At 40.5% G+C, this 43,252-nt stretch carries 40 protein-coding genes (1 of these 40 only partly in view); 16 read left to right on the top strand and 24 right to left on the bottom strand.

Annotation, left to right across the window (positions count from 1 at the left end; genetic code table 11):
- Positions 1-160: 160 nt before the first annotated feature.
- Positions 161-1,672, top strand: coding sequence for a phospholipase D family protein (locus tag PTI45_RS11810; protein WP_069327791.1), 1,512 nt, complete (start codon positions 161-163; stop codon positions 1,670-1,672).
- Between the two features lie 221 nt (positions 1,673-1,893).
- Positions 1,894-2,502 carry an esterase/lipase family protein gene (locus PTI45_RS11805; protein ID WP_069327777.1) on the top strand — a complete coding sequence of 203 codons (609 nt, stop codon included), beginning with the start codon at positions 1,894-1,896 and terminating at the stop codon, positions 2,500-2,502.
- A 166-nt stretch (positions 2,503-2,668) separates the two neighbouring features.
- Here the strand turns inward: PTI45_RS11805 and cls are convergent, their stop codons facing one another.
- Positions 2,669-4,177, bottom strand: coding sequence for a cardiolipin synthase (cls, locus tag PTI45_RS11800; RefSeq protein ID WP_069327776.1), 1,509 nt, complete (start codon positions 4,175-4,177; stop codon positions 2,669-2,671).
- Positions 4,178-4,354: 177 nt separating this feature from the next.
- Here cls and PTI45_RS11795 point away from each other — a divergent pair, with 177 nt between their 5' ends.
- The 4 genes from PTI45_RS11795 to PTI45_RS11780 are packed head-to-tail and all read left to right on the top strand — an operon-like array spanning position 4,355 to position 6,627.
- Positions 4,355-4,951: a TetR/AcrR family transcriptional regulator gene (locus tag PTI45_RS11795; RefSeq protein WP_069327775.1), complete on the top strand. Its 597-nt coding sequence runs from the start codon at positions 4,355-4,357 to the stop codon at positions 4,949-4,951.
- A gap of 40 nt (positions 4,952-4,991) precedes the next feature.
- Positions 4,992-5,360: a DMT family transporter gene (locus PTI45_RS11790; protein ID WP_069327774.1), complete on the top strand. Its 369-nt coding sequence runs from the start codon at positions 4,992-4,994 to the stop codon at positions 5,358-5,360.
- Positions 5,360-5,674 (top strand): DMT family transporter, encoded by a 315-nt coding sequence (locus PTI45_RS11785; protein ID WP_069327773.1) that lies wholly within the window; start codon positions 5,360-5,362, stop codon positions 5,672-5,674. The genes PTI45_RS11790 and PTI45_RS11785 overlap by 1 nt, the downstream gene beginning before the upstream one ends.
- A 14-nt stretch (positions 5,675-5,688) precedes the next feature.
- Positions 5,689-6,627 (top strand): 1-phosphofructokinase family hexose kinase, encoded by a 939-nt coding sequence (locus tag PTI45_RS11780; RefSeq protein ID WP_069327772.1) that lies wholly within the window; start codon positions 5,689-5,691, stop codon positions 6,625-6,627.
- An 8-nt stretch (positions 6,628-6,635) separates the two neighbouring features.
- Here PTI45_RS11780 and PTI45_RS11775 read toward each other — a convergent pair whose 3' ends face one another.
- From PTI45_RS11775 to mobA, 3 genes are all read right to left on the bottom strand, one after another.
- The gene (locus tag PTI45_RS11775; RefSeq protein ID WP_069327771.1) at positions 6,636-6,836 is read right to left on the bottom strand and encodes a hypothetical protein; all 201 of its coding nucleotides are present in this window, start codon (positions 6,834-6,836) and stop codon (positions 6,636-6,638) included.
- Between the two features lie 142 nt (positions 6,837-6,978).
- Positions 6,979-7,650, bottom strand: coding sequence for a TorD/DmsD family molecular chaperone (locus PTI45_RS11770; protein WP_069327770.1), 672 nt, complete (start codon positions 7,648-7,650; stop codon positions 6,979-6,981).
- A gap of 238 nt (positions 7,651-7,888) precedes the next feature.
- Positions 7,889-8,536: a molybdenum cofactor guanylyltransferase gene (gene mobA / locus PTI45_RS11765; RefSeq protein WP_069327769.1), complete on the bottom strand. Its 648-nt coding sequence runs from the start codon at positions 8,534-8,536 to the stop codon at positions 7,889-7,891.
- Positions 8,537-8,639: 103 nt separating this feature from the next.
- On the opposite strand from mobA, the gene PTI45_RS11760 reads away from it, so the two are divergent.
- Complete coding sequence (locus PTI45_RS11760) at positions 8,640-9,845, top strand: MFS transporter (protein ID WP_069327768.1); 1,206 nt, start codon at positions 8,640-8,642, stop codon at positions 9,843-9,845.
- Positions 9,846-9,979: 134 nt separating this feature from the next.
- Here the strand turns inward: PTI45_RS11760 and PTI45_RS11755 are convergent, their stop codons facing one another.
- Entirely contained in the window at positions 9,980-11,671 is a 1,692-nt protein-coding gene (locus PTI45_RS11755) for a glutamine--tRNA ligase/YqeY domain fusion protein (protein WP_069327767.1), read from the bottom strand.
- Positions 11,672-11,882: 211 nt separating this feature from the next.
- Between PTI45_RS11755 and PTI45_RS11750 the strand changes: the two genes are divergently transcribed.
- Positions 11,883-12,143 (top strand): DUF2164 domain-containing protein, encoded by a 261-nt coding sequence (locus PTI45_RS11750; RefSeq protein WP_069327766.1) that lies wholly within the window; start codon positions 11,883-11,885, stop codon positions 12,141-12,143.
- 78 nt (positions 12,144-12,221) lie between these two features.
- Positions 12,222-12,770 (top strand): GNAT family N-acetyltransferase, encoded by a 549-nt coding sequence (locus PTI45_RS11745; protein ID WP_069327765.1) that lies wholly within the window; start codon positions 12,222-12,224, stop codon positions 12,768-12,770.
- An 80-nt stretch (positions 12,771-12,850) separates the two neighbouring features.
- Here PTI45_RS11745 and PTI45_RS11740 read toward each other — a convergent pair whose 3' ends face one another.
- The 3 genes from PTI45_RS11740 to PTI45_RS11730 are packed head-to-tail and all read right to left on the bottom strand — an operon-like array spanning position 12,851 to position 17,080.
- Positions 12,851-14,350 carry a glycosyltransferase family 2 protein gene (locus tag PTI45_RS11740; RefSeq protein WP_069327764.1) on the bottom strand — a complete coding sequence of 500 codons (1,500 nt, stop codon included), beginning with the start codon at positions 14,348-14,350 and terminating at the stop codon, positions 12,851-12,853.
- Entirely contained in the window at positions 14,331-15,419 is a 1,089-nt protein-coding gene (locus PTI45_RS11735) for a HEAT repeat domain-containing protein (RefSeq protein WP_069327763.1), read from the bottom strand. Before PTI45_RS11735 ends, PTI45_RS11740 begins: the two co-directional genes overlap by 20 nt.
- Positions 15,416-17,080 (bottom strand): response regulator, encoded by a 1,665-nt coding sequence (locus tag PTI45_RS11730; protein ID WP_245703475.1) that lies wholly within the window; start codon positions 17,078-17,080, stop codon positions 15,416-15,418. The genes PTI45_RS11735 and PTI45_RS11730 overlap by 4 nt, the downstream gene beginning before the upstream one ends.
- Positions 17,081-17,361: 281 nt before the next feature.
- Between PTI45_RS11730 and PTI45_RS11725 the strand changes: the two genes are divergently transcribed.
- Positions 17,362-17,781, top strand: coding sequence for a hypothetical protein (locus PTI45_RS11725; RefSeq protein WP_069327761.1), 420 nt, complete (start codon positions 17,362-17,364; stop codon positions 17,779-17,781).
- Here PTI45_RS11725 and PTI45_RS11720 read toward each other — a convergent pair.
- Both PTI45_RS11720 and PTI45_RS11715 read right to left on the bottom strand, forming a co-directional pair.
- Complete coding sequence (locus PTI45_RS11720) at positions 17,769-18,266, bottom strand: GNAT family N-acetyltransferase (RefSeq protein ID WP_069327760.1); 498 nt, start codon at positions 18,264-18,266, stop codon at positions 17,769-17,771. The two genes, PTI45_RS11725 and PTI45_RS11720, sit on opposite strands and share 13 nt — an antisense overlap.
- 80 nt (positions 18,267-18,346) lie before the next feature.
- Positions 18,347-19,579: an MFS transporter gene (locus PTI45_RS11715; RefSeq protein ID WP_069327759.1), complete on the bottom strand. Its 1,233-nt coding sequence runs from the start codon at positions 19,577-19,579 to the stop codon at positions 18,347-18,349.
- A gap of 156 nt (positions 19,580-19,735) precedes the next feature.
- Between PTI45_RS11715 and PTI45_RS11710 the strand changes: the two genes are divergently transcribed.
- The 3 genes from PTI45_RS11710 to PTI45_RS11700 all read left to right on the top strand — a co-directional run bounded on the left by PTI45_RS11710 (position 19,736) and on the right by PTI45_RS11700 (position 23,394).
- Complete coding sequence (locus tag PTI45_RS11710; RefSeq protein WP_069327758.1) at positions 19,736-20,650, top strand: sigma-70 family RNA polymerase sigma factor; 915 nt, start codon at positions 19,736-19,738, stop codon at positions 20,648-20,650.
- Positions 20,651-20,739: 89 nt separating this feature from the next.
- Positions 20,740-21,186: a carboxymuconolactone decarboxylase family protein gene (locus PTI45_RS11705; RefSeq protein WP_083243484.1), complete on the top strand. Its 447-nt coding sequence runs from the start codon at positions 20,740-20,742 to the stop codon at positions 21,184-21,186.
- Positions 21,187-21,768: 582 nt separating this feature from the next.
- Complete coding sequence (locus PTI45_RS11700) at positions 21,769-23,394, top strand: copper amine oxidase N-terminal domain-containing protein (RefSeq protein WP_069327757.1); 1,626 nt, start codon at positions 21,769-21,771, stop codon at positions 23,392-23,394.
- Between the two features lie 136 nt (positions 23,395-23,530).
- Here the strand turns inward: PTI45_RS11700 and PTI45_RS11695 are convergent, their stop codons facing one another.
- The 4 genes from PTI45_RS11695 to PTI45_RS11680 all read right to left on the bottom strand — a co-directional run bounded on the left by PTI45_RS11695 (position 23,531) and on the right by PTI45_RS11680 (position 28,045).
- The gene (locus tag PTI45_RS11695) at positions 23,531-24,748 is read right to left on the bottom strand and encodes a sensor histidine kinase (protein WP_069327756.1); all 1,218 of its coding nucleotides are present in this window, start codon (positions 24,746-24,748) and stop codon (positions 23,531-23,533) included.
- A 208-nt stretch (positions 24,749-24,956) separates the two neighbouring features.
- The gene (locus PTI45_RS11690; RefSeq protein WP_083243483.1) at positions 24,957-25,391 is read right to left on the bottom strand and encodes a GNAT family N-acetyltransferase; all 435 of its coding nucleotides are present in this window, start codon (positions 25,389-25,391) and stop codon (positions 24,957-24,959) included.
- Between the two features lie 164 nt (positions 25,392-25,555).
- The gene (locus tag PTI45_RS11685; protein ID WP_069327755.1) at positions 25,556-26,443 is read right to left on the bottom strand and encodes a formate/nitrite transporter family protein; all 888 of its coding nucleotides are present in this window, start codon (positions 26,441-26,443) and stop codon (positions 25,556-25,558) included.
- A gap of 240 nt (positions 26,444-26,683) precedes the next feature.
- Positions 26,684-28,045, bottom strand: coding sequence for an FAD-dependent oxidoreductase (locus PTI45_RS11680; RefSeq protein WP_069327754.1), 1,362 nt, complete (start codon positions 28,043-28,045; stop codon positions 26,684-26,686).
- A gap of 408 nt (positions 28,046-28,453) precedes the next feature.
- Between PTI45_RS11680 and PTI45_RS11675 the strand changes: the two genes are divergently transcribed.
- Positions 28,454-29,110 (top strand): pyridoxine/pyridoxamine 5'-phosphate oxidase, encoded by a 657-nt coding sequence (locus PTI45_RS11675; RefSeq protein WP_069327753.1) that lies wholly within the window; start codon positions 28,454-28,456, stop codon positions 29,108-29,110.
- 164 nt (positions 29,111-29,274) lie between these two features.
- Here the strand turns inward: PTI45_RS11675 and PTI45_RS11670 are convergent, their stop codons facing one another.
- The 4 genes from PTI45_RS11670 to glsA form a co-directional block, all read right to left on the bottom strand.
- On the bottom strand, positions 29,275-30,138 hold the full coding sequence (locus PTI45_RS11670; RefSeq protein ID WP_069327752.1) for an ABC transporter ATP-binding protein: 864 nt from the start codon (positions 30,136-30,138) through the stop codon (positions 29,275-29,277).
- 149 nt (positions 30,139-30,287) lie between these two features.
- Complete coding sequence (locus tag PTI45_RS11665) at positions 30,288-31,301, bottom strand: FecCD family ABC transporter permease (RefSeq protein ID WP_069327788.1); 1,014 nt, start codon at positions 31,299-31,301, stop codon at positions 30,288-30,290.
- A gap of 8 nt (positions 31,302-31,309) precedes the next feature.
- On the bottom strand, positions 31,310-32,365 hold the full coding sequence (locus PTI45_RS11660) for a FecCD family ABC transporter permease (RefSeq protein WP_069327751.1): 1,056 nt from the start codon (positions 32,363-32,365) through the stop codon (positions 31,310-31,312).
- Between the two features lie 191 nt (positions 32,366-32,556).
- Positions 32,557-33,498 carry a glutaminase A gene (gene glsA, locus PTI45_RS11655; protein WP_069327750.1) on the bottom strand — a complete coding sequence of 314 codons (942 nt, stop codon included), beginning with the start codon at positions 33,496-33,498 and terminating at the stop codon, positions 32,557-32,559.
- A gap of 217 nt (positions 33,499-33,715) precedes the next feature.
- On the opposite strand from glsA, the gene PTI45_RS11650 reads away from it, so the two are divergent.
- Together PTI45_RS11650 and PTI45_RS11645 are read left to right on the top strand one after the other, a co-directional pair.
- Positions 33,716-35,452, top strand: coding sequence for an ABC transporter ATP-binding protein (locus PTI45_RS11650; protein ID WP_069327749.1), 1,737 nt, complete (start codon positions 33,716-33,718; stop codon positions 35,450-35,452).
- Positions 35,445-37,253: an ABC transporter ATP-binding protein gene (locus tag PTI45_RS11645; RefSeq protein ID WP_083243482.1), complete on the top strand. Its 1,809-nt coding sequence runs from the start codon at positions 35,445-35,447 to the stop codon at positions 37,251-37,253. The genes PTI45_RS11650 and PTI45_RS11645 overlap by 8 nt, the downstream gene beginning before the upstream one ends.
- A gap of 96 nt (positions 37,254-37,349) precedes the next feature.
- On the opposite strand, the gene PTI45_RS11640 is transcribed toward PTI45_RS11645, so the two are convergent.
- From PTI45_RS11640 to PTI45_RS11615, 6 genes are all read right to left on the bottom strand, one after another.
- Positions 37,350-37,820 (bottom strand): DMT family transporter, encoded by a 471-nt coding sequence (locus tag PTI45_RS11640; protein WP_069327786.1) that lies wholly within the window; start codon positions 37,818-37,820, stop codon positions 37,350-37,352.
- A 27-nt stretch (positions 37,821-37,847) separates the two neighbouring features.
- Complete coding sequence (locus PTI45_RS11635; RefSeq protein ID WP_069327785.1) at positions 37,848-38,549, bottom strand: Crp/Fnr family transcriptional regulator; 702 nt, start codon at positions 38,547-38,549, stop codon at positions 37,848-37,850.
- Positions 38,550-38,571: 22 nt separating this feature from the next.
- Entirely contained in the window at positions 38,572-38,997 is a 426-nt protein-coding gene (locus PTI45_RS11630) for a DMT family transporter (RefSeq protein WP_069327748.1), read from the bottom strand.
- A 140-nt stretch (positions 38,998-39,137) separates the two neighbouring features.
- Positions 39,138-40,934 (bottom strand): DEAD/DEAH box helicase, encoded by a 1,797-nt coding sequence (locus PTI45_RS11625; protein WP_069327747.1) that lies wholly within the window; start codon positions 40,932-40,934, stop codon positions 39,138-39,140.
- A 173-nt stretch (positions 40,935-41,107) separates the two neighbouring features.
- Positions 41,108-42,649 carry a SulP family inorganic anion transporter gene (locus PTI45_RS11620; RefSeq protein WP_069327746.1) on the bottom strand — a complete coding sequence of 514 codons (1,542 nt, stop codon included), beginning with the start codon at positions 42,647-42,649 and terminating at the stop codon, positions 41,108-41,110.
- Between the two features lie 339 nt (positions 42,650-42,988).
- Positions 42,989-43,252, bottom strand: the final stretch of a protein-coding gene (locus PTI45_RS11615) for an ABC1 kinase family protein (RefSeq protein ID WP_069327745.1). The gene runs 1,407 nt beyond the window's last position; the window shows 264 of its 1,671 coding nt (coding positions 1,408-1,671); its start codon lies off the right edge, out of view; it ends in the stop codon at positions 42,989-42,991.

Genomic DNA, 43,252 nt, shown 5'->3' with positions numbered 1-43,252 from the left:
ATTTCATAAATACATTAAGTTGTATAAATTCTTTTACTATAATTAATATATAAACTTCCGAACCCCTGTTTGCAACTCAGTCTGCGTCAAAATTAATGTTTTGTTGTTAATGAATAGGTGGAAGTGTATGAATTACGCTTTCGGAAGGGGACAAAAAGAGATGAATTCTTTTTCAAATAATCAATCACCGATTCATGCTTCGCAGCGTAAATCACCCCGTAGATTTCAACGTTCCCATTGGGTTCGTTATGTCCTCGGCCTACTGATCGTCTGGCTTATCGCCGTTATGATCTATCAGACGAACAAACCTTTACCGCCTGGCGTATCTTATGAAAGCCCACTTTACACAGTGGATCATGTTAATTTTTACTATGATCTCACGTATCCCGCACCAGGTACAGGGGACCGATTTACACAAAAACGACAAATTTATGACAGAATACTTAAAATGATCGATTCGGCTCAACAATATGTGATTATTGATATATTTCTATTTAACGATTATGTACATAAAGGGCAAAAATATCCTAAATTGAGTGAAGGATTAGCAGATAAGTTAATCGAACGCAAAAAACAGGTGCCTAACCTCAAAGTGGTATTTATCACAGATGAGGTGAATACGAATTACAATTCAGGTCCTAATGGCTTACTGGAAAAGCTTAAAAAGAATGGTATTGATGTGGTACTGACAGATGTCGACTCACTTCGTGATTCTACACCGGTGTACTCTGCGATCTGGCGTACCTTTTTCCAATGGTTCGGGCAAGAAGGCAAAGGATGGGTACCGAATATGATGGCGACTGATGGACCTGATGTCACATTCCGTTCGTATCTGAAACTGATTAATGTGAAAGCCAATCATCGCAAAGTCGTAGCGACCGAAAATAGTGCACTGGTTTCTACAGGTAATGTGCATGATGCGAGTGCTTATCATTCCAATATCGCTTTTGAAGTGCAAGGACCTATTATCGGTGATATTCTAAAATCAGAACAAGCCGTGATCGATCTCTCGGGCAGTTCAGTGCAATTGCCTACCTATAAAGCACCTGCGGGAACAGCAACCAAACCGAAAGGCGAAGTTCAACTGCGTTATATTACCGAAGGTAAAGTATTTGATCGGTTGCTTGAAGCGATTGCAGACACCAAGCAAGGAGATACTTTATGGATGGGTATGTTCTACTTAGCTGATAAAGATGTTACGAGCGGGCTAATGGAAGCGTCCAAACGTGGAGTTAAAATTCAATTGATTCTTGATCCGAATCAGAATGCTTTTGGACAAGATAAGATCGGTATTCCGAATCGTCCTGTAGCTGCTGAGCTCAAAAATGCTTCTAGTGGCAAAATTGATGTTCGCTGGTACAACACTACCGATGAGCAGTATCACACCAAAATGATGTATATCGACAAAGCATCTGGTAATGATCTGATTATTGGAGGTTCTTCTAACTTTACGCCACGTAACCTGAAAGATTACAATCTGGAAAATGATCTTTGGATCTCTGCTCCAGGGGATAACGATCTGATGACCGGTGTAAATAAATACTTTACGATGTTGTGGAACAATAAAGGCGAAGAATATACGTTACCTTTAAGTGCTTATCAAGAAGATACGACATGGCTAAAAGATATCGCGTATCGTCTACAGCTAATTCTTGGATTTACAACATTCTAATAAATACTTTGTTCATTCTTACATTGCTAAATATATCGGTATAACCTCAAAGAACGATTTTTTCTTTTGCGAACAATGCAGAAGGAATAGATCGTTCTTTTTTTGCGATACCTAAAGTTAATAATTCCAAAAAGGGTTTACAAGCGAGTGTATTCGTTATATAATAATTCATATTTTGGTAAATTTATGTATTATAGAACACAACAAAAGGGAGATTGATTATGAAGAAAGTAAGTGTATCTTTGCGTTTGGTGCTATCTGTATTGCTATTATCTGTTTTTAGTTTGGGTGTTTTCACGCCAAATCAAGCCACTGCGGCTACAACACGTACACCAGTTATTTTTGTCCATGGACTTGGAGGAACAGCAAGCAACTTTACCTACATAGAAAGCTACCTAAGTCGTCAAGGTTGGGCTTCCAACGAACGATACGCCATTGAACTTCCTAGCAAAAGCGGTAACCAATTGCTAAATGCCGCTACAATCAGCCGTAAAGTTGATGAAGTATTAGCACAAACAGGCAGTCAAAAAGTAAATATTGTTGCTCACAGTATGGGCGGAGCCAACAGTCTGTATTATATTTTGAACAACGGTGGTCTTTCTAAAGTCGATAAATTAGTAACGATTGGCGGCGCTAACCGCTTAACGACTAGCAGAGCACCAGAAGGTATCAAAGTGACTTCGATCTACACGATTAATGACCAAATTGTCTCTAACCAATTGTCGATGTTAGATGGAGCCAACAATATCCGTGTCTTCGGTATGGCACATATCGGACTACTATACAGCCCTTCTGTAAGTGCTCTAATCACAACAGCACTTGAAGAATAATCCTATGTACCAAAAAGCTGACCTTGATAGCTAAGGTCAGCTTTTTTTGTGCGTTAACATTTTATGATCTATAGATAAATAGTGTATCTTTATTCATTTATAAATAGCATTGTGATAGTTGGACATCTTGCTGATACAATAGAAAATCTCTCTATAGGCTACCTTTTTACAACATCGGTGAAATAAGACGGGCAGCTGATTCGACAAGACGTTGCATCACTTTACGGCGAGCAAATCGATCTTGAATAATCAAACTGGCTGAATTCAGATCACGTTCAAAATCCCGTACCATCTGATGCACACTTTCTGTCTCTACCAACAAAGCATTCACTTCGAAATTTAAATGAAAACTACGCATATCCATATTCGCTGTACCGATTGTCGCAATCTCCCCATCTACAATCAACAACTTGGAATGTAAAAATCCTTTTTCATATTCATAGATACGTACTCCTGCTTCAAGCAATGTCACAAAATAAGAATGAGAAGCATAAAAAGGAAGTCGCTTATCCGGCTTACCTGGAAAAAGAATACGTACATCCAACCCCGATAATGCCGCCATCCGGAGTGCGGTCAGAATACTTTCATCCGGTATAAAATACGGAGTCGCTAACCAGACTGATCGCTTGGCTGACGTAATCATCGAAAAGAACACATGCTTAAGCACACGTAGATCATTATCCGGCCCACTTGCTATAATCTGCACGGCTCCACTTTGAGAAGCGATTAATTGTGGGGAAAAATAGACTTGATCCAGACAGGTCTCTCCTGTCACATGAAGCCAATCTTGCAGAAAGATAATCTGTAATGTACGTACCCCTTCGCCTTTGATCTGCATATGGGTATCACGCCAGAATCCATAGGTCTGACTGCGACTCAAGTATTCATCACCTACATTTAGCCCACCTATAAATCCGATATTGCCATCGATCACCACAATCTTACGGTGATTCCGATAGTTCACCTGACTGGATAATAACAAGATGCGTGCTTCACCAAATACACCCACTTGCACACCCGCTTCTCTCATTTCTTGCAGAAACAAACGAGGTAATTGCATACTTCCTACTGCATCGACCATAAAGCGAACTTCAATACCTTGTTGCGCTTTTTCAATTAAAATCTGCTGAATCCGTGTACCAATATCATCTGCACGGTAAATATAATATTCCATATGAATATGATGTTCGGCTGTTTCTAACGCTTCTAACAAAGCGGTAAATGTCTGTCCACCATTGGTTAAGATCGTTGTCTCTGTCGCTTGTGACACAGGAGTTACTGCTAAGTTCTGCGACAGACGAAGTAACAATTGATGATCTTCGCGAAAAGAAGATAAATCCAGTGCAGTCAGCATCCCTGCATTTTCGATCATCTGGTACACTTGCCGATCTCGCTTCGCTTTCTTTTCATACTTATGACGCTTGAATACATTTTGTCCGAACCAGAAGTAAAAAAATACACCGACAACTGGCAATAAAGCTAATAAGAGAATCCATGCCATCGTTACCGCAGGCTGGCGATTATCTATAAAAATAATAAATCCAATCGAAATCACACTCAGTGTTGAAAAAATACTGATAATCGTTCCAGTTGTGGGACCAAGTAGATCGAATCCTACATAATAGAGACCAAATAGTAAAACAATAATAAATACCCCTAGAACACCTTTACGCAATATCATCAACTCCTGTCTTCCTCTTCAGAGTATGTACGTAACTGAACGAGAAGATGTCGCATAACTTTGTTATACATATATCCTTCTTTACAAGGAATGACACTTTATTCACCTTTCTTGACAAACAAGATCAAAAAGACAATAATATTACCTAACGACCGTTAGGAAGGTGCTTATATGACTACAAAGCCTCAGCTATTAACGATAGCTCTTTCTCATTTTGCGCAAAATGGATATGAAGGCACTTCATTAGCAGATATCGCGAATGAAGCAGGTATCAAAAAACCTTCGATCTATGCTCATTTTAAAAGCAAAGAAGATTTGTTTCTGCATGTACTTCGTCAAACTTTAGCTGAATTCAAGCGACGAATTATTCGCTATATGATTCGTCATGTTCATATACCATTAGAACAACGTCTTTATCAGTTAATTGCTTTTTTACAACAGCAATATTCTGATGACCCTATCATCAAATTCGTGATGCGGATGTGTTTTTTTCCACATTCGGCTTCTGAAAAAGAAATTGTACCTCTGGTGTATGGTTTGATTGATGATTTGGAAGCCAGACTTTTACGATTATTCGATGTGCATGTCGATCAGCATGATCTGCTATTAGTAGTCACTACTACAGAAGCGGCCAAAGGATATATGACTGTAGTCGATGGCGTGATGATCGATATGTTATACAGCGAACCTTCTCGCTCTGTACAACGGTTAAATGTGATCTTCCCGATTTACTGGCGAGGCATCACCCCTTCAGGAACTACAATTTGATAGAAACGTTTAACGAACGATAAAGGAGATTAGATGTGTTATGAATCGCAATTGGTTGTACGTATTAATCGGAGGATGTATTGAAGTGGTCTGGGTATCTGGACTCAAACACGCTGCAACTCCAATCGAATGGTTATTCACAGCTATAGGTATTGCTATTAGCTTTTATCTTATTATCAAAGCATCTACTCGCTTACCAGTGGGTACAGTATATGCAGTATTTACAGGCATCGGTACAGCTGGAACCGTCGCTGCGGAGATGATTATTTTTGGCGAACCGTTCCACTGGCTCAAAGTGATCTTGATATTAGTATTGATGATCGGTGTAGCAGGATTAAAATTAGTAACAGACAGTGGCGTCAAAGCAGAAGCTCAATCTGCGGCTAAAGTGAAAGCAGGTGAAGCATAATGTCTTGGTTAGCTCTTGTTGTTGCTGGTGGATTTGAAGTAGTCGGTGTGATTATGATGAATCGTATCGTCCGTCACAAATCGTTACTCAATTATCTTTTGATGATTATTACATTTGCAGGTAGTTTCTCTTGTCTTACTGTGGCGATGAACGGTATTCCAATGGGAACGGCTTATGCGATCTGGACAGGGATCGGTACCGTCGGTGGTACATTGGTCGGTATGTTTATGTACGGTGAAGCCAAAAGTGGACTACGTATTTTGTTTATTGCTATGATTATCGCCTCGGCAATCGGACTTAAATTAATCGCTTAAGAGGTGAACAACTATTGATTACAACGGTTACGTTAAATACAGCGCTCGATATTATTTATTCTGTTCCTACGCTTCATATTGATCAGGTACACCGCTTACCGGGAATCACTGTTCCGGGGGGCAAAGGGATTAATGCTGCACGTGTTGTTCATATGCTAGGTGAATCGGTAACAGCTACCGGCTTGATCGCAGGATATAATGGACAGAAAATGCAGTCCCTTTTACAACAAGAAGGAGTAGCTTGTGAATTTACCGAAGTGCAAGGAGAAACAAGACTGGCAATTACTGTACTGGATCAACAGCAACGCACCCAGACTGAATTTATCGAACAAGGATCTTCATATGTAACACCTGAATCGTTGATCCTTTTGGAAAAGCAGGTAGAACAGTTAGCAAGTGTATCTGCATGGGTATTATTTTCCGGTAGTATTCCTGAAGGATGCCCTGCTGATCTGTATGCGACCTTAATCCAGATTGCTAAAGCTAAAGGTGCTCAGACCGCTCTAGATGCTAGCGGAGAAGCGTTACGTTATGGATTACAAGCTTCACCTGATCTAGTGAAACCTAATGAAGATGAAGCTTGTGCATGGGCAGGCATAGCTCCAAGTGATCACTATTCAGAGGAGACATTAGATGGTGTGCTGACAGCAATGTTAGATCATGGTGTAAAAACAGCTACGATCTCTTTGGGTAAACGTGGAGCCATAGCGGCTCAAGGCTCCCTGCGGTACAGAGTACATGTGCCAGAGCTTGATATTATCAGTGCGCTTGGAAGCGGAGATGCGATGGCGGCAGGTATGGTGACCGCAGCTTATCGTGGTGGTGATCTTGCAGAGATGGTTCGTTATGGAGCGGCTTGCGGTAGTGCTTGTGCTCTGCAACCGATCGCTGGCAAAGTAGACCTTCAAGATGTACAACAACTATATCAGCATATAAAAGTAACCCCTGAGTAAAGAAGTACTCAGGGGTTTTTGGTATGCGAACCGAATCGAACATCCATATAGATTTGACCTGTATCTCCATCGCTCACTACAAAATTGATTTCTTGTGGCACTAATTCTTTTAAAGCATATTGGCGTGCCCAATCTAACGATGGAAATTCCGCTCTTCTGTCTACAGCCTTTACGACAATACATTGTTTGAGGCAATAATATTTATTCAAGGCGGTAAACCTCCCTTATCACTCATTAGACTGTATTTTCTAATTTGACACAGCGAATTGGAAATAAATTACTTATATTTTCAAAATCAAAGCAAAAATTCCCTATTTCAGATCATGTGATCTATAAAATAGGGAATTTGAGTTAGGTTAAGCGATTCACGATCTGTTGTAATTCTTGTACATCATGTTGAAGATACGTCGGTAACATCTGTGCCCATTCACGGTACAACGGACTGCAAGTGGTTTTGCCAAGTTCAGCGCAGAATGAAGGTACCCATGGAATCAAATAATGTTCTAAAAATTCGATCTGCATTTGAGCGATCATTTTGCGGCTAGAGGAATGCATATCAGTCTCTGCCGAACGTTCAGCCAATAACGCCATAAATTCCAATTCAATTCCGATATGATCATCTGTTTCATGATCCATTTTTTTGAAAGCAATTCCTGCCCGTGCATAGACAGCATTCACAACAGCTTCATACGCCGTACGTCCTTGCTCATTCGTTAAATAATAAGAAGCTTGTGGTGGATAGCTAACATGTTGACCTTGCTCGAACAATTGACTGTATTCTGCACATTCCTGACGAGCATATTGCATAATATCATTCAACATCGTATTTTCTAACGTATGAAGCAGTGCATAGTCATTGGTAAATAGACGATTGATTTTGGACGCTTCTTTTTTCCATTCGATCAACTTGGATAATGTAGGTTTGCGTTCTAACATTTCGCTGAGTAAACGGTAAGTCATTACACGACTGTATAACCATTCTTGGCGAGCTTGATGGGTTTCCGGTTCTGTATACATAGTCATCTTAAATCACTCCTTGTGATAATATTCACATATTTAAATGATTGAATTCCGACATTGAAGGTTTGAAGCAATATATAGGTTAAATCGTTAGTCAACAGCGGTAGTAAGTACTGAAGAAGAGACTTGTTTTTATACTTTTATTGTACTCTATTTTGTAGCGATTAGGGGCGAATTAAGCATACGTTCATAAAATAGTCATGTTTGTCACGCTTTCAAAAGGACTTATGCCACAGACTGGCTATACCAAAGAAGGATATTGCTCCAAAAGATGCAAAACATGCTCATAGGACTGGGGATCATTCATATTATATAAGCTATACTCCGATATACTTTGAAAAGAAGATACTTCCTTTACATTTGGATCATACAATGACTCGATTTCTACATACTTTACCTGTTGCTGATCTAACCAATCTCTTACACGCAATTGGTTGTGTGCTAAGGCGGTCTGAAGCGATGGCAGTACACTATAATGATAGACCGCATACAGTGGATGAATACGTCCATGTTGCATAGGAATCACAGCTTGTATCCCTTCTATCCTAGTCTGCTCTATTAGATATTGCATCAGTACTGTACTGGCAAAAGGTAGATCACAGGCACTGACTGCATACCATTCACTAGAAATCTGTGATAAAGCTGTATGTAGACCTGATAAAGGCCCTTGTCCGGGAAAAATATCGGGCACTTCGGAGAGCTTTAGAAATGAATAATCAGCATTGTGATTGCCTGCAATCCATAGCGAAGATACAGTTGGTTTTAATGCTTTGGCTACACGTTCGATAATGGTATGATCATCTATAGGCAATAATGCTTTATTTTGACCCATACGGCTTGATTGACCGCCTGCTAAAATAATACCTGTATATTTTAAAGAGGATGGCATAATAGATTATCCTTTCTACTCCAGAAATAAACAAAATTGGTTTGTATCCCTTTTCAACACATGCTACAGTGAATGAAATGTCTGATGAAAGGATTGGCTGGCTTTGCATCCGAATATAAACAACACTACTTTTAGACCACTACGATGGTTTACGTTTTTCATATATGGCACACTGGTTATTTTTACGAGCTTTTTTCAATTATACCTGCAAGATATCGGAATGAGCCAGAGTGAGATCGGTGCTTTGATGGCCATTGGTCCGTTGATTTCATTAATTGCTAATCCATTTTGGGGATTTTATAGTGATCGTCTACAAAATGTACGATTTGTTCTGCTGATTATGATGCTAGGCACGTTGCTCATGGTTCAGCTTGTTTTTCATGTGCAGAATTATACGATTATTTATATTGTTATGGCGGTCTTTTTCTTTTTCCAGACCCCTATGTTATCGCAAAGTAATACGTTGATTTTGAGTTATATTGATGGCACACCCAAAAAGTTCGGCGGGTTTCGTTTGTATGGTTCACTGGGTTGGGCGTTAACAGCTGTTGTAGCAGGTCCTGTCATCGATCGATTAGGGGTTTCTCAAATCGGTACGGTGTTTACGGTGTTGCTTCTTATTGCAATCGGTATCATTTTGTTATTGCCTCCACAGACCAAGTTACCGGGTGGATCACCGACAATGAATCGGTATGCGATGAAGAAGTTGCTGGGCAATCTGTATTTTGTAGGTTTTATTGTATTTGGTATTTTGGTAGCGATTCCGAATGCAATGAACAGTACCTTTGTCTCGCTCTATATCGTTGAACTTGGGGGAACCAAGTCGATGGTCGGTTGGGCTGTATTTGCTTCTTCTATTTTTGAAGCGGCTTTATTTTTGCTATTTGATCGTTATCTTAAGCGTAATATTTCATTTATGATCGGTTGGTTAGCGATTGTCAGTCTGTTATTTACATTACGCTGGTTTTTGATGGCAGAAGCGACTAGCCCATGGGAAATTATTGCGATTCAATTGCTACATGCAGTAACATTCGGTGGCTATTTCTATGTCGGTACACAGCTCACCATGATGTTTGTTCCCAAAGCATTCCGCAGTTCCGGTCAAGCGATCTATACGATGACATGGAGCGGTGTATCCGGTGTGATTGCTGGCTTTCTCGGTGGATGGTTATTCCAGAACTTCGGTTCGGAGCAGATGTATCTAGCCGGTGTTGCTCTTTCGTTTGTTGGAGCGATCGGTTTTGCATCGATGTGGCTGAATGTGAAGCGAACGCAGTACCGAATGGAAGAAGAGGACGAACAGTATTAATGTATCTCATCCTATCTACTCATCTGTAATTTCATCATAGATAACATCAAAAACCGCCCATTTCACTTGTTGAGAAAGGGCGGTTTTTGTGATGTGATTTGTTCCTATTTTAACTGTGAAAGAATTCTATGATCTTATGCTTTTGGCAATTTGAACGAACTCTTCATCGAGACAACAAGGTTAAAGACCGGATCGCCTGGCATCGTGTATTTCGGATCAGCACTGAAATAACCATGACGGAAAAATTGGTAACGATCATATCCTTTGGAATCTTTCAAACCAGGTTCTACAAACCCGTGAACCACTTCAAGTGATTTTGGATTTAAGTAATCCAAAAACGTTTTTTCAGCAGTCTCTTCATTTTCATCAGTTAATTCTTCGTCTGCTTCTTCCGCTGTAATCAACGGCTCATATAGACGGAATTCAGCAGGAACGGCTTGGCTCGCTTCGACCCAATGAATAGTACCTTTGACTTTACGTCCGGTAAATCCACTACCGCTTTTCGTTTCCACATCATACGTACAATGAATCTCTGTCACATTGCCTTCTTCATCTTTGATCACATCGTTACATTTGATAAAGTAAGCATGCTTCAAGCGAACTTCATTGCCCGGGAATAAGCGGAAATATTTATTCGGCGGATTCTCCATAAAGTCATCTTGCTCGATATAAATTTCACGTGAAAATGGAATTTGGCGAATACCCATTTCTTCATTTTCAGTGTTATTTTCAGCATCTAGCATTTCAATCTGTCCTTCAGGGTAGTTGGTAATGACCACTTTAAGTGGACGCAAAATACCCATCGTACGAGGAACACGCAATTTCAAGTCTTCACGTACAAAGTGATCTAGTGTTTGTAGATCGACAACGCCCTGACTTTTGGAAATACCGGTCTCATAGACAAATGCACGAATACCTTCTGGCGTATATCCACGACGACGTAATCCTGAGATCGTTGGCATACGTGGATCATCCCAACCATCAACAATCTTCTCGTCCACCAGTTGCTTCAGCTTACGTTTACTGGTTAGCGTCTGCGCTAGATTCAAGCGACCAAATTCATATTGATGAGGTTCCGCTTCAACTTCACACTCACGAATCACCCAATCATAAAATGGACGTTGATCTTCAAATTCAATCGAACAAAGAGAATGAGTCACATGTTCAATCGCATCTTCTAATGGATGGGCAAAAGTATACATTGGATAAATGCACCATTTGTCACCTGTATTGTGATGCTCTAGATGAGCAATACGGTAGATGACCGGATCACGCAAGTTGATATTTGGTGAAGACATATCAATCTTCGCACGTAGTACACGTTCACCATTACCGAATTCGCCTGCACGCATACGGCGGAATAAATCTAGGTTTTCTTCAATCGTACGTTCACGATAAGGGCTGTTCTTACCCGGCTCGGTTAGTGTTCCGCGCATTTCACGAATTTGATCAGCCGATTGATCATCGACATAAGCAAGTCCTTTTTGTATTAACAATTCTGCTTTTTCATACATCGTATCAAAATAATCCGAAGCAAAATATTTACCTGTCCATTCATAGCCTAGCCATTTCACATCTTCTTCAATCGATTTTACGTATTCTACATCTTCTTTTGCAGGATTCGTATCATCAAAGCGCAAGTTCGTACTACCACCGAATTCTTTCGCAAGTTCAAAGTTAATCCAGATTGCTTTGGCATGACCAATATGGAGATAACCGTTCGGCTCCGGTGGAAAACGGGTAACGACCTTTTTGACTTTACCGGACTGTAGGTCTTCCGCAATTACAGTTTTTATAAAATTAGGCGGGGTATTTGTATGCTCCACGTCAATCAACCTTTCATCGTTCAGTTTGTTTTACAGGAATAATCCAATACTTCCATTATAACTGTTCTGGCAAGTTAGACAAGGATATGCACATGAAGACAGAGACCATTGTCCTGTTCTAGTGACTGCATTTTTGATGCTAAATGGCTTTGACGCTAGAGGATGAATACGGTAGCATGTAGTATAAACGTGTACAAAGGAGCAATGACGCATGAAAGCATTGAGTCTACCGAAAGAACAGCGTGAGCAGATGATCGCTCAAATCCAGCATTTTTTTGAAGTAGAACGTGGTGAAAGTATAGGCGATTTGGCTGCTGATTCTGTGCTCGATTTCTTCTTACAATCGGCAGGGCCTCTGATCTATAATCAAGCCTTAGCGGATTGTCGCACAACCTTAAATGAACGCATGGCTGGGCTTGAAGAAGATATCTATGCTTTGGAACAGCACCCACCTCTTCGTCCACGTCGTTAAATCATCCATCCTGCTAATCTGCATATTTCATCCGATCCATTTTATTTTATATTCGATTAAGAAAGAGGGTACCTATTGATGTTTACATATAAATTGGATGAAGAAATCGAATTAAGACCGCTTGAACCCAGTCATGCTCGCCCAATTTATCAACTGATCGATCAATCCCGATCTTCTTTACGCCAATGGCTAGCTTGGGTCGATGCAACCAATTCTGTGGCTGCTAGTGAAGAATATGTACGGTCTTCGATGACCCAAGCGATGGAAAATGGTGCATTCAATGCTGGCATCTGGTATAAAGGTCAATTGGCTGGCATTATCGGTTTTCATGAGATCAATTGGAATCACCGTTCTGTAGGTATCGGCTACTGGCTTGGTTCGAATTATGAGGGCAAAGGATTAGTTACTTCTGCACTTCGTGTATTAATCGACTATGCATTGATTGAGCTGAATCTGCACCGAATCGAGATTCGCTGTGCGACAGGTAATCATCGCAGTCGTGCTGTTCCTCAGCGTCTAGGATTTATTTTGGAAGGTATTATTCGTGAAGCTGAATTGTTGCCGATCGGTTATGTAGATCATGCAGTATATGGCATGTTACAACAAGAATGGAAACTGAAGCGATAAGCTTCTTGATTATAAAAAAAGCTACTCAACCATCATTGTTTGCTGGTGAAGTAGCTTTTTTATGTGTTTAGCTTGATGGTTTATTTTTTCGGTTGTATCAATGGACTTTCCGGTCGTATCTTTATCGTATCTGAGCTACCACCGATCACATTCACCCGTGTCATCTCACCCCACTGGGCTTTTTTACCACGAATTGCTTGTGCTAGTCCAATCACTCTCCAGACGGTTAACATCGGACGATACCAGAATGATTCTGATAACGCATGCAGAACCAGACGGAATACGTCAGACATTCGATTGTAATGATGGAATCGCCACTCTTCGAATAACACAGCTCCAGTTGATAATAATGAACCGTATAGAATCATCATGAGTGTAAGCGAAGCACTGATCTCCCAGCCTGCGCCTGCTTTGAGCACAAGACCCAGTACAATCATAATTAAGCCGATTAATTCCACAACCGGCCCTAATAACTCTACAAACATAAATAGAGGCATAGCGGCGAACCCTATCCGTCCATAACGGGGATTGAACAGCATATCTTTGTTACGCCAAAGACTTTCAAATAATCCACGTTGCCAGCGAATCCGTTGACGACGTAAAATTTTGCGACTTTCCGGTGCTTCTGTCCAACATACGGGTTCAGGAATATAGATGATTCGACCTTTGCTTTTTTTCTTCCGTAGCAGACGGTGTAGACGCACAATGAGCTCCATATCTTCACCGATCGTTTCTGTCTCATATCCGCCTACTTCAATCACCCAGCTTTTTTTGAATACGCCAAATGCACCGGATACAAGAATCAACATATTGAAGCTACTTAGACCAATCCGTCCCATTAAGAAACCACGTAAGTACTCAATCACTTGCATGATCACATATGGATTACGAGATAACATTACATTATCGCTACTGAGATAACCTGTATCGACAATACTACCGTTGGCAATACCTACACTACCACCTGTCGCTACAATTTCTTCATCAGGCTTGGCTTCCATAATTGGCTTCATCACTTTGATAAAAGCATCTGTATCCAGTACGGTATCGCCATCTAGGGACGCAAAATAAGGATAACGTGATACATTAATCCCTGCATTTAGCGCATCAGCTTTCCCGCCGTTTTCTTTATCGACTAGTACTAGATTGGGATGCTGTAGCGAACGATAAATATGACGGATCGGTGCTGTAGACTTGCCTAATGCTGAAAAAGGAACCCGATTGGAGATCGGCGACATATCGAATTCATCAATCATCCGTTGCGCGGTATCGTCTTTGGAACCATCGTTAATGACGATGACTTCAAATTGCTTATAATTAATACTCAGCAGTGAACGGGCACTGGATACGATATTGCCACCTTCATTGTAAGCAGGAACAAGAATGGATAAAGGAGCTAATTCATTTTCGAGTGCTTTACTATATTGAAGTCCACTCACATCTTTATCTTTGCGCAAATCTTTAGCCGCAGCAAAATACATTAATAAATAAGCTCCGGTTGAAAAAGCGACGTAAAGTATCGTAATCACAGCCACAATATGGTACACAACCATTCCTAACTCAGCCCACATTCCGCTCATAATTTCTCCTTTCCAATATCTCTTGTGCCATTTCTCTGGCAAATCGATCAGGATGATCTGTTGCCATTTGTTCTAGGATGGCTGCGCCTTGACGATACCGTAGCAATGCTTGTGCCGATTGTAGACGCACTTCATAAGCATCATCGCTCACCATTTGTTCCAAATAAGGTAAAAAGCGTTCATCACGCGTACTGTTGATCACTTTGACTCTCATCAATCGTTCTTGCCATGATACCAATTGCTGTTCCGCTAATTCTTGCTCCATCCGATCGGCAGCTTCAGGGCTCATATATCCAAAATTCGCTAATGCTTTCATCGCACGAATCCGCATTTCTTTATCATTGACATAGATCAGTTGCTCTAACAATTGCAGTACGTCTTGCGTACGGATATTATTGATCCGCAGACTATCTATAATGGTATAACGCAACTTAGGGCTGTATTTATCAAATTGTAAAAGCAATCGATCCAGCAATTCTCCTCGAATTAACAACACTAGCTGCAATAATTGAATTTCGGAATATTGTATAGCTGCTGGTTCCAATTCATCCATAATCTCAGACGCTTGAAAAGTAGCTAGAATACGTAAAATCAAAAACCGTTCGTCTCCTGTACAATTTTTGCGCTTCAAAGCTACTAATAGATCTGATTTGAGACGGGTCATTTGAAATTGTTCGATATACAGTAAGGCATTGATGCGATGACTCCAGCGTGAACTACATAACTCAGCAGCATACATATCAGCAAAATAATATTCGCTTAATTCCATAATGCGTTCTTGCTCACTTTTGGCACGACTCAGAGATAAGCGATGAATCAACATTTCTTCGATCGCTTTTTGTTCTATTTTGCTTTTAGCCAGCATTTTGCGAGAGCGCTCTCCGGTTGAAATGTATTGGTTCAACGGTGAGTCTGCTTTGGCAAGTTGTTCGGTTACTTTAGCGATCGCTTGTAGACGACGATTCCGTTGATATTTGCGAAACATCAGATACAATAACAACACCACAATTAATGTAATCACTCCGACCGTTGCCCACCAGATAATGATTAATATCTCTTCTATACTCATAAAGCTGTCCCTACTTTGCTAAGTAAACGTCGTACTCGTGCTTCCAATTCCATCATACTAAATGGCTTGGTCATATAATCATCGGCTCCTGCACGAATCGCTTCTGTGATGCCTTGTTCATCATCGACTCCGGTTAACATCAACACGGTATAATTAGAGTTCGCTTCATTACGCAAGCGTGATAGTACTTCCATTCCGTTAATACGTGGCATCATCCGATCTAAAATCAACAGGTATTGAGCAGATTCATCATGCCACGGATCACTTAGAAATTCTTTGCCATCGGTATAGACACGAATATCCAGTAAGTACTCTTGCTCCAGATCCAACATTTGCCGTTCCAAAATATTACGGATTAACGGATCATCATCAATAATCGCTAACCGCAACGGTTCATCAGCAGATGGAGTAGGCGAAGACTGTTTTCTTACAGCTTTCTCATCTTCTGAGATTCCAGATACAATCGGATTAGCTTCCACTTCAGCCGACTCCATGTTCAACAATTGCTGATTCACTTGATCGAACACTTGAGAGCGATCGGTATTGAAAGACACTGGAACCACTCCAAAGCGAATTCGCATCATATCCGATGGAATCAAAGCATTCAGTTCTTTTGACTGTAAAATACCTTCTATCAAAGAAGTACTTTGTTCGGCTGTGATTCCCGGTTGAAGCAGATAAAATCGCCCAGCACGCTCATGTGCCCAAATATCTTCTAATCGCAATGCAGCTTTGAACACATCAGATACTTGATGCAACAACTGATCGCCTTTCGCAAAGTTGTACATTTCGTTATAGTGACGCAATCCTTGTAGATCAATACCGACGAAAGAGATATCGATTGCTTTCATTCTCGATTGTGCTTGATATCGCTCTAATTCACGTTCTAGAAAAGGCATACTATATGCACCTGTGACACTATCTAATAACAACAACTCGGTCAGCTTGCGGCGTTTGCTTGTTAATTTGCGAATATGCAGTAAAAACTCATCAAGATCGAATGGTTTGGCCATAAAATCTTCGGCTCCCATCGAATAGCTCTGCATACGTGTTTCTTTGTTACTGGAAGCGCTGACGATCATCACAGGAATAAAATGACGCTCACATAAATCTTGAATCTGCGCTAATAATTCAAATCCGTTCATGCCCGGTAAAATCAAATCCAATACCACACAATCAGGACGCATATCATAAAACCAGCTCAATCCTTTTTCCGGTTGTGTTGTCGCTAAGACCATGAAATTTTGACGAGTTAATTCATCTTTTAATAATGTTAACAGCCCGATATCATCATCAATAACTAATACTTTGCCTACTCTAGGCGCATTCATACTGGGAGGAATTGAATGTGTTGCTGGATGGGTCTGCTGTGACTCTGTAACTACTGGATGAAGATCAGATTGTTCGATTAATTCCTGTAATGTTCCCAAAATAGGCACTAACTGATCATGATCAAATATACGTTGACCGTTTTCTTTAAATGTCATTAATAAACGCAAAGACTCCGAATACCATTCAGGCAAATCGATTGTTCCTGCTGTTCCTTTGATCGAATGAGCCATCCGATATAATTCTTGTTCTGAAATCTGTGCATCTGGCGCTAGCATGTTCTGTAGTTTCTCCTGTAATTGAAGTTTAAAAAGGATCTGGTACTTTAACATGCGATTCACAAATAACCCCCCCTTTTCTATATACCCTCTTACTTGAAACTATCGGATACATTCACTGTAAATTGAACAAGAGAGTATTATAGATAGAAAATATTGTTATTTATTATGTAAAGAATGAATCATGATATTGAAACGTTAAAAATAGGTTTTAGCTTACCTTTACATTCTTTTAAGTTTCTTTTAAGGCAACCTGTTTATGATTGTTACAGAGCCATACATGGTAAAGGCTCAAGTTCTAATGGTAAACAATAGTATGAAATGAGGTATCCATGATGAAAAGCACGAAAAAAAACCACCGTTCACGTAAAGCGATGATCAGTACGTTGCTTCTAGGACTTGCGATCAGCAGTATGTTGCTAGGGGAAGAAGCAAATGCTCAAACGCCATCGAGTGCGTCTGGTTCTTCGTTGACGAGTGAGCAACAGGACCCGTTCCTAAGTACACTTGGCGCTTCGTCGGATGAGGATGTCTATGAAGATTTATATGAAGGTAGATCACTTGCCCAAACGGCACGTCGACATAACAAAAACCCGCAAGCCGTGATCGACTTACAGGTAGCGCAGATGACAGAGATGTTAAATGAACGATTCCAGCAAGGATTATTGTCACCGGATACATACCGGGCACAAAAAGAAGAATTGACCGATCTCATTACAAAGAGTGTATATGGTCAGACCTCCTACAGCCAGTAAGTCATCAAGATATCGTCCACATATTGCCCGTTAATATAGAATTCTTCAGGAAGCCTTCCGTTTTCTACAAAGCCTAACTTATTGTAGAACTGAAAGGCTTCTTTATTTGTAGATAGAACACGTAACGTTAATTTACGAATTTGTTGAGAACGTGCAAAGTCCCCCATCGATTCGATTAGCTTACGTCCTACACCTTTACCTTGATAATTAGGGTGAATTGCAATATGAATATCGTATACATGTTGATTAGTCGGTACATAGGTAGGATATTGAAAACCAACATATCCGCAGATGGTCTCACCGAGCATAGCTACCAGTTGAGTGCCTGGAGGATGATCTTGCAAGTATTGCTGACGTGATCCGTATTTCAATACACATGGAGTGTTATTATCATTCCATACCAAATGATCAATTTCTATTAAATATTGAGCATCATTCATAATCGATAATCGAGTGACTAGCTGATCAACAGGCTGAACCGCCATGTATACGCACCTTCTCTTATATAATTGGTCTTTGTATTCTGAGTATAGTATATCATCCATTTTATACTCAAGTATTAGACTTAAAGACCTGTTAGTGATACTGCTTTTCTTTGTGCATAATGATGAATCATAAAGAACGCTAAAGAAAGTATTCCTGCAATCACAGCTACCCATGCTACAGGATGAAGTCCACCAGCATCATAAAAGACACCCATAATATAAGGCCCGATAACACGCCCTACTGCACCGATTCCACCAGCAACACCTAGATAAAATGGAGCGTACAATCCTGTTTTTTCCGAAACATAAGAAGGAATTGCAGGAGATAGTAACATTTCGCCAAATGTAATCAGAATCATCGCTACAATCATCGCAGGATAATTATGAAATCCAAGAATAACGATATACCCGAACAAATAGAACAGAGCACTTGCTGTCATTTGAGCTTCTGCGGTACGTGCAGCAACACGGCGGATAAAATTAACGAATGGCTGTCCTGCAAAGATCAATACACCGTTTAACGTCCACAGTAGACTATAATAACTGATCAACATGCCTGAACTTACGATAAATGGAGATACACCTGTATTCCAGATCGAATTACCTAACCATAGAAATAAAGAACCGATCCCCATATATAAGTAGACTCTCACTTGTGCCAACAACCATACTGGACGTTTTTCTGTATTTACTTGCGGTCGTCCCGGGTTATGTACATCTTCTTGCTCAGTAGGAGGACGTTCGCCTTCACCGATTTTGGTCAAATATACAAAAAAGAAACCGGCAAATAAAGCACAGCTCACACCGTTAAGCACAAAGGTTAAATGGTATGAAATATCTGCCAACACCCCGCACAGTGCTGTTCCCAAAGCGACTCCGATGTTATTAGCGACATAGACAATATTAAATAATTGTCCACGGCGATCAGCAAAGCGGAAGCCGATAAATGCCTGAATAGCAGGTAAAGACATCGCATTAAATAATCCTACAAATACCATAGTGAGCATATACAGATGCCAATTTTGACTTACAAAAGGCAAAGCGAATAAACAAAGTGCATTTAATGCCAGTGAACCTACAATTAACTTTTTGACACCTAGACGATGATATAATGTACCTCCAAGCAATTGACCACCGATACCACCTAGTGATTGCAAAAGAACGACAAAACCTGCATCAGTCATCGTGCGACCGAGTTCTTGATATACATATAGTGTGGTCAGTGGCCACATTAATGAACCACCCGCTGCACTGATTAGACTAGCGAGTAAAAAAACTTGTATTTCGCGTGGATACGATCGAAGCCAATTCATAAGATGTAAGTTCCTTTCTTGGTGATCACGAGCAGAATAAGCACAATATTTCTAGTATGATATAGAGAGTCGAAATCGGGCAAGTGTACCATGTAACGCTGTGCATCGATAATTCCTATCGTATTACTGATATTTAATAAGGAGATAAATTCTTATATGACTTCTTTATTCCAAACCCATATTGAACCTTTATATGTAGAATATCGATCATTACTCATAGCTGTTGCTTATCGAATCACCGGTATGCGTACTGAAGCAGAAGATATTGTACAAGATCTTTTTATCCATCTTAGCACGACAGACTGGAATCAGCAGCAGGTGATCAATATTCGTGCTTATCTAATTCAATCTACCGTCAATCGTAGTCTAAATGTACTGGAATCCGCACGGATTAAGCGTATCGATTATCCTGGAGTCTGGTTGCCTGAACCTAATATTGAGCATACCTATTCATCGACCAACATGAACTATGAAGCATTATTAACAGAAAGTGCCGATACCTCAATGATGTTAAAAGATGATATTAGTTATGCTGTAATGGTCATGCTTGATCAATTAACACCGATAGAAAGAGCTATTTTTGTGTTACGACAATCTTTTGATTTTCCTTATCGAGATATTGCGGTCTGGCTGGATCGATCCGAAAGTGCTTGTCGCAAAATACTCAGTCGTGCGCTACCCAAGTTACAAGAAGCACAGTCTTCTCACTCTATCTCTTCCGAGCATAAATTAGCTTTTACACATGCTTTTTTGCAAGCTACGCAAACAGGTAATTTCTCGAATCTATTAGAATTATTAAAATCCGATATCCGTCTATACACAGATGGCGGGGGTAAAGTTAAATCGGCATTGCGTCCTATTTGGGATCGGAGGCGTGTGGTCTCATTTTTCAATGGCATTGCTAATAAAGGCTCCCTTACCGGCGAATGGTCGATTGTATGGATCAACGGAGAAATGGGTCTACAACTCCAACGCGAACATGTCACTGTAGCTATTTATTCTTTCAGATATGATATACACGGACAAGTCGATCAGATCTTTATGATCTCCAATCCCGATAAAATTCGTTAAGCTTGTCACAAATCGTATTCCTCATTGGTCTAGTCTATATAAGCTTCATATGGAGCTTACGATTATTCAATATCTTAGGAGGAATACACATGCAAACACGTATGGATTATTACAAAGTACACCCGAAAGTCTATTCACTAATGGGGCACATGGAGAAATTTATCAAAGAACAGGATCTTGACCCTATCCTTTATGAATTGATCAAAATTCGTGCTTCTCAGATCAATGGCTGTGCGTTCTGTCTCGATATGCATACACGCGATTTACGCAAAATGGGGGAATCGGAAGAACGAATCGCTCTAATCAGCGTATGGCGAGAATGTACGTATTATACAGATGCTGAAAAAGCAGTTCTTCATCTGACCGAAGTGGTCACTGAAATCACAACTCAAGGAGTCCCTCAAACGGTATACAATGAAGTGTTAAAACACTTTAGTGAGAAACAATATATGGATATTATTGTAGCGATTAACACGATCAATAATTGGAATCGGATAGCCATTTCGACAGGAATGTTCCCGGGCTGTAAAGATTAAAAAAATTTTGTAAATCACCTGTTTCAATACATGTGTCCGTGTTTAACAATAAGTAACGGCAATTGGCGAGAATGATGTCCCCTTCGTTCTCACTTCTGCTATATCATGGACCACTCCCGGAATCCGCCATATTACGGTTTCGTTCCCCCGAACCGCACTATGGCGGATTTCATTTGTTTATTCGGCTTTATATATTCTATTACATTATCAAAGTGCCCTATTATTGGGGCACTTTTTTTATTTGGTTCCACGCAAATCAGTTGTTCCTTAAAATTATATAAGCCACTTAGTTTAGTTTCTGAGAAATGTGTTTATACATTATTCGAGAGTATGCAAGTGAAAAAAGGTAAGTCATTTATTTCTATACAGTGGGGCTGGTGATCGGGCAAGGACAGATCAGTGACATCAATTACGAAAACAGTAACAATACCGCATTATTCATCCTTCTATTACTTCATTGCAGCCTCATTTTTAAAATTAAAAAATAAATAAAGTGATCCAAAAACAAATATCTTTCGTTCATCTGTGTATGGACAGCAACAATGCTTCACCAAAAAATGTAAACACAAAGGGAGCTTACTTATGAAAATTCAAAAACTAATCGTACCTGCATTAAGCCTTTCTTTACTTCTTCCAGCAGCAGGAGCATTCGCGGCAACACCAGCAACAGCGACTCCTACAGTAAGCACCAAAGCGGCTGACCTTCGTTCAGGATTAGATTACTTACTTTCCGAGCATTTCGCATTAGCTGTTGTAGCTATGACTAAAGCATACGAAGGTGCACCTGATGCTAAACAAGCTTATGATGCACTCGATCAAAATGCACTAGATATGCAACCTGCTATCGAAGCGATCTACGGTAAAGCAGGCGCGGCTGAATTTGAAAGAATCTTCCGTGCTCACAACAAATACACAGACAACTTGGTTAAAGCAACTAAGATGGATAATAAAGCAGCAATCAAAAAAGCAGAAGCTCAAGTACAAAGCTTCGTAGATGAATTCTCTAAATTCCTTGCAACAGCTACAGAAGGTAAATTGCCACAAAAAGCAGCAGCTCAAGCTCTTCGTCTACATGAAGATCAAGTACAAGACGTATTTGAAAAATATGTAGCTGGCGATTACACAGGTGCTTATGCTGAATATCGTGAAGGTTTCGCTACTATGTTCACTGTAAGTAAAGCGCTATCAGGAGCAATCGTTGCTCAAAACCCTGCTAAATTCAACAATGGTTCTGTAGATACTCCAGCAGCTGATCTACGCTCTGCACTAAACCAATTAGCAGCAGAACACTTTGCATTATCTGTATTGCAAATGCAAAAACAATATGATGGCGATAGCAAAGATTCTGCAGCATTGATCAAAGCAGAAGCTGGAAACACAGCAGCATTCAAAAAAGCAATCACTTCCATCTATGGTGCTGAAGGTGGTAACCAGTTCGAAAAAATCTGGGTTACCAACCATATCAAAGCACAAAGCGATTATGTAACAGCATTGAAAAAAGGAGACAAAACGTCTCTACAAGCTGTAAAAGATCGTATTACTGATTTCACAACTGAATTCTCTACATTCTTAGGTGCTGCAACAGCAAACAACTTGCCAGCTGCTGCTGCTAAAAAAGCATTAGTTGCTCATGAAGATCAAGTACAAATGGTTATCGACAACTATGCTGCTAAAAAATACGAAGCTGCATACAAAGCAGATCGTGAAGGATTCAAAACAATGTTCGGTATCGGCGAAGCTTTGGGTGGCGCAATTGTAAAACAATACCCTGCTAAGTTCAAAATGGCTGCTGCGGCTCCAATGCCAGCAAAACCTGCTGATGCTTCTATGATGAAAGTATGGATGAAATTAAACAGCAAACAACTTAAAGTTGGCGACAAAATGACAATGATGGACACTATGCCTATGGTGAAAAATGGAACAACTTATATTCCATTGCGTTACCTTGCAGAAGGTATTGGCGCTAAAGTAGCTTGGAACAAAGCTGCGGGTCAAGTAACTGTTATGGCTGGTAAAGATACAATGAAATTCTGGGTTGGTAAAAACACTGTTGATGTGAACGGTAAAACTCAAAAAATCGAAGCTGTATCTATGGTAGATAGCAACGGTAGAACAATGGTTCCTTTACGCTCTATCACTGAATTATTGGGTTGGGATGTTAAATGGAATAAATCTACTGGTGAAATCACACTAACTAAATCAATGTAATCTAGTTTTTCTACACGCTAGATCTTATCTTTAATCAATGTTATAACGTAAAAGGCACTTTGGGGGTTATCCTCCAAAGTGCCTTTTATGTATAATGATCGCTTATGTTTACTCATTCGATGTAGATATGTCATCATTAATGTTTTTTGATTTTTTGTAATGCCAGAATACTGTTAAGCAAATGAAGTTTGCGAATTGGTTTGGTGATCACCGTCTCGAATCTGCCTTTGAAATCTTCATCAATCTTATTTCCCAAAGGAACCATTAATAACATACGCTGCTTTTTCAAATAATCCAATTCCAAATCCCACTTTTTAAAATCAATCGTCTGATGATCGATTAAGCAGATATCATACGAATGTCTTGAAATATTATCAATAAATGAATCATCCATATTCAAAGACGTAGCGACCCGTGCTCCCCATCCTTGAAGTGTATTCGTCATTAACTCTAAGCTCGTCAGATTGCTGTCTAGCACCATAATATTGATATTAGCTAAGATATTTTTTTCAAAAGGAATGGACGGTAAGTCTGTATATTTATCAAATCGAATCTCGACGCTAAATTCAGTCCCTACACCCAGTTCACTCTTTACATAGACTTGTCCGCCCATTAGTTCTACAAGACTTTTGGTGATTGCGAGTCCGAGTCCTGTTCCTCCATAATGATGCTTCTGATTGCTATGACCTTGAGCATAACTGTCAAAAATAACCCCGAGTTGCTTTTCCGACATCCCGATGCCTGTATCTCTAAGGACGATTTTGACATGGATATCTTCTTCTTTGACGGTAGACAATAAGAACAAAGAAATTAAAATTTCACCAGAGTGTGTGAATTTAATCGCATTCTGCAAAATATTCATAAAAATCTGTCGAACCTTTAACGCATCGCCGATCACAAATAAAGGAATATCAGTCTCTACATCGAGTATCACCTGTACTTTTTTCTCAAAAGCTGTAGGTGATAACACATACGCCAAATCTTCAATCGTATTGATCAGATCAAACGGATATTGTTCTAAAGACATTTTACCGGCTTCCATTTTACTGATATCTAACAAATTATCGACAAGTGTCATTAAAGCTTCACTACTGGATTGAATAATCTCGTTATATCGTGTCTGCTCTTCATCAAGTGAAGTCTGCTGTAATAAATCCGCCATTGTGATAATACCATTCATAGGTGTTCGAATCTCATGACTAAGCATAGCAATAAAGGAAGACTTATTCTCGTCTGCTTTTTCTGCTTTCACTTTAGCTTCCAGACGCTCGTCTGCCAGAAGCTGTAATCGTTCGATCTCTGCTTGTAAATTCTTTTCGTTTTCAGTCCATTCGTTTAAATCTTTATCAGACATAGTCCAACACCTCTATTTTCCGTACCTTTATAATGGGTAGTTCATGATGCATATGGTCTCTACTTTATCATAAAGCATACCGCCAAAAATAGCTTACTATATTTGCAAATCATCAGGTGATATCCAGCATCAAACCTAGCGTATATCCGTTTTTCTATACGTTTATAGATGACCTCTTAAGCTTCATCTATATCCAATAAAGACAAGCTTAACTTTGTGTCGAAGAGAGTAGATTTTTTTTCATATAATACTTGGTCTGTCCTTCGATCGGAATATCATGAATTTCGCCAAAAATAGTATACCCGTACTTCATATAAAAGTGAGGCGCTTGCCAGCTCATTGTCGTTAATTCACTCACTTTGGCTCCCTGCTGCCTAGCTTGATCTTCGATCGCTTGTAACAAGTCTGCTCCAATCCCTTTGCCTCTGTATACATGATCGACAGCAAGTAATTGAATATATAACAATCCCCAGACCATCGAGCCAACGACTCCACCAATATATTGCTCACCTTCATAAGCGGCTAGCGAAAAATGCACACGATCATACGGCGGAAGAGCCAACTCTTGATTACTATTAAATTGATCCATAAATGGTTTGATCTGTGGTATATGATCGTCTACAGATAGTTCTTGAATATGCACAGAAATCACCTACTCTTTCAGAGATAATTAAGATATCGTCATGATTATTTAATAAGTATACTATTTTGACTGTATGATGTTACAAGAAGATCATTAGCTTCCTCTATAACGCAAAAAAAGACCTTCATCAACATGAAGATCTTTTTTTCTACACCTGCTTGCGATTAATGAGCTTGATCGCTATGTTGCAACGGTAATGTTGCTGTAGCCGATACCGCTGGCATCGTTGAGACTGTAGGTTCATGATGCTGAGCATGTCCAGAATTGGCTGGTGTCAGTTGATGATCTTTTTTGATATAGGCTGTGAAATAAATCCCTGCTACAAATACAGCTCCACCTGTGAGATTACCGAGCCATACCGGAATAAAGTTCATCAGATACATATCCCAAGAATAATATCCTGCAAAGATCGCTGCTGGAATCAAAAACATATTAGCGACAACGTGCTGAAATCCGATAGCAACAAATGCCATGGTCGGGAACCAGATTCCGAGTATTTTACCACTAATACTGTCAGCACTATACGATAACCAGACCGCTAGAGCTACCAACCAGTTACACCCAATCCCGGATAAAAACATCTGGGCAAAGCTTCCTTCTAACTTATGCCCTGCCATTTCTACTGTTTTGGTCAAATAAGGACCGGTTTCTGTTAATCCCACCACATGACCGAAGAAGTAAGCGACGAATAAAGCACCTAATAGATTCGCTACCGTAATCGCAAGTAGATTGCGTGCTACTTCAAGGGTACTGATCCGCTTCGCCATCCGTGCTAACGGGACAGCCATCATATTACCGGTTAACAGTTCTCCACCTGCAACCAGTACAAGAATCAGTCCCACAGGGAACAATGCCGCTCCGATAAAGTTAGCAAAGCTTCCCCAAGATTCTGGTGTATTGGCAATCACTCGAATATCTAATAAAAATCCTAGCGCAATAAATGCTCCACCTAAAAACCCGAGTACAAGCATCTGTATCCATGTTGACTTGGCTTTGATAATTCCCGTCTCAATCGTATTCATTGCAATCTGTTGTGGTTTGTAATAAGCCATTGTGTTGCATCCCCCTTATAAGCATCTATTTCCGTATAATTAAATTACCTTTTCATATTTCAATTTTAATACAATTACTTTGTGAAAAAAGTAACAAATATCACTTTGGAAAAGAATTTGTGAAATTAAGCACAAAAGCCTGTACAGTGGGGGAACTGTACAGGCTTTGTTAGGGGTAGAACTTTGATCAATATCTAATGGGAGCTTACGATGATATAAAATGACTTATTTCAAACCCGATTAAGCGTGAACTTCTTGTTGGGTCTGGATAGGTGCTAATGCTTGCAAACCTACTGTATTCAAGTAGTTCCAAGGTTTGTTGTAATGTGGTTGGAAGAAGAAGTCGATAAAGGCTAATTGATCCACTGTCATTTGATTTTGGATACAGACCGAGATGGTATTGATCGATTGAGTTAAGTCGACTTTAGACATCAATTGGGCGCCTAAGATGCGACGTGTTTCTTTTTCGTACACGACTTTCAAGGTTACCGTCTCATGTGTCGGCATAAATTCTGGACGGTAATGATCATGCATCGTGCTTGTTTCTACATTTAATCCTGCTTCACGAGCAGCTGTTTCGGTCATACCTGTTCCTGCAATATTATCTTCATAGATTTTGATACCGGATGTTCCTTGTGTTCCCATATATTCATTCGTAGGTTGCACAAGGTTACGAGCGACCAGTGTACCCATACGAACTGCATTGGTAGCTAAAGGAATATAAGCATGTTTACCTGTTGGGTTGTAGAAAATAGCACAGCTATCTCCAGCAGCGAACACATCTTTTTTACTGGTTTGCATATATTTATCTACAAGGATAGCACCGTTAACTAACATATCGACTTGTCCTTTAAGCAATTCAGTATTGGGACGGAAACCTATACACAAGATGACCATATCTGCTTGGTGGGTCGCTTTGTCAGTGACTACTGTTGTGACTTTACCATTTTCACCTGTGAATTTTACCACTTTCTCTGATAACGCTAATTCGATGCCATGTTCTTGCAGTGATTCTTCGGTACGAGATGTAAATTCAGGATCTAGATATTTGTTCAAAATGCGATCTTCAGCATCGATCAATGTCACTTGTTTACCATTCATTTGGAATGCTTCTACCAGTTCAACACCGATATAACCTGCGCCTACAACAACGATATTATTAGCATGTTGCGCTTTTTCAATAATCGTATTGGAGTGATTGTAGTTTTTGCAAAGTAAAATGTTATCCAGTTCAATACCTTCAAATTTAGGAACGATCGGCCAAGAACCCGTTGTCATAATCAATTTGTCATACGTATCTGTAAGTTCAATACCTGTAGTCAGATCACGAGCTTGTAATGTTTTGTTATCCGTATCGATCGCTGTGACTTCATGCAACATTTTAGTCGTTACACCTAGATCAGCTAATTGATCTGGAGAAGAGTAAAACAATCCGTCTGGATCATTCACTACTCCACCTACATATAACGCAATCCCGCAAGATAAGAATGAAATATTATCGTTACGTTCATATACAGTGATCTCAGCATCCGGATACAATTTAGCGGTATTAACAACAGCGGCAGTTCCTGCGTGAGTACATCCTATAACAGCTACTTTCATGGTTTCTTCCTCCTGATAATTCTTTATTTTTTATCATGTAAATGGTTCTTATCCAAAGTTGTATGGTCTATGCTGAATGTCCGACAAGTAAAATTCAGGTGAATTAAGATGTAGGTGCAAGAGAAGTGTGTGGTTTCTCTATGGTGTCCATCTTCTTGTTGGCTCTTCTATTTTTTAATATAGTCTTTTTTGATTTATTTTATTTGTGAATTAATTCACCTTGTATCGCTATTATATTGTGATTTTTATCACATTGCAAGGGGTTTGAGAGAAGTTCGCAATTTGTTCATATTTTCACAAAGTTATATAAACATATGTTTCTTGTATAACATCTTTGATCAACGCGTTTATTGACTATACATTGGTTATGTTATAGTGAGAACAAATTATATAAAGGTGGTTGGTAAAATGAATACACAATCAAGCAATATCTTGCGTGGTTTGAAAGCTTTATCTGGCCCTTTCCCTACCTGGGATACTCAATCATTACCGGAGAATCCGACTGAACTCTTCTTAGATTGGATGAAATTAGCGATCGAAATGAAAGTTAAAGAACCTCATGCAATGACTATTTCCACTGTAGATTCTGATGGTTTTCCAGATGCACGAGTACTGATTATCAAAGAAGCCAAAGACGATTCTTTTTATTTTGCAACCGGATTGGAAAGTCAAAAAGGTCAACATATACAACATAACCCAAAGGTAGCTCTTACATTCTATTGGCCTGAGTTAGGTAGACAGATTCGGATTAGAGGGATCGCTGAAGATCAAGGTCTAGAAGCAGGAGCCATTGATTTGAGAAGACGATCGACCATTGCTCGCGCTGTGGCTATGACCGAACGCCAAAGCCAACCACTGGAGAATCAAGAACAATTAGAACAATCTATTGCGATGCAAGAAGAAAAGATTCATCATGATCCTGATATTGTAACTCCTAATTGGCGACTATTCGCTGTACATGCTCAAGAAATCGAGTTCTGGCAAGCCGATCCTGATCGCAAACACACAAGGTATCAATATATTCTTCATGAGGGTCAATGGACACATCAGCAGTTGTGGCCTTAAACAGATTATCAATTTTGTCTGTAAAGTCCTTTTGTATAACCTTCTATTCCAAAAGCAAAATCAGATATATCTGATTTTGCTTTTTTAGTTTGCATCAAAAAATCAGTAGTTCTCTCCTGTCAAAGAAGAAAACTACCGATTGGGTATACCTACTATTATTGATATTAGTTATGTGCCATACGCATAGCATGTTGATGGCGCACTTCACTCACTTGTTGTTCTTGCTGTACCGCTTCAGCCACATGACCTTCCAGTGCATAAGGAAGACACAAAGGCACCCCGCTACGAGGATCAGTCACAATATCAGCTTCGATTCCGAATACGTTACGCAGTACATCACAAGAAACGACTTCAACGGGTGTTCCTTCAGCTACCGCTTTACCGTTCTTAATCGCAATCATATGATGCGCATAACGGGAAGCATGATTAAGATCATGCACGACCATCACAATGGTACGTTGAGAATCCGCATTTAATTTTTCCAACAATTGAAGAACTTCCAATTGATGCGCCATATCTAGAAATGTAGTCGGTTCATCCAAAAATAAGATCTCGGTATCCTGCGCTAGTGCCATCGCAATCCAAGCACGTTGACGCTGACCACCGGATAACTGATCAATCGGACGATCGTAGAAATCAACCATCCCTGTTGCTTCAATCGCCCATTCGACCATCGCTTTATCTTCTGCTTTCATCGAACCGAATCCTTTTTGATAAGGGAAACGTCCATAGGATACCAATTCTGTTACCGTTAATCCTTCAGGCGCTGTCGGGTTCTGAGGCAAAATCGCTAACTGCTTCGCTATTTCACGGGTAGATTGTTTGTGGATCGATTTGCCGTCCAATAATACAGCTCCCGATTTGGGTTGCATAATGCGTGCCATCGTTTTGAGTATCGTTGATTTACCTGAACCATTGGCTCCGACTAATGCTGTAATCTGTCCTTGAGGAATCTGTACACTCAAGTCTTCGACAATCAACCGATCTTCATATGCAATATCAAGCTTAGACGTCATCAAACGAACCATGGTTTATCCACCCTTTTCAGTGAACCCGATGTGCTAGACACCTGACTCCACTCTATATTTTCAATCTTTTATTGAATTGATTAGGATCAGCAAGTAACAACACAACTTTATATTTCATAGCATTATTTAGAGTTATAACGTGTAGATCATTATGCTTTGGAACGAGCTAATAGATATAAGAAGTAAGGTGCTCCAATAATCGCCACCATAACCCCTGCTGGAATTTCAGCATTTTGCAAAATCGATCGGCCAATCATATCTGCGGTAAGTAATAAGACTGCACCGATAAGAGCCGATACAGGAATAACATGCTCATAACGAGGGCCGACCAGACGACGAGCAATATGTGGCCCAAGTAGACCGATAAATCCTATCCCGCCACTTACAGCAACACAAGCTGCACTAATCGCCACAGCAACCACTAATAGGACGAGCCGCTGCATATTAAGCTGAGAACCTAAGCCTGTGGCTGTCTCATCGCCTAATGAGAAGACATCCAGTTGTCTGGCTTTCCACAAAGCAATAGGAATCAGTACGATTAACCACGGTAACAAAGCGATCACGAATTTCCAGCTACTGCCCCATATACTTCCTGCTTGCCATGTAGCTATAAAGTTAAATTCATTCGGATCAAGTCGAATCGTCATAACAATCATTAAGGCATTGACCCCTGCGGCAAGTGCTATACCGGATAGCACAAGACGTGAAGATGATATGCCTTTATGACGTTTGTATGCCATAAGATAAATAATAATAGCGGCTCCAAAAGCACCAATCAAAGCTAGAAAAGGCAACAACATCGGTGAAGTCGATTCTCGTTGTGGATTCGTAATGACAAATAACACCACTGCTAAGCCTGCTCCCGAGTTAATGCCCAGAATACCGGGATCCGCTAATCCATTACGAGATACCCCTTGCAGAATCGCTCCTGCTATCGCTAGCCCAATGCCGACTAACAAAGCAATCACAATACGGGGTAACCGAAATTCAAATAAAATCAAATGTTGCTTCGGCGTTCCGCCTCCAAACAAAGTACGTAACACTTCCATTGGTGACATTTTGCTAAACCCTGTATTCATACTTAGCAACAATACGCCAAAAGCGATTAGTGCTAAAACAATTAATGTAATCGTTGTACGTATCGTACGTTTACGGTGAAACATCACTTGATTCACAGATTATCCCTCACTTTCTTCCGAATAATATAGAAGAAATAAGGAACACCAATCAAAGCGATCAGCGCACTAACTGGTGTTTCGTGAGGGGGATTACTCAGTCGTCCTACGGTATCGGCAACAACCATTAACAATGCACCTAGAATCGCAGAAGTCGGAATCACCCATTTATAATCGACGCCTACCATCGCACGCGCCGCATGAGGAATCATAAGACCGAGAAAACCTACAGCTCCTACCGTGGATACCGAAGCTCCAGCCAACACCATCACAGCTAGTACAGCGCCTAGGCGTACTAATGCAGTACGTTGACCTAAACCAGAAGCGACATCATCACCCAGACTGAGAATCGTTATCGAACGAGAAAGAAGTAAAGAACCAATCAGTGCAAGCACGATCCACGGCCACAATATATCAATTTGCGCCCATGTTACGCCTGCTACACCGCCTGCATACCAGAAAGCTAGATCTTGTGAGATTCGAAAATACAATGCAATTCCTTCTGACAAAGCGACTAATAGTGCAGCGACGGCTGAACCTGCTAAAGCAAGTCGTACCGGACTTAGCCCGCCTTTGGCAAGCGAACCAATACCATAGACCAGACCTACACCAACAGCTGCTCCAACAAAAGAAAATAAAATTAACTGATTAAATGATAACCCTGGAAAAAAAGCAAAACATAATGCCAGTACAAATCCGGCTCCTGCATTAACCCCGAGCAATCCCGGGTCTGCGATCGGATTACGTGTCATCCCTTGCATCAATGCGCCAGATACAGCAAAAGCCGCTCCGACCAGAGCACCTGCAATCGTGCGTGGTAAGCGAAGTTCCCATATAATCTGATGATCACTATTCAAAGGATTGAACGCTACTAAGGCTTGCCAGACTTCTTCAAGCGGAATATCTTTACTACCTTTAGCGATTGAAAATGCACAACCTAATATCAACAGGACAAGCCCACCAACGATGATCGAAATTGCTGTGTAAGGACGCGACCATATCTGCTCTTTAGGTGAGGTCTGTCTGCCTTTCACAACATTGCTGCGAGTCATAAGCAAGCCTCTTTCTACATCGAAATCTATTGTTTCATTTATAGTAGTTATGATAAATACAATTATTGCATATGTTTAAAGATACTGATAATCATTATCATTTGTCAACACTTATCACAAAAAAACGTCTAAATTCCTCTGTTTTTAGGGAATGTAGACGTTTTAAGTTAAACGATTATTTTAGTAGCAACTTAAAATAAGCTCCAATCGAACTCTTTGGATAACCGTTCTAATAGATGCACACCTGCAATACTATTTCCTCTTTTATTTAGCGAAGGCCCTACTAATCCGATGCCATACTGTCCGGGAACCATCGTCAGGATTCCACCCGACACTCCACTTTTAGCAGGCAGACCCACATCAATAGCAAATTCACCAGAAGCATTGTACATACCGCAAGTAATCATAAATGTTTTGGCAATCTGTACATAACGACGTGGAATCAATTCTTCTCCAGAACAAGGATCTACACCGTCAAAAGCAAGTACCAATGCCATACGGGCAAGATCGGCACAATTGACTTCAATCGAACAATGACGGAAATACACTTCAAGTACGTCATCAACCGGATCTTTAATAATACCATTTTGCTTGAGGAAATAAGCCAGTGAACGATTCAAGTGACCGGATTCTGTTTCTGATTCGTAGACTGCCAGATTGTAATCGATTTTGTCATTCGCTGCGAGCTTACGGAAAAATTGCAGTACCCGTTCTGACTTCTCCTGTGGATTCTCACCAGATATCAGTGACGATACTGTGATCGCTCCTGCATTAATAAGCGGATTGAATGGAATACCAGGCTCTACCAATTCTAACTTGATCATCGAATCGAAATCATCGCCTGTCGGCTCTTTACCTACATTAAAGAATACCGCTTCTTCTCCATGATCCATCAATGCAAGTATTAAAGTGAATACTTTGGATATACTTTGCATGGTAAAAGGAATCCCGCAATCGCCTGCCGAGATTACTTTCCCTTGCGAATCGGCAATAAAAATACCCAGTGCATCTTGCGAAGACTTGGCAAGCTCTGGAATATAAGAAGCTACTTTCCCCTGACTGGTATGCAAACGGCTGGTCTCTAACCAATCGGGCAATAGTGTGGTTAATCGTTCCATTTGTTCTTGACTCATCCATATTCCTCCTTGAAATCCATCTTTATGTTCTATATAAAATGAGTACGTATGCTCATCTCATCATTTCAAATTTTATTTTCTTCATCATATTATACTAATCTTGCTCCGAATCATACTGCCGCTCTTATTGATGCTTTACGGATAATCTGAATATACGTTAACATAAACATATGCGTGTTTGACGGTTACATATTTCAGGATAGAAGGTGTATAGATGATTCCTTTGTTAAAATATTTGAAGCCTTATCGTACTGCTGCATTACTTGCTCCCTTGTTAATGTTGGTCGAAGTATTGATGGACTTGATGCAACCCAAGTTAGTAGCAAGTATTGTCGATCAAGGGATTATGACAGGTGATCTAGGGCATATTCAGCGTACAGGCTTGCTGATGATTGGTCTGGCTCTGATTGGTATGCTGGGCGGGATTGGCTGTACGATTTATGCCAGTATTGCTTCGCAACATTTTGGTGCAGATATTCGAGCTGATTTGTTTCAGCATATTCAGTGCTTTTCTTTTCACAATCTGGATCGTTTTTCCTCAGGTTCATTGATTACTAGATTAACGAATGATGTGGTTCAATTGCAAAATCTAGTATTGATGGCTTTGCGTATGTTGGTACGTTCTCCTCTATTATCTATCGGCAGTTTGATTATGGCATTTACAATTAGTTTTAAATTAGCAATTATTTTGTTGATTGCTATGCCTATTTTGTTAGTCACCTTAATCTTTATTATGCGTAAAGCATTTCCTATTTTTGGACGTGTTCAAGCCGAATTAGATCGTGTTAATACCGTTACACAAGAAAATTTAGCCGGTATTCGAGTGATCAAAGCTTTTGTACGCGCTATCCATGAAAATAAACGGTACGATGCAGTCAATCAAGATTATACGAATATAGCGATTAAAGCGAATCGGATGGTTGCTCTGATTGGCCCCATTATGATGTTAATTATGGATATCTGTATTGTTGCTGTGCTGTGGTTCGGTGGCGGACTCACCAAAACTGGTGCTTTGCCTGTAGGGGATCTGATCGCTTTTATCAACTATGCTACACAAGTGTTGATGTCTCTTATGATGGTAAGTATGACACTGATGTCTGTTTCTCGTGCAACCGCTTCAGCAGAACGAATTAATGAAGTGTTACATACAGAACCCGATATTACGGCTCCTGCTCAGACCGTCACTCCTGATCCTCAGCAAGTAGGACGATTAGAATTTCGTGATGTTTCTTTTGCTTATGATGGTGATTCGCCTGCGGTATTAGATCAGATTAGCTTTGTGGCAACAGCAGGACAGACGATTGCGATTCTAGGAGCTACGGGTGCAGGCAAGTCCAGTCTGGTTCATTTGATTCCACGTATGTATGATGTGACGAATGGAGCGGTATTGGTAGATGATGTTAATGTAAGGCAATGGGACCTGGATCAACTACGGAGTTCCATTGGAATCGTGTTGCAACAAGCATTACTATTTAGTGGTAGTATCCGTGATAATATCCGTTATGGTCGACCGAATGCTTCGCAAGAAGAAGTAGAGTCTGCCGCTAGAGCAGCGCAAGCTCATGAATTTATAGAAAAACTACCTGAAGGATATGACACTTTATTGGGGCAACGAGGGGTCAATCTATCAGGTGGTCAAAAACAACGTCTATCGATTGCACGCGCACTGTTGATTCAGCCGCCTCTACTGATTATGGATGATAGCACCAGTGCAGTTGATCTGCGAACAGAAGCATTGATTCAAAAAGCACTTGAAGAACGGTTATCAGCAAGTATGCGATTTATTATCGCTCAGCGTATCACTTCCGTCTTAGATGCTGATCTGATCTTAATTATGGAAGATGGCCAAATTATTGACCGTGGAGATCATGCTTATTTGATCAAAAATAGTCAGGCTTATCAGGAAATCTATCGTTCGCAATTAGGACAGGAGGTCGAATCTCATGGGTAATCCAATGATGCCGGGTCGAGCCGGACGATCGAATAGCGCTCCTGTCAAAGCTAAAAATGCTAAAAGTACTGTACGCCGTCTTTGGGATTATTTACGTCAACAGCGCAAAGGTCTCATCCTTGTTTTTATACTCACTTTACTTGGAACAGCATTCAATCTGATCACTCCTTATCTGCTGGGAACGATAGCTTTTGACCGATACATTTTACCGGGTAATTATGCAGGATTGGCTATGCTCTGTATATGGTTGTTAATTCTCTATGTCGTCGCCAGTCTAACAAGCTGGATACAAGCTTATGTAATGACAGCTGTTTCTCAGCAGACTGTATTTCAGATCAGACGCGATTTATTCAAACATCTGCATGACTTGCCGCTACGCTTTTTCGATACACATAGCAGTGGGGATCTGATGAGTCGTTCAACCAACGATATTGAAAATGTAACGACGACGCTGAATCAAAGTGTTGTACAGATTATGACCAGTGCTCTTACACTTGTCGGTACGCTGATTATTATGGTATGGCTTAATATTTGGTTAACACTGGTCACTTTAATCACAGTACCGATTATGTTCTGGCTGACCCGTATAATTACTAAGCGGACACGACGTTATTTTGGAGCTCAACAAACAGAATTAGGCGGACTCAATGGATATATTGAAGAAACAATATCCGGTCAAAAAGTGGTCAAAGCCTATGTCCAAGAAGCTCGCAGTCTGACTGAATTTAAAGAGATTAATCATCGACTGCTTCATGCCAGTATTCGTGCACAGAGCTGGTCTGGTAATATGGGCCCAGTGATGAACTTGGTCAACAATATCAGTTATGCGTTGATCGCTTTGTCTGGTGGATGGTTATTTTTGCAAGGCATGACCAGTGTGGGTGTGATTGTTAGTTTTCTTAGTTATTCCAAGCAATTCAGTCGTCCGATCAATGAACTGGCTAATCAATTCAACCTACTGCAATCCGCTATTGCTGGAGCAGAGCGTGTTTTTGAAGTGTTAGATGAGCGACCTGAAAGTACAGAAGATGAGAAAACAGCTGTACATCAACTACCTGCTAATGTTCATGGAGAAGTGATTTTTGATCATGTTCAATTTAGCTACAAAGCAGGTTCGCCGATTTTGCGTGATGTCTCCTTAACAGCCAAGCCCGGGCAGACAATCGCTTTGGTGGGACCTACAGGAGCAGGTAAAACAACGATTATCAATCTGCTCACCCGTTTCTATGAAATTGATAGCGGGACGATTACGATCGATGGTGAAGATATTCGTTTACTGGATAAAGAAAACTTACGTAGTCGGATCGGGATTGTTTTACAGGATGCTTATTTATTTTCCGGTACAGTACGTGACAATATTCGGTACGGGCGATTGGAAGCCACCGATCAGGAGATCGAAGAAGCAGCGAAGCTAGCCAATGCTCATTCATTTATTCACAAATTACCTGAAGGTTATGATTCGCCACTCTCTGCCGATGGAAGCAATCTAAGTCAAGGACAACGCCAATTGCTAACGATAGCTCGTGCGATTCTTGCTAATCCGTCTGTTCTTATTCTGGATGAAGCTACAAGTAGTGTCGATACACGTACAGAAATGCATATTCAGACCGCGATGAAGCAGTTAATGCACGGACGTACCAGCTTTGTTATCGCTCATCGACTGAGCACCATACGTGAAGCCGATCAGATTCTAGTGATCCAGAGCGGCGAAGTCGTTGAGCGTGGCACCCATGATGAGTTACTTCAAGCAGGCGGATTCTATCATGATCTGTATCAAAGTCAATTCAATCGTGTCGTGTAGTGAAGAAGTAATACATTCTCTCATAGCTAAATAATATAAAAAAAGCTTTTTGATTAGAGTCATATGCTCTAGTCAAAAAGCTTTTTTATGTACGAACTATTCAGCCACTGGTGATTCTGACTTTGTTTCTTTACGTCCACCGAATTTGAATACCAGTATACCGCCAATAATGACAAGCACACCAATCAATTTAGCTGGCGTAAACGGAATCTTTTCTAAGCCTAACCAGCCCAGTGAATCCCACAATAAGGCTGTACCGAGTTGTGCTGTCAGTACGATTGAGATTGCATATGTTGGACCTAATCGTCTCATTCCTTGTACCAGACAGAAGACAACACCTACTCCGATCATTCCACTGAACCAGTACCACAACTGTACATGCTGAAGTGTAAATGTATTTTTCCCTTCAAAAATAAGACTGGCTAGCAGCGATGCAACAAATCCCATAAACAATACCAACATGGTCGTTGTCCAAGAACCGGTCTGCTCATTGACTTTGTTGTTAAACACCGTCTGCATACTGACAAAAGCGCCTGCTATAGCCGCCAAAAGTATACCGAATAAAATCATATGTCCTCTCCTAACGTCTCTCTATTATTCATAAATATTATGTCCTGCTAATGCTTCTAAGCCTGCCCGATTCTGAATAACCAAATACTCTGATGTTCGCTTCACCAGACCATCACTACCTAACTTCTGAATGACACGGTTCAAATGCCGATAACTGGTGCCGATCAGGTTGGCTACATCAACTAGACTGGATATACGCAATTCTTCATAACAATCTGCCGGATCTTCATCACACGCTACAGATAACATATAACTGGCTAAGCGAATCTCTACCGGATACATCAGATTGAAACGTGAATAATTAGAACTGCTATAAAATTTACGAGTCATCATCTGTAGCAAAAATTGCAGTAAAGGGACATGATCACTGCCATACTGAACTAACCATTTGCGATGAATACGTAGAAAATGTACCGATGATACAGCTTCAACAGTATTAATCACTTTATCATTGCCATTGATATATTCCACGTCACCTATAAATTCAAGCGGTGTTTTGAAGCAAAGAATCAATGTTTTACCTTCTTGAGACGTGGTATAAATTTTGATCTTTCCGTGAACCAATATATCCAGATGTTCAATATCATCACCTTGCGTACACAAAATATCGCCTTGTTCCAAATGGAAAACGGTTAGGTATGGGAATAAGATTTGAGGAAAATGGGCACCCAAATCATGCAATTTCCAATAATACTCAACCTGCGCTTGATCCTGAATATCATGTATCGTCATGGATTCACCTTTTGGATTAGAATTTCAAAATAATCACACCTGCAATCATCATCGCAAGCCCTATAAATTGTGGCATTTTCATCTTCTGCTTCACTACGCCAAACCAACCATTGATATCAATAATAAAAGTTAAACATAATTGAGCAATCAATAATGCTGAGATCGTAAGCGTGACCCCGATCTGTTGAATGGCTGTTACTTCGGTAAAAATAATAATCGCTGCAAATCCGCCACCTGCTAGATATAACGGCTTCACCTTTTTAAAATCTCCAAGCTTACCGTCTCGTACAAATACCCAGATTAATGCCGCTATAATAAATCCGGTTAATTGAGTAATAGTGGCTGCTTGCCATGTGCCGATATCTTGACTAATCCTTGTATTCGCTACCCCTTGTAACGTGATACAAGCCCCACCTAATAAAGCAAACAAAATCCCTTTCATCGCTGCGTGTTCTCCTTATCTTTTAGACATTTCTTGTTCTTTCTATTAAAAACGATCTCTACATAATAGATAAAGGACATATGTCCTAAGCCTTCTCATAAAAAATCCCCTTTAGATTCAAAGGGGATAAAATATAGTTATTAACGTTTTCCACCACGACGTGCGTTATCTGACGGACGACCGGAAGAAGAAGGACGACCACCACTAGATGGTTTACCCGAAGACGGACGGTTGTTGCGTCCACCGGAACTGCTGTTGTTTTTACCGCCATAGGTACGTTCTCCACGAGCACTACCTGTGCCTTCGCTACGGCGACCACCAGCGTTGCTGTTACTTCCAGCTCCACCGTATTCACGTGTACGATCTGAATCACCTGACGAAATCGTACGACCTTTGGAAGCGTCTCTACGGAAAGAAGGAGCATCGTCTGTGCGACGTGTTGGTCTTGGAGCAGAACCGCTACCTGAGCGAGCTTGATCCTTACGACCATAACTGCGTTCTGGACGTTCGCTACGAGCACTTGCTTCTTTAGCTTCCGGACGAGCAGTTGTACGTACAGAAGGTGTAGATTCTTTACGTTCTCCACGCTTACCTGTACCGCCTCTACTTGCAAAACGATCACGCTCTGAAGTCGAAGAAGGTTTTCCGCGACCACCCGAGCGTCCGCCAGAAGATTCTTCACGGTAAGCACCACGACGTGCATCTCCACGTTTGCCATCTTTTTTACGATCTTGATCACGAGATTTATGAGTAGCTCGTCTGCCTGCTTTGGCTTCTACGTTCGACAACAATTCACCAGAATCATCGGATTCGATCGAAGTACGAGCAATCTGACGCTCTAATTTCTGCGAAGTTCCTTGTTCGATCGCTTGCAATTCGTCACGATCATGAGGAGTTACAAATGTGATTGCTTTACCGGTTTCGCCTGCACGACCTGTACGTCCGATACGGTGAATATAATATTCAGCGTCTTGAGGAATATCATAGTTGAATACATGGGTAATCCCTTCAACATCGATACCACGAGCGGCTACATCGGTAGCAACCAATAATTGCAATTTCGCTTCACGGAAAGCACGCATTACTTGCTCACGTTTATTTTGAGACAAGTCGCCATGAAGTTCATCCGAAGAATAACCCAGTTCTTTAAGCTGTTGATTCAGTTCTGCTGCCCGCTTTTTGGTACGACAGAAAATCACAGCTAGATAAGGTTTTTCTTGTTCCAAATATTCACGTAATGCAGAAAGTTTACCACGAGGTGTACATTCTACTACTAATTGACGAATCAATTTCAACGGAACACTTTCAGCAGGACCAACACGAATATCTTTCGGTGTACGCATATATTGCGCAGACAGACGACGAATACCATCAGGAATCGTTGCCGAAAATAACATCGTTTGACGTGCTGGAGAAGTGGCATTGATCATTTTTTCAACATCAGGTAAAAATCCCATGTGTAGCATTTGATCCGCTTCATCGAGTACCAATGTACGAATCTTTGTTAGATCCAGTGTGCCTCTACCCATATGGTCAAGCAAACGACCTGGCGTACCGACAACAAGGTGACATCCACCTTCAAGCTTACGCAACTGACGTTCTACATCTTGTCCACCATAAGCCGCAAGAATACGTACACCTTCATAAGCCGCAGCTAATTTGTTCGCTTCTGTAGCAATCTGTAGAGCCAACTCACGGGTTGGTGCTATGATAAGCGCTTGAGGTGCACCGACTGCATTCAAGTTTAACTTTTCAAAAATCGGTAGCAAAAATGCTAACGTTTTACCTGTACCTGTTTTGGCTTGAACGATAGCGTCTCCGCCTTTAAGCAATCCCGGAATCGACATCTGCTGTACTTCGGTAGGCTGTGTGATTCCATTGGAAGCCATTAGCTCTACGACATTCGGCGAGATGCCGAACTCATTAAAATTTTTCAACTCTATTCACCCATTCTTGTGATCTATATTCAGCAGCATTTCAAAAAATGCTCTCGTAAAAAGAAGCACCGGTAGATACCGATGCTTACATCTATAACGTCATTTAAAAGTCCGTAGTATGCCATTTTGGATAAACTGCTCTAGCGTCAATATACCGCTTATTTCTAGTTACGTCAATGTCCTGAAGACAATGCAGTCGTTCCTAATTTTTCAAGTAAGAGACGACTTTCTTCATTTAAGCCCCGAATATGCACTTCTTTATTCATAGCTTTATACTTTTCTTTGACTTTGGTAATCCCGATTACAGCCGAATGATCCCAAATATGCGAACGAGCAAAGTCGATCACAATCTGCTCTGGATCATCTAACGGTGCAAATTGATCTACAAAATAACTCATTGTCCCAAAAAACATCGGGCCACTCACTTCATAGACTTTCACCTGTTCACGTTGTTCTTGTACCGTTTCGATAGGTTCTATAGAAGAACGATGATCATGATCCACTTTGTTCAATAGATCAGGATTAGAAGTGATATTGCCTGATTGCATCGTTGAAGTGATATGGATACGAGACATTTTCCATCCAAATAGTAAGGCACTCATGACAACACCTACGCCTACACCGATTGAAAGGTTGTCCGTAGCTACCACAATTGCTACCACTGTCACCATAATAATCGCTTCAGATAAAGGAATCTTATGGATCGTTACCAGAGAACGCCAGCTAAATGTACCGATGGATACCATCACCATCACACCTACAAGAGCACCCATTGGTACTTCACGTACAATATTACCAAGGACTAATAATAAGAATAATAAAAACACACCGGCAGTTAATGTAGACAAACGTCCACGTCCGCCTGATTTAATATTAATTACCGATTGCCCGATCATTGCACATCCTGCCATCCCACCGAAAAATCCATTTACGATGTTGGCAATCCCTTGTCCACGAGCTTCACGATTTTTATCACTTTTGCTATCTGTCATTTCATCTAATATGGTTGCCGTCAATAACGACTCAAGCAGACCGACAAAAGCAAGTGAAATCGAATACGGTAAAATGATTAACAACATATCTAGCGATATATCGATCATGGGTAAATGGAACACCGGCGGTTGGTTAGACAATTGCCCCATATCCCCTACCGTTCGCACATCTAGATGTAGGAAATACGTCAATAACGACATCACAATAATCGCTACGAGTGGTGCTGGCACAGCTTTGGTAAATCGTGGCAAAATATATACGATCGCAAGCGTTCCTACTACCATCGCATACATGATCCAGTTCGATCCGACAAATTGTGGCAATTGCGCCATAAAAATAACGATTGCCAGTGCATTTACAAACCCCGTCATCACCGATTGCGGGATAAACGTAATAAAGCGCCCGATCTTGAACCAACCGAGTAAGACTTGAAAAATACCTGCTAATATCGTGGCTGCGAATAAATATTCAACCCCATGGTCATGTACCAGATCAACGACCAGTACCGCCATGGCACCTGTAGCCGCTGAGATCATCCCACTGCGTCCACCTGCAATAGAGATTACTATGGCAATACAGATTGAAGCGTACAATCCGACCATCGGATCAACACCAGCTATAATCGAGAATCCGATCGCTTCGGGAATAAGAGCCAAGGCTACAGTAATACCGGCAAGAAGATCTCCACGGATATTACCAAACCATTGTTGTTGTAGATTCATGATCATCCTCTTTCCTTGTTTGGCACATAACGAATCTGTCCGGACGTTAACAAACTTTCCGAACGAATATCGAAGACAGTATTCATTATGATATTAAATGTAATACATAGATTGCTTTCCTCTCGCGGGAAAACAGGAGCCGTAGGTACAGATAGATTTTTATTATACAAAATTTTCTCTATAAAACCTACATCTTTTTTCGTCTATGTAAGCGCAAAAATCATCGCTATTCATCGTTATCGTTAGTATTTCTCTTTATCTTCTATTAATAAGCTAAAAATAAAAAAAGAATAAAACGCAAAAAGAACGACTCTTTAATAAAAAGAGTCGTTCTTTTTGCTAAAATCGACCTGATTTGAAAATAGCATAGAATAGCCATATAACCATCAGTGTAGCAATCACAAAACCAATCTCAACGACTGGGAAACCCCATAAAATCGGTGTCTGGTCTCGTAACGATGAACCGACGATAAGACCGACCATAATAATACTAAAAGCCAGCAAAACAATACTGAATGCCAGTCGATTACTGATCTGATCCATTTTTTGCATCATATCTTTGACTTCAGGTACACTCACTTCTATCCTCATCTTACCTGTACG

Source organism: Paenibacillus nuruki (genome assembly GCF_001721045.1).
Lineage (GTDB): Bacteria > Bacillota > Bacilli > Paenibacillales > Paenibacillaceae > Saccharibacillus > Saccharibacillus nuruki.
Note: the sequence above shows the minus strand (reverse complement) of the source record. Positions and strands in the feature narration are given on the sequence as shown.

Excerpts from the sequence above, each read along its gene's own strand:
- PTI45_RS11810 (WP_069327791.1), top strand. The coding sequence starts at position 161 with ATGAATTCTTTTTCAAATAATCAATCACCGATTCATGCTTCGCAGCGT.
- PTI45_RS11805 (WP_069327777.1), top strand. The coding sequence starts at position 1,894 with ATGAAGAAAGTAAGTGTATCTTTGCGTTTGGTGCTATCTGTATTGCTA.
- PTI45_RS11795 (WP_069327775.1), top strand. The coding sequence starts at position 4,355 with ATGACTACAAAGCCTCAGCTATTAACGATAGCTCTTTCTCATTTTGCG.
- PTI45_RS11790 (WP_069327774.1), top strand. The coding sequence starts at position 4,992 with ATGAATCGCAATTGGTTGTACGTATTAATCGGAGGATGTATTGAAGTG.
- PTI45_RS11785 (WP_069327773.1), top strand. The coding sequence starts at position 5,360 with ATGTCTTGGTTAGCTCTTGTTGTTGCTGGTGGATTTGAAGTAGTCGGT.
- PTI45_RS11770 (WP_069327770.1), bottom strand. The coding sequence starts at position 7,650 with ATGACTATGTATACAGAACCGGAAACCCATCAAGCTCGCCAAGAATGG.
- mobA (WP_069327769.1), bottom strand. The coding sequence starts at position 8,536 with ATGCCATCCTCTTTAAAATATACAGGTATTATTTTAGCAGGCGGTCAA.
- PTI45_RS11750 (WP_069327766.1), top strand. The coding sequence starts at position 11,883 with ATGAAAGCATTGAGTCTACCGAAAGAACAGCGTGAGCAGATGATCGCT.
- PTI45_RS11745 (WP_069327765.1), top strand. The coding sequence starts at position 12,222 with ATGTTTACATATAAATTGGATGAAGAAATCGAATTAAGACCGCTTGAA.
- PTI45_RS11740 (WP_069327764.1), bottom strand. The coding sequence starts at position 14,350 with ATGAGCGGAATGTGGGCTGAGTTAGGAATGGTTGTGTACCATATTGTG.
- PTI45_RS11735 (WP_069327763.1), bottom strand. The coding sequence starts at position 15,419 with ATGAGTATAGAAGAGATATTAATCATTATCTGGTGGGCAACGGTCGGA.
- PTI45_RS11730 (WP_245703475.1), bottom strand. The coding sequence starts at position 17,080 with ATGTTAAAGTACCAGATCCTTTTTAAACTTCAATTACAGGAGAAACTA.
- PTI45_RS11725 (WP_069327761.1), top strand. The coding sequence starts at position 17,362 with ATGAAAAGCACGAAAAAAAACCACCGTTCACGTAAAGCGATGATCAGT.
- PTI45_RS11720 (WP_069327760.1), bottom strand. The coding sequence starts at position 18,266 with ATGGCGGTTCAGCCTGTTGATCAGCTAGTCACTCGATTATCGATTATG.
- PTI45_RS11715 (WP_069327759.1), bottom strand. The coding sequence starts at position 19,579 with ATGAATTGGCTTCGATCGTATCCACGCGAAATACAAGTTTTTTTACTC.
- PTI45_RS11710 (WP_069327758.1), top strand. The coding sequence starts at position 19,736 with ATGACTTCTTTATTCCAAACCCATATTGAACCTTTATATGTAGAATAT.
- PTI45_RS11705 (WP_083243484.1), top strand. The coding sequence starts at position 20,740 with ATGCAAACACGTATGGATTATTACAAAGTACACCCGAAAGTCTATTCA.
- PTI45_RS11700 (WP_069327757.1), top strand. The coding sequence starts at position 21,769 with ATGAAAATTCAAAAACTAATCGTACCTGCATTAAGCCTTTCTTTACTT.
- PTI45_RS11695 (WP_069327756.1), bottom strand. The coding sequence starts at position 24,748 with ATGTCTGATAAAGATTTAAACGAATGGACTGAAAACGAAAAGAATTTA.
- PTI45_RS11685 (WP_069327755.1), bottom strand. The coding sequence starts at position 26,443 with ATGGCTTATTACAAACCACAACAGATTGCAATGAATACGATTGAGACG.
- PTI45_RS11680 (WP_069327754.1), bottom strand. The coding sequence starts at position 28,045 with ATGAAAGTAGCTGTTATAGGATGTACTCACGCAGGAACTGCCGCTGTT.
- PTI45_RS11675 (WP_069327753.1), top strand. The coding sequence starts at position 28,454 with ATGAATACACAATCAAGCAATATCTTGCGTGGTTTGAAAGCTTTATCT.
- PTI45_RS11670 (WP_069327752.1), bottom strand. The coding sequence starts at position 30,138 with ATGGTTCGTTTGATGACGTCTAAGCTTGATATTGCATATGAAGATCGG.
- PTI45_RS11665 (WP_069327788.1), bottom strand. The coding sequence starts at position 31,301 with ATGTTTCACCGTAAACGTACGATACGTACAACGATTACATTAATTGTT.
- PTI45_RS11660 (WP_069327751.1), bottom strand. The coding sequence starts at position 32,365 with ATGACTCGCAGCAATGTTGTGAAAGGCAGACAGACCTCACCTAAAGAG.
- glsA (WP_069327750.1), bottom strand. The coding sequence starts at position 33,498 with ATGAGTCAAGAACAAATGGAACGATTAACCACACTATTGCCCGATTGG.
- PTI45_RS11650 (WP_069327749.1), top strand. The coding sequence starts at position 33,716 with ATGATTCCTTTGTTAAAATATTTGAAGCCTTATCGTACTGCTGCATTA.
- PTI45_RS11645 (WP_083243482.1), top strand. The coding sequence starts at position 35,445 with ATGGGTAATCCAATGATGCCGGGTCGAGCCGGACGATCGAATAGCGCT.
- PTI45_RS11630 (WP_069327748.1), bottom strand. The coding sequence starts at position 38,997 with ATGAAAGGGATTTTGTTTGCTTTATTAGGTGGGGCTTGTATCACGTTA.
- PTI45_RS11620 (WP_069327746.1), bottom strand. The coding sequence starts at position 42,649 with ATGAATCTACAACAACAATGGTTTGGTAATATCCGTGGAGATCTTCTT.